At 58.1% G+C, this 57671-nt stretch carries 45 protein-coding genes and 1 tRNA gene (1 of these 46 running past the window's edge); 29 read left to right on the top strand and 17 right to left on the bottom strand.

What is annotated here, in order from left to right; genetic code table 11:
- Nucleotides 1-1082 carry the 5' end (the start) of an ABC transporter transmembrane domain-containing protein gene (locus MPRO_RS03100; protein WP_067286819.1) on the bottom strand. The gene continues 2017 nt to the left of window position 1, outside the view, so the window shows 1082 of its 3099 coding nt (coding positions 1-1082); it begins with the start codon at nucleotides 1080-1082; its stop codon lies beyond the left edge, outside the window.
- Between the two features lie 483 nt (nucleotides 1083-1565).
- Here MPRO_RS03100 and MPRO_RS03095 point away from each other — a divergent pair, with 483 nt between their 5' ends.
- Complete coding sequence (locus MPRO_RS03095) at nucleotides 1566-3821, top strand: arginine/lysine/ornithine decarboxylase (RefSeq protein ID WP_067286816.1); 2256 nt, start codon at nucleotides 1566-1568, stop codon at nucleotides 3819-3821.
- A 429-nt stretch (nucleotides 3822-4250) separates the two neighbouring features.
- Nucleotides 4251-5606: an MFS transporter gene (locus MPRO_RS03090; protein ID WP_067286812.1), complete on the top strand. Its 1356-nt coding sequence runs from the start codon at nucleotides 4251-4253 to the stop codon at nucleotides 5604-5606.
- 100 nt (nucleotides 5607-5706) lie between these two features.
- On the opposite strand, the gene ilvN is transcribed toward MPRO_RS03090, so the two are convergent.
- Together ilvN and MPRO_RS03080 are read right to left on the bottom strand one after the other, a co-directional pair.
- A complete protein-coding gene (ilvN, locus tag MPRO_RS03085; protein WP_067286809.1) occupies nucleotides 5707-6198 on the bottom strand; it encodes an acetolactate synthase small subunit in 492 nt (163 codons plus the stop codon).
- A 2-nt stretch (nucleotides 6199-6200) separates the two neighbouring features.
- Nucleotides 6201-7922, bottom strand: a complete 1722-nt coding sequence (locus MPRO_RS03080; RefSeq protein ID WP_067286836.1) for an acetolactate synthase 3 large subunit — start codon at nucleotides 7920-7922, stop codon at nucleotides 6201-6203.
- Nucleotides 7923-8493: 571 nt separating this feature from the next.
- Between MPRO_RS03080 and MPRO_RS03075 the strand changes: the two genes are divergently transcribed.
- Nucleotides 8494-8760 (top strand): hypothetical protein, encoded by a 267-nt coding sequence (locus MPRO_RS03075; RefSeq protein WP_067286805.1) that lies wholly within the window; start codon nucleotides 8494-8496, stop codon nucleotides 8758-8760.
- A gap of 150 nt (nucleotides 8761-8910) precedes the next feature.
- Here the strand turns inward: MPRO_RS03075 and gcvA are convergent, their stop codons facing one another.
- Both gcvA and MPRO_RS03065 read right to left on the bottom strand, forming a co-directional pair.
- Nucleotides 8911-9858: a transcriptional regulator GcvA gene (gene gcvA, locus MPRO_RS03070; RefSeq protein WP_067286801.1), complete on the bottom strand. Its 948-nt coding sequence runs from the start codon at nucleotides 9856-9858 to the stop codon at nucleotides 8911-8913.
- 202 nt (nucleotides 9859-10060) lie between these two features.
- The gene (locus MPRO_RS03065; RefSeq protein WP_067286798.1) at nucleotides 10061-11764 is read right to left on the bottom strand and encodes a BCCT family transporter; all 1704 of its coding nucleotides are present in this window, start codon (nucleotides 11762-11764) and stop codon (nucleotides 10061-10063) included.
- A 693-nt stretch (nucleotides 11765-12457) separates the two neighbouring features.
- On the opposite strand from MPRO_RS03065, the gene MPRO_RS03060 reads away from it, so the two are divergent.
- From MPRO_RS03060 to MPRO_RS03050, 3 genes are all read left to right on the top strand, one after another.
- Nucleotides 12458-13642, top strand: coding sequence for an aromatic ring-hydroxylating oxygenase subunit alpha (locus MPRO_RS03060; protein WP_216821224.1), 1185 nt, complete (start codon nucleotides 12458-12460; stop codon nucleotides 13640-13642).
- A 103-nt stretch (nucleotides 13643-13745) separates the two neighbouring features.
- Complete coding sequence (locus MPRO_RS03055) at nucleotides 13746-15191, top strand: aldehyde dehydrogenase family protein (protein ID WP_067286795.1); 1446 nt, start codon at nucleotides 13746-13748, stop codon at nucleotides 15189-15191.
- Nucleotides 15192-15291: 100 nt separating this feature from the next.
- The gene (locus MPRO_RS03050) at nucleotides 15292-16662 is read left to right on the top strand and encodes an FAD-dependent oxidoreductase (RefSeq protein WP_067286792.1); all 1371 of its coding nucleotides are present in this window, start codon (nucleotides 15292-15294) and stop codon (nucleotides 16660-16662) included.
- A 344-nt stretch (nucleotides 16663-17006) separates the two neighbouring features.
- Here MPRO_RS03050 and MPRO_RS03045 read toward each other — a convergent pair whose 3' ends face one another.
- The 6 genes from MPRO_RS03045 to hemB form a co-directional block, all read right to left on the bottom strand.
- Nucleotides 17007-17747, bottom strand: a complete 741-nt coding sequence (locus MPRO_RS03045) for an ABC transporter permease (RefSeq protein WP_067286788.1) — start codon at nucleotides 17745-17747, stop codon at nucleotides 17007-17009.
- Between the two features lie 40 nt (nucleotides 17748-17787).
- Complete coding sequence (locus MPRO_RS03040) at nucleotides 17788-18480, bottom strand: ABC transporter permease (protein WP_067286785.1); 693 nt, start codon at nucleotides 18478-18480, stop codon at nucleotides 17788-17790.
- A 67-nt stretch (nucleotides 18481-18547) separates the two neighbouring features.
- Nucleotides 18548-19303: an ABC transporter substrate-binding protein gene (locus tag MPRO_RS03035; protein WP_067286782.1), complete on the bottom strand. Its 756-nt coding sequence runs from the start codon at nucleotides 19301-19303 to the stop codon at nucleotides 18548-18550.
- A 59-nt stretch (nucleotides 19304-19362) separates the two neighbouring features.
- Nucleotides 19363-20139: an ABC transporter ATP-binding protein gene (locus MPRO_RS03030; RefSeq protein ID WP_067286779.1), complete on the bottom strand. Its 777-nt coding sequence runs from the start codon at nucleotides 20137-20139 to the stop codon at nucleotides 19363-19365.
- 313 nt (nucleotides 20140-20452) lie between these two features.
- Nucleotides 20453-22663, bottom strand: coding sequence for a polyphosphate kinase 1 (ppk1, locus tag MPRO_RS03025; protein WP_067286776.1), 2211 nt, complete (start codon nucleotides 22661-22663; stop codon nucleotides 20453-20455).
- Nucleotides 22664-22715: 52 nt separating this feature from the next.
- Complete coding sequence (hemB, locus tag MPRO_RS03020) at nucleotides 22716-23726, bottom strand: porphobilinogen synthase (protein WP_067286774.1); 1011 nt, start codon at nucleotides 23724-23726, stop codon at nucleotides 22716-22718.
- A gap of 308 nt (nucleotides 23727-24034) precedes the next feature.
- On the opposite strand from hemB, the gene MPRO_RS03015 reads away from it, so the two are divergent.
- Together MPRO_RS03015 and MPRO_RS03010 are read left to right on the top strand one after the other, a co-directional pair.
- Nucleotides 24035-24913 (top strand): phosphate/phosphite/phosphonate ABC transporter substrate-binding protein, encoded by an 879-nt coding sequence (locus tag MPRO_RS03015; protein WP_067286770.1) that lies wholly within the window; start codon nucleotides 24035-24037, stop codon nucleotides 24911-24913.
- A complete protein-coding gene (locus tag MPRO_RS03010) occupies nucleotides 24907-27051 on the top strand; it encodes a putative bifunctional diguanylate cyclase/phosphodiesterase (protein WP_067286766.1) in 2145 nt (714 codons plus the stop codon). Before MPRO_RS03015 ends, MPRO_RS03010 begins: the two co-directional genes overlap by 7 nt.
- A gap of 73 nt (nucleotides 27052-27124) precedes the next feature.
- On the opposite strand, the gene hisF is transcribed toward MPRO_RS03010, so the two are convergent.
- The 4 genes from hisF to hisB all read right to left on the bottom strand — a co-directional run bounded on the left by hisF (nucleotide 27125) and on the right by hisB (nucleotide 29967).
- Complete coding sequence (hisF, locus tag MPRO_RS03005; RefSeq protein ID WP_067286763.1) at nucleotides 27125-27898, bottom strand: imidazole glycerol phosphate synthase subunit HisF; 774 nt, start codon at nucleotides 27896-27898, stop codon at nucleotides 27125-27127.
- 13 nt (nucleotides 27899-27911) lie between these two features.
- Complete coding sequence (gene hisA / locus MPRO_RS03000) at nucleotides 27912-28649, bottom strand: 1-(5-phosphoribosyl)-5-[(5-phosphoribosylamino)methylideneamino]imidazole-4-carboxamide isomerase (protein ID WP_067286758.1); 738 nt, start codon at nucleotides 28647-28649, stop codon at nucleotides 27912-27914.
- 76 nt (nucleotides 28650-28725) lie between these two features.
- The gene (gene hisH, locus MPRO_RS02995) at nucleotides 28726-29373 is read right to left on the bottom strand and encodes an imidazole glycerol phosphate synthase subunit HisH (protein WP_067286755.1); all 648 of its coding nucleotides are present in this window, start codon (nucleotides 29371-29373) and stop codon (nucleotides 28726-28728) included.
- Nucleotides 29374-29967, bottom strand: coding sequence for an imidazoleglycerol-phosphate dehydratase HisB (gene hisB, locus MPRO_RS02990; RefSeq protein ID WP_067286751.1), 594 nt, complete (start codon nucleotides 29965-29967; stop codon nucleotides 29374-29376).
- Nucleotides 29968-30155: 188 nt separating this feature from the next.
- Between hisB and MPRO_RS02985 the strand changes: the two genes are divergently transcribed.
- The 10 genes from MPRO_RS02985 to MPRO_RS02940 all read left to right on the top strand — a co-directional run bounded on the left by MPRO_RS02985 (nucleotide 30156) and on the right by MPRO_RS02940 (nucleotide 39988).
- Nucleotides 30156-32306, top strand: a complete 2151-nt coding sequence (locus MPRO_RS02985) for an AsmA family protein (protein ID WP_067286748.1) — start codon at nucleotides 30156-30158, stop codon at nucleotides 32304-32306.
- Nucleotides 32306-33349 (top strand): A/G-specific adenine glycosylase, encoded by a 1044-nt coding sequence (gene mutY, locus MPRO_RS02980; RefSeq protein WP_067286745.1) that lies wholly within the window; start codon nucleotides 32306-32308, stop codon nucleotides 33347-33349. Before MPRO_RS02985 ends, mutY begins: the two co-directional genes overlap by 1 nt.
- 148 nt (nucleotides 33350-33497) lie before the next feature.
- Entirely contained in the window at nucleotides 33498-33776 is a 279-nt protein-coding gene (locus MPRO_RS02975; protein ID WP_067286742.1) for an oxidative damage protection protein, read from the top strand.
- A 187-nt stretch (nucleotides 33777-33963) separates the two neighbouring features.
- The gene (locus MPRO_RS02970) at nucleotides 33964-36759 is read left to right on the top strand and encodes a monovalent cation/H+ antiporter subunit A (protein WP_067286739.1); all 2796 of its coding nucleotides are present in this window, start codon (nucleotides 33964-33966) and stop codon (nucleotides 36757-36759) included.
- Entirely contained in the window at nucleotides 36759-37112 is a 354-nt protein-coding gene (locus tag MPRO_RS02965; protein ID WP_067286732.1) for a Na+/H+ antiporter subunit C, read from the top strand. The genes MPRO_RS02970 and MPRO_RS02965 overlap by 1 nt, the downstream gene beginning before the upstream one ends.
- Before the next feature lies 1 nt (nucleotide 37113).
- Complete coding sequence (locus MPRO_RS02960) at nucleotides 37114-38637, top strand: monovalent cation/H+ antiporter subunit D (protein ID WP_067286729.1); 1524 nt, start codon at nucleotides 37114-37116, stop codon at nucleotides 38635-38637.
- A gap of 1 nt (nucleotide 38638) precedes the next feature.
- A complete protein-coding gene (locus MPRO_RS02955; RefSeq protein WP_067286725.1) occupies nucleotides 38639-39127 on the top strand; it encodes a Na+/H+ antiporter subunit E in 489 nt (162 codons plus the stop codon).
- On the top strand, nucleotides 39121-39390 hold the full coding sequence (locus tag MPRO_RS02950; RefSeq protein ID WP_067286722.1) for a K+/H+ antiporter subunit F: 270 nt from the start codon (nucleotides 39121-39123) through the stop codon (nucleotides 39388-39390). Before MPRO_RS02955 ends, MPRO_RS02950 begins: the two co-directional genes overlap by 7 nt.
- Before the next feature lie 54 nt (nucleotides 39391-39444).
- Nucleotides 39445-39795 (top strand): Na+/H+ antiporter subunit G, encoded by a 351-nt coding sequence (locus tag MPRO_RS02945; protein ID WP_067286718.1) that lies wholly within the window; start codon nucleotides 39445-39447, stop codon nucleotides 39793-39795.
- A gap of 117 nt (nucleotides 39796-39912) precedes the next feature.
- Nucleotides 39913-39988 (top strand) — tRNA-Phe (locus MPRO_RS02940).
- A gap of 893 nt (nucleotides 39989-40881) precedes the next feature.
- Here MPRO_RS02940 and MPRO_RS02930 read toward each other — a convergent pair.
- Both MPRO_RS02930 and MPRO_RS02925 read right to left on the bottom strand, forming a co-directional pair.
- Complete coding sequence (locus tag MPRO_RS02930; protein WP_158651736.1) at nucleotides 40882-41244, bottom strand: hypothetical protein; 363 nt, start codon at nucleotides 41242-41244, stop codon at nucleotides 40882-40884.
- A gap of 403 nt (nucleotides 41245-41647) precedes the next feature.
- On the bottom strand, nucleotides 41648-42355 hold the full coding sequence (locus MPRO_RS02925) for a FadR/GntR family transcriptional regulator (protein ID WP_067286708.1): 708 nt from the start codon (nucleotides 42353-42355) through the stop codon (nucleotides 41648-41650).
- 317 nt (nucleotides 42356-42672) lie between these two features.
- Between MPRO_RS02925 and MPRO_RS02920 the strand changes: the two genes are divergently transcribed.
- From MPRO_RS02920 to MPRO_RS02870, 11 genes are all read left to right on the top strand, one after another.
- The gene (locus MPRO_RS02920; protein WP_067286704.1) at nucleotides 42673-43398 is read left to right on the top strand and encodes a ribonuclease activity regulator RraA; all 726 of its coding nucleotides are present in this window, start codon (nucleotides 42673-42675) and stop codon (nucleotides 43396-43398) included.
- Nucleotides 43399-43524: 126 nt separating this feature from the next.
- Nucleotides 43525-44490: a Bug family tripartite tricarboxylate transporter substrate binding protein gene (locus tag MPRO_RS02915; protein WP_067286701.1), complete on the top strand. Its 966-nt coding sequence runs from the start codon at nucleotides 43525-43527 to the stop codon at nucleotides 44488-44490.
- A gap of 53 nt (nucleotides 44491-44543) precedes the next feature.
- Entirely contained in the window at nucleotides 44544-45044 is a 501-nt protein-coding gene (locus MPRO_RS02910; protein WP_067286693.1) for a tripartite tricarboxylate transporter TctB family protein, read from the top strand.
- Between the two features lie 3 nt (nucleotides 45045-45047).
- Nucleotides 45048-46580: a tripartite tricarboxylate transporter permease gene (locus tag MPRO_RS02905; RefSeq protein ID WP_067286691.1), complete on the top strand. Its 1533-nt coding sequence runs from the start codon at nucleotides 45048-45050 to the stop codon at nucleotides 46578-46580.
- 81 nt (nucleotides 46581-46661) lie between these two features.
- Nucleotides 46662-48239: an aldehyde dehydrogenase (NADP(+)) gene (locus MPRO_RS02900; protein ID WP_067286688.1), complete on the top strand. Its 1578-nt coding sequence runs from the start codon at nucleotides 46662-46664 to the stop codon at nucleotides 48237-48239.
- Nucleotides 48240-48547: 308 nt separating this feature from the next.
- Entirely contained in the window at nucleotides 48548-49084 is a 537-nt protein-coding gene (locus MPRO_RS02895; protein ID WP_245635014.1) for a DUF3015 family protein, read from the top strand.
- Between the two features lie 66 nt (nucleotides 49085-49150).
- On the top strand, nucleotides 49151-51040 hold the full coding sequence (locus tag MPRO_RS02890; RefSeq protein ID WP_067286686.1) for an Lnb N-terminal periplasmic domain-containing protein: 1890 nt from the start codon (nucleotides 49151-49153) through the stop codon (nucleotides 51038-51040).
- A 152-nt stretch (nucleotides 51041-51192) separates the two neighbouring features.
- Nucleotides 51193-52416 carry an MFS transporter gene (locus MPRO_RS02885; RefSeq protein ID WP_067286683.1) on the top strand — a complete coding sequence of 408 codons (1224 nt, stop codon included), beginning with the start codon at nucleotides 51193-51195 and terminating at the stop codon, nucleotides 52414-52416.
- A gap of 226 nt (nucleotides 52417-52642) precedes the next feature.
- Nucleotides 52643-53356, top strand: a complete 714-nt coding sequence (locus MPRO_RS02880; RefSeq protein WP_067286680.1) for an NYN domain-containing protein — start codon at nucleotides 52643-52645, stop codon at nucleotides 53354-53356.
- Nucleotides 53357-53999: 643 nt separating this feature from the next.
- The gene (locus MPRO_RS02875) at nucleotides 54000-55070 is read left to right on the top strand and encodes a sugar ABC transporter substrate-binding protein (protein WP_082708415.1); all 1071 of its coding nucleotides are present in this window, start codon (nucleotides 54000-54002) and stop codon (nucleotides 55068-55070) included.
- A complete protein-coding gene (locus tag MPRO_RS02870; protein WP_067286673.1) occupies nucleotides 55067-57244 on the top strand; it encodes an adenylate/guanylate cyclase domain-containing protein in 2178 nt (725 codons plus the stop codon). The genes MPRO_RS02875 and MPRO_RS02870 overlap by 4 nt, the downstream gene beginning before the upstream one ends.
- The last annotated feature ends 427 nt before the right edge of the window (nucleotides 57245-57671 follow it).

Raw genomic sequence — 57671 nt, 5'->3', positions numbered from 1 at the left:
CTGTTGAGGCGCGGCAATTCAGCGCCGGATTCCTCGAACAGCTCGGCGTCGAGAATGTCGTCGGGCTGGAACTGGTCGCGCAGGCTTTTGTAGCGGTCGCTGGTTTCCTGAATCTGGCTGATGTAATTGAGCAGCTCGCGCCAGGGCGTGACTATGTCCTTGTAGGCGGTGATGGCGGCCACCAGGGCGCCTATGGAAAGCGAACCCTGAATCACCAGGTAGCCACCCACGGCGTAGAACAGGAAAGGCGGCAGGTTGTTGATGAAGTTATTGAGGAACTTCATGAAGAATTTTTTGCGGAAAATATCGCCGCGAATATGGAAAATGCCGCCCAGACGGTGGCTGAATATGGCCAGCGCATAGGGGGTGCCGCCGTTGCTGCGCAGGTCATCCAGCCCCTGCACACATTCGCCGATCAGCTCGGACAGCTTGCGGACACGGCGCACACGCTCGCGGTGCAGCCGGTTGATGCGTCGCTGCAGCAAGGGCGTAATAATCGCCTGTAGCGGCACCAGCGCCACGGCGGCGAGGCCAAACCAGGGGTTCTGGATAAACAGGAAGGTCAGGATGGTAAGCATCTGGCCGGCCTGGAACAGCGGCAGTGCCAGGGCGTCGCCCATGATGCCGCTCAGGGGTTCGACCTCGGCCGTCACCATGGACACCACTTCGCCCTGGGAGGTGCGCCTGAAGCGGGCGGCGGGGAAGCGCAGCACTTGGGTAATCAGGCGGTAGCGCAGGCGCCGCAACAGGCGTTCGCCGACGATGCCCTTGTAGATGTTCAGCCGCATCTTGATCAGACCGCCGCAGAGCACCATGAGCAGAAAGGCAAAGCTGAGCAGTAGCAAAAAGGACAGTTGCTGGAAATTAATACCCAGAATCTGCACCGGGAATTCGGTGCCGCCTATGGCCTCATTGAGGATGCGCTTGGGCAGTTCGAGACTGGCGTAGAGCACGGGAAACGACAGCAGCGTAATGGCCAGCAGTGCAAACTGATGGCTGGAGCTGTAGCGCCAGATAAAGCTCAGCAGTGTGGGCTCGAGCCGATCCGGGGGTGTGCTGGATTGGCCTGGTTGCCACTTCATGCCGATAGATCTTCCTGAAATTCTTACAAGGCTGTCGCCTAAGTGTAGCCCTGACGCAGCCTGTCGGCGCCGGGGATTGCCGTCGCCCGGGAATCGATCCTGAAACGCCGCTGCGGGGGAGGGATTCTAGCAGATTGTATTCTCTGCTATCACATGGATATCAATCTGGTAAAATTACCGTCCTGCATCAGGCTTCCCAGTGCCTGGCAGCCTGTCGGGTTTGACCGATCGTAGCGAGGGAACGGCCAAAATCGGCGTTTGCGCAGTAGATCAGTGTTAAGTCCGACAGGTAGCTAGTGTCCAGCCTGTCGCAGGAACTTGCCACGCTGCTATGCTGTTTCGAGCGTGTTCGCAGGAATCCCCGGATAGGTTTCATCCGCTGATTCTGTGGTGTGAATGGAGTGCTGCCAGGGTAGAACTATCCCTGCAGCAGCGCCGCGCACTTACCCTACTCACCTGTTCTTACCGAGTGACTGGCCCCACATGAAATTTCGCTTTCCTGTAGTCATCATTGATGAAGACTTCCGTTCTGAAAACATCTCGGGTTCCGGTATTCGCGACCTCGCCGAAGCCATCGGCCAGGAAGGCGTTGAGGTTATCGGTTTTACCAGCTATGGCGACCTGACCGCTTTTGCACAGCAGGCCAGCCGTGCCTCCAGCTTTATCGTCTCGATCGACGATGAAGAGTTTGGTGATGGCAGCGATGCCGACGTCGAGAAGGCGCTGGCGGGTATTCGCGGCTTTATTCGGGAAGTGCGCAAGCGCAACACCGATATTCCCATTTTTCTGTATGGCGAGACCCGCACGTCACGCCATATACCCAATGAAATCCTGCGTGAACTGCACGGTTTCATTCACATGTTCGAAGATACGCCCGAGTTCGTGGCGCGGCATATCATCCGTGAAGCCAGGAAGTACCTGGATTCCCTGGCGCCGCCGTTCTTCGATGCACTGATGGATTACGCCAGCGACAGTTCCTATTCCTGGCACTGCCCCGGCCATTCCGGCGGCGTGGCCTTTTTGAAAAGCCCGGTTGGGCAGATGTTCCACCAGTTCTTCGGCGAGAATCTGCTGCGTGCAGACGTCTGCAACGCCGTGGACGAACTCGGCCAGCTGCTGGATCACACGGGCCCCGTGGCTGCCAGTGAGCGCAATGCGGCGCGCATTTTCGGCTGCGATCACCTGTTCTTCGTCACTAACGGTACCTCGACTTCCAACAAGGTGGTCTGGCACTCCACAGTGGCGCCCGGCGACATAGTGGTGGTGGATCGCAACTGTCACAAATCGATTCTGCACTCCATTATCATGACGGGTGCGATTCCGGTGTTCCTGATGCCGACTCGCAACCACTACGGCATTATCGGGCCTATTCCCAAGAGTGAGTTCGACCCCGAGACCATTCGTCAGAAGATCGCTGACAATCCCTTTGCCCGCAATGCGGTCAACAAGAAACCGCGTATTCTGACCATTACCCAGAGCACCTACGACGGCGTGCTCTACAACGTCGAAACCATCAAGGACATCCTCGGCGGCACCATAGATACGCTGCACTTCGATGAAGCCTGGCTGCCCCACGCGGCCTTCCACAGCTTCTATCGTGACATGCACGCCATAGGATCCGGCCGTCCGCGTTCCGACGACACCCTGGTGTTCGCCACCCAGTCGACCCACAAGCTGCTGGCGGGCCTGTCCCAGGCGTCCCAGATCCTGGTGCAGGACAGCAAGAACCGCAAGCTTGATACACATCGCTTTAATGAATCCTACCTGATGCATTCGTCCACCAGTCCTCAGTACGCCATTATCGCGTCCTGCGACGTGGCGGCGGCAATGATGGAAGCGCCGGGTGGCACCGCACTGGTGGAAGAATCCATTCTGGAAGCGCTGGATTTCCGCCGTGCCATGCGCAAGGTGGATGACGAGTTCGGTGCCGATGACTGGTGGTTCAGGGTCTGGGGGCCGGATCGTCTGGCCGAAGAAGGCATGGGAGATCGTGACGACTGGGTGATTCACTCCGGCGATCGCTGGCATGGTTTTGGCGAGATCGAGTCGGGCTTCAACATGCTGGATCCGATCAAGGCCACCATCATCACCCCGGGGCTGGACGTGGACGGCAGCTTCGACGACGTCGGCATTCCTGCGGCAATCGTCAGCAAGTACCTGGCCGAGCACGGTATTATCATCGAGAAGACCGGGCTCTATTCGTTCTTCATCATGTTCACCATCGGCATTACCAAGGGCCGCTGGAACTCGATGGTAACCGAGCTGCAGCAGTTCAAGGATGACTTCGACAACAACGAGCCGCTGTGGCGCATCATGCCGGAATTCGCCAAGCGTTTTCCCAAGTACGAGCGCGTTGGTCTGCGCGACCTGTGCAGTGAGATCCACGAGGTCTACCGCCAGTACGATGTCGCCCGCATCACCACAGACATGTACCTGTCCAAGATCCAGCCTGCCATGACTCCGGCCGATGCCTGGGCCAAGATGGCACATCGCCAGGTGGAGCGCGTAGCGATTGATGACCTGGAAGGTCGCATTACCGCCATGCTGGTAACGCCCTATCCGCCGGGCATTCCGTTGCTGATTCCGGGCGAGTGCTACAACAAGATCATCGTCAGTTATCTGCAGTTCGTGCGTGACTTCAATGGTCGCTTCCCGGGCTTCGAGACCGATGTACATGGTCTGGTGCGCGAGAAGGTCAACGGCGAAGATCACTACTTCGTGGATGTGGTGAAAAACTGATTCGTACCTGATACCGGGTCGGCTGCCGAACGCAGCCCGACCCGCTAGCAAGATCCATCCCCCTTGCTCTTCCTTGCCCCTATGCTTTTCCCTCGCACCTCGCACCTCGCACCTCGCACCTCGCTCTTGCTCTTGCTCTTATGCTCTCCCTAGCCCCTGCTTTACCCTCGAAACTCGCTTCGCTCCTTTCCCGGAGTTCGCTTCGCTCATTCCAGGCTACGAACTGCTCTTTGTCTCCCTTTCACCTTGAACCTGCTTTTCTGCCCTTTGCAGCCAATGGATAGTCTTTGCAGGCTGCGTCATTTTGATTCCTGTCAATTGCTTGATACTGCGGTTATGGCTTTGGGCTGTACGCAAAGTAACCAATGCCGCGTGCGTTTGCCCCACCCCTGGTGGAGCGGACGACATAACAATAAGGGGGAGAATGCAGTGAAGACGGTAGATGTGCACAAAATTATCGATGAGGCTCGATTTAACAAATTTCACTGGCAGGTTCTGTTCTGGACCGGTCTTATCATCATCTTTGATGGCTATGACCTGATCATTTACGGTGTGGTACTGCCCAAACTGATGGCCGAGTGGAACCTGTCTCCGGTGGATGCCGGCACCCTGGGGAGCACGGCACTCTTTGGCATGATGTTCGGTGCCCTGTTTTTCGGCCCGCTGTCGGACAGAATAGGCCGCAAGAAAACCATTATGATCTGTGTCGCCCTGTTCAGTGGCGTCACCTTCCTTAACGGCTTTGCCCGTGATCCGCTGGAATTTGGTCTCTGCCGTTTCATTGCAGGTCTTGGTATTGGCGGTGTCATGCCCAATGCGGTCGCCCTGATGACCGAATATGCACCAAAGAAGATGCGCAGTACTCTGGTCGCCATCATGTTCAGCGGCTATTCCATCGGTGGCATGGCCTCGGCCTTTATCGGCATGAACCTGATTCCGGCCTATGGCTGGCCGTCAGTTTTCTTCGTCGCAGGCATCCCGCTGCTGCTGCTGCCGCTGATCTGGCTGATGTTGCCGGAGTCCGTCGGCTATCTGCTGCAGTCTGGGCGCAAGGCCGAAGCGGTGAAGATGCTCAACCGGCTTGATCCAGGCTGCCATGTAAAGCTCGAGGACGATCTGCAGATGCCCACCGGGAAGGAGTCTGGCAGTGTACCGCTGGTATCTCTTTTCACCCAGGGCCGTCTGATGTCTACGCTGATGTTCTGGGTCAGCTTCTTCTGCTGCCTGATGATGGTCTACGCACTGGCCTCCTGGTTGCCAACGATCATGGAAGCAGCCGGCTACGAAGTAAAGAAGGGGCTGCTGTTCCTGCTGGTACTTAATTTCGGCGCCATGTTCGGCGCCATCGGTGGCGGCTTTATGTCGGATCGTTTTCACCTGCGTCGCGTGATCACCATCATGTTCCTGCTTGCCGCTCTGTCCATCGGCCTGCTGGGCTTCCTCAAGGGGTCTATGACGGTGCAGTATGTGCTGATCGCCATTGCCGGTGCCTGCACCATAGGAACCCAGATACTGCTGTATGCCTATGTGGCGCAGTACTACTCGGTATCCAACCGCTCCACCGGTATCGGCTGGGCCTCAGGAGTGGGTCGACTTGGCGCCATCCTGGGCCCGATCCTCGGTGGTGTACTGATGGCGGCGGAGCTGAACTTCGAGATGAACTTTATTGCCGTCGGTTTGCCGGCGCTTGTCGCCGCGCTGGCCATTTTCCTGGTCGGGCGTGAACCCCGGCAGGCTCCGGCCGTTGCTGCGGCACCGCTCGCTGTCCAGGCGGCCAAGTCATAGACCGGTGGTGAAGGCTGTCGCCAGGCATTGAAAGGATACAGATATAAAAAAGCCGCTCCCTCAGGGGAGCGGCTTTTTTGTGGCCGGCTGATCCTGCGGGTCAGGGGCTGAGGGTTTTCTCGCCGCGGGCGATACCCGACACACCCGAACGCACCACTTCCATAATGGTGGCGGTGCCCAGTGCGCTGATAAAGGCATCGAGCTTGTCGCTCGCACCGATCAGCTGCACCGTATAGGTATTGGGTGTCACATCAATGATCTGGCCACGGAAGATATCCGCGGTGCGCTTGATCTCGGCGCGGGCGGCGCCAGAGGCCTTGAGCTTGATCATCATCAACTCGCGTTCGATGTGCTCGCCTTCGGTCAGATCGACCACCTTAACAACGTCAATCAGCTTGTTCAGGTGCTTGGTGATCTGCTCTATAACACGGTCATCCCCGACGGTGGTGACGGTCAGGCGCGACAGGGTCGCATCGTCCGTCGGCGCCACTGTGAGGGATTCGATATTGTAATTACGCTGGGAGAACAGGCCGACCACACGAGACAGGGCACCCGGTTCGTTTTCCAACAGAACTGAAATGATACGTCTCATGCTCAGGTTCTCTCCGTTTTGGTCAGCCACATGTCGCGCATTGAGCCGCGCGGTACCTGCATGGGGTACACGTGCTCGAATTGATCCACATAGATATCCATGAACACCAGACGGTCTTTCATGGCGAAGGCTTCGCGCATGGCGGCTTCAAGATCGGAGTACTTCTCGACCTTCATTCCGACATGGCCATAGGCCTCGGCCAGCTTGACGAAGTCTGGCAGGGACTTCATGTACGAGTGCGAATGACGCGACTCGTAGTTCATGTCCTGCCACTGGCGTACCATGCCCAGGGACTGGTTATTCAGGTTGATGATTTTCACCGGCAGGTCGTACTGCTTGCAGGTGGAAAGCTCCTGAATGTTCATCTGGATACTGCCCTCGCCGGTGACGCAGGCGACGTCGGCATCGGGGAAGTTCATCTGCACGCCCATGGCCGCCGGCAAGCCGAAGCCCATGGTGCCCAGGCCGCCTGAGTTGATCCAGCGGTTGGGTTTGTTGAACTTGTAGTACTGGGCTGCGAACATCTGGTGCTGGCCTACATCGGAACACACATAGGCGTCGCCGTTGGTGACCTTGCTCAGCATTTCGATGACCTGCTGCGGCTTCATCTTGTCGGAGTCGTCGGTACGGTAGCGACCGCCGTGGCGCGTGCGCCATTCGTCGATCTGGTCCCACCAGGTCTTTATAGCTGCCGCATCCGGCTGCTTCTTGGACGCGCCAACCAGTTCGATCATTTCCGCCAGAACTGCCTGAGCCGGACCCACGATGGGGATATCGGCCTTGACGGTCTTGGAAATGGACGCAGGGTCTATATCAATATGGATAATCTTGGCGGTGGGGCAGAACTTGTCCAGACCGTTGGTAACACGGTCGTCAAAGCGCGCGCCTACGGCCAGAATCAGGTCCGAATGGTGCATCGCCATGTTGGCTTCGTAGCTGCCGTGCATGCCGAGCATGCCGATAAATTGACGGTCCGTACCCGGGAAGCCACCCAGCCCCATCAGGGTGTTGGTGACCGGGTAGTTGAGCATGCGCGCGAGCTGAATCAGCTCGGCACTGGCATTGCCCATGATGACGCCGCCGCCGGTGTAGAGCACCGGGCGCTTGGCCGCCAGCAGCAAATCAGTCGCTTTCTTGATCTGACCGCTGTGACCACGGGTGACCGGGCTGTAAGAGCGCAGCTTAACCGTTTTGGGGTATTCGTATTCGTAACGTTCAGTCGGCGATGTCATATCCTTGGGGATATCCACAACCACAGGTCCCGGACGACCGGACTGGGCAATGTGGAACGCCTTCTTGATAATGGCCGGAATATCCTCGGCACGGGACACGCTGAAGCTGTGTTTCACGATCGGACGGGAAATACCCATCATGTCGGTTTCCTGAAACGCATCTTCGCCGATCAAATGACTCATGACCTGACCGGTGATCACCACCATGGGGATCGAGTCCATATAGGCCGTCGCAATGCCGGTAACAGCATTGGTCGCGCCTGGGCCTGATGTTACCAAGGCCACGCCGGCCTTGCCGGTCGCGCGCGCATAGGCATCGGCCATGTGCGTTGCCGCCTGTTCATGGCGTACTAGTATATGTTGCACATCTTCCTGACGGAAAAGGGCATCGTAGACGTGTAGCAAGGCACCGCCCGGGTAGCCATAGATATACTTCACACCCTCATCATGAAGGGCACGAACAACCATTTCTCCGCCTGATAATAATTCCACAGTATTCACCCTCTGGTGCACCAGTTCCCGGCAAGGAAAAGGCGCGTAACAGTTTTTGTTTCTGCAACGTTGAACGTGATCCACCCACTTAAGCGACGTTGATGCTTTGGTGGTAAAAATCTCAACCATTCCAGGGTAGAGACGTGGCGGTTCACGTTCGGGTGCTTACCGGTGCTGAGGGTTGCTCAGCCGGCAGACCAGCGGGAGACGATACTGGAGATCGCCTCGCCAGAGCTTCGGGGTTACCTACTCGCTCAAGGCCTCTAAAATTGAGCTGGACATTCTCTCACCGGGTCAGGTTTCGATCAACCGATGGCGGCTGAATAGGCCTAAAAAGCCGTCATGGGGCGCGTTTTTCCCGAATTTTGGTCATGAAATTGCCGAAGTCGGCGTCGTTTTCGGAGCCTGACGGTTATGTGCTGTTAATCCCTGCGCGCGCTCTGGAGGTGCCCATGGGGCTGTTGATGTGCCAAAAGGTGCTGTCAAAGGGGGTATCGTCGCTAGCTAGGACGGCTGCAACGCGGCCTGAAAACAGGTTATAGTGCGGGAAAATGCCGAGCGGAGTTACGCCATGAAAGTGTCTGAGATCAAAAACAAGGATCGGGTTATCAGCGAGCTATTGTTGTTCATCCGCAAGGTGCTGGTTGAGCCCGATATCAACACCAGGGCGCTGGACATTGCCCGCAAGCATATCAATGAGAAAAACGCCGATGTGCTGATTGCCGATGAGCTTTCCGCCACCACCAACGTCAAGATCCCGGTTGAGCACAGCGATGCCGACAAGCTGTTCCTCAAGCTGCTGCGTGATGTGGTGCGCGACGAAAAAGCGCTGTATTAAAAAATAAGGTGCGAGGTAAAAGCAGGGGCTAGGGGCTAGGGGCAAGAGAGAGCATAAGAGCAGGTGCGAGGTGCGAGGTGCGAGGTAAAAGCAGGTTCAAGGTGAAAGCTGCCGGTTTACAATTACCAGAGACCTCCCGGACTGCCGCCCTCAGGCGGTCTGGGAGGTCTCGATAGGCGCCTCAATAGCCTCGCATTCCCCTACCCGCTGCAACAGCCAGTGGCGAAACTGCTCGACGCCGGGCTTGCGTCGCATGGGTTCCTGGGGTTCCAGCATGTAAAAGCGGGCGGTGGTGTTCAGCTCCACCGCCACGGGCCGCACCAGCAGGCCGCTTTGCAGATAATCCGCCACCAGCTGTTCCCACCCCAGTGCTATGCCCTGTCCATTAAGTGCGGCCTGTACCAGCATGGCGTAGTTGTTCAGGTTCAGACGGCGACGCGGTTCCTGTGGTGCAATACCCGCGGCGCTGAACCACTGATTCCAGTTGAGCCAGTCCTCCCCTGAATCCAGCCACAGCTGGGTGGTACCCAGAATATCCTCAGTGCTCTGCCCATCAGCACTGCGGCAGCGCTGCAGAAAGGCCGGGCTGCAAACGGGGAACACCCTTTCATTGAACAGCGGTGTTGCCACCAGGCCCGCCGGCGGTGTGCGGCAATAGAAGAGCGCGACATCGAATTCGGAACTGCGCAGCCCCAGCAGAGAATCGGTGGCCAGAATGCGCACGTCTATATCGGGGTGCAGATCCTGGAATTCCGGCAGCCGTGGCAGTAGCCAGAGCGAGGCCATGGCATTGGATGTGACTACGGTAAGCTGCTGGTTGCCCTGCCACTGCACTATGGCGCCGGTCGCACTGGAGATCAGCAGCAGGGACTGCTGCACGCTATCGTAGTATTCGGCGCCTGTCTGGGTGAGGCTCAGCTGGCGCTTGTCGCGCACGAAGAGACTGCGCCCGAGGTATTCCTCCAGATGACGGATCTGGCGGCTGACAGCGCCCTGGGTCACGCTCAGCTCAAGCGCGGCCTGGGTAAAGCTTAGATGCCGGGCGGCGGACTCGAACGCCACCAGGCTGTTCAGGGGCGGTAAGGGCTTGATCTTCAAGCAGAGTTCTCCGTTTCTTATTATCTTGACGGCTAATCAGGGGGCTCGGTCGCGCCCTGTGTGTGGGGACAGACCAAGTCGGGTGTTTTGCGGGCAGTGTAGCAGGCCGCTTGTTCGGCTCCTCGCCCTGATTGGCACTCTGTAAATAAAAACACCGACGTTCGCCAAAAGCGAAGGTCGGTGCTTTTATGCAGAGCCTGAATCAGCCTGCGTTGCTAGCCCGCAACATGGCGGGCTGGGCTTCGCCGACTGCGACAGTGGCGGCACTGTGGGCGTCGCTGTTTACCGCCTGGGGTTTGTTGCCCCGCTGTGGTCCGAGCGGAATAGGCAGCAGCCCCCCTTCGGCGCGCAGCGCCTTCATCAGGCTGACGGACATTAGCAGAGTCAGCACCGCTATAGGCAGGCCTGCAACTATGGAGGCGGTTTGTACCGCTTTCAGGCCGCCGGCGTAGAGCAGTCCACCGGCGATAAAGGCCTGCATGGCACCCCAGATAATGCGCAGCGCAAGCGGTGGCTCCATGCTGCCCCTTGTACTTAGGGTACAGAGCACCAGGGTGCCCGAGTCCGCCGAGGTGATGAAGTAGGTGGCCAGCAGTAAAGTCACCAGAACCATTAGCGCCTGCCCCAGGGTGCCGGAATCCAGCTTCTCGAACAGGGTAAAGATCGCCGAAGTGGTTTCAGCCTTGGTGGCCAGCAGGATTTCGCCGCCATTAAACTCAGCAGCCTCGCCGCTCAGGCTACCGGCTTCAACCAGCTCCTGGTGCGCAACGCGGTCCTGCTGTTCCATTTTCAGCGCCGAGCCCCCAAACACCGACATCCATATAAAGGTCACCAGGGTCGGCACCAGCAGGGCGCCGACGATCAGCTCGCGAATGGTGCGACCACGGGAAATGCGGGCGATAAACATGCCGACAAAGGGTGACCAGGTCATCCACCAGGGCCAGTAAAAGGCGGTCCACCAGTTCTGCCAGCCCGAATCCGCCTGGGCGTCGCTCCAGGTGCTCAGCGTGATCAGGTTGCTGGCATAGTCGCCGGTGCTTTCGATAAAGGTGTGCAGAATATAGCGGGTTGGGCCTATCAGTAGTACGGCGATTACCAGAATGATCGACAGCAGCATGTTCCACTCGGACAGCAGGCGGATGCCGCGGCCGACACCGGACACCACCGACAGAATCGCCAGGAAGCTGATGGCGGCAATCATGATCAGCTGATTGCCAATGCTGATATCCATGCCGAAGACGTTGTTGAGGCCCGTGTTCATCTGAATGACACCCAGTCCCAGGGACTGAGATACGCCGAAGGCGGTGATCGCCACGGTGAGGATATCCACCGTATGGCCGATGGGGCCATAGATGCGATCACCGATCAGCGGGTAGAGCACCGAGCGCATGGTCAGCGGCAGACCCTTGCGATAGGCAAAATACGCCATGGTCAGGGCGACGATAATAAAGATGGCCCAGGGGTGCAGACCCCAGTGAAAGAAGGTAATGCGCATGGCGGTGGCGGCGGCCTCATCACTGAGGCCCGCGGCGGCAAAGGGGTTGCCGGCGTAGTGCCACATGGGCTCTGCCACGGACCAGAAGATCAAGCCAATACCCATACCGCCGCTGAACAGCATGGCGAGCCAGGAACGGTAGCTGAATTCGGGTCTTTCATCGTCCCGGCCGAGGCGGATATTGCCGTAGCGGCTGAACATCAGGTAGATCAGCAGTCCGAGTACGCCGGTGACGACGCTCAGGTAGAACCATTTGAAGTTGTTGAGGATATTGTCGGACACTTGCTGGAACAAGGCGCCTGCCGCTTCGGCCTGCAGGCCGCAATAAATAACGAAACCAATCACCACCATCATGGAAATGAGGGTGACGATAGGGTCTACGCCTCGCACAAGTCCGCTGTCGGATCTCATCGCTTTGTCCACCTTGCTTATTATATAAAGTCATGACCGCAGGCTTGATTGCAAAGCCGGATACGGGCCGTGAAAAGTGCGCCTGGAAGGTCGCTACGAACCGGAATTCGCGATGGCGCCATCTTGTGCAAAAGCTTGATCCAGATCAAACGACTTTTTCACCCCCAGCTAATGAGTTTTTGTAATGACACTGTGAGATTCACTGAGGCAGTGGCACAGTATTGCCGCCAGCGTTCAGTGCTGCAGCAGCCTGTATGGCTGGCCTGCAGGCATAGAGGTGGTCAAAAAACGAACAGTCATGCTCGTCTCAGCAGCATCAAAGCAAGCCGCAGCCCTGAGCCAGGGCATTACCTTTTATCATGTTTTCTGTGCTGTCCCCAGTGGTGAGCGCGGCGGCTGCCTGTGACCTTTGAGGCCGGGCTCCAGCCTGTTAAACCCTCATAAATCGCCCCGTTCTTGCCTATGTCCCTGTGCGTTGAAGGGAAATTTCCTCGTAAACTCAGGCGTTTGCAGACTTGTGAGTTTTTATCATGACCCCGGGGCTGAAAAGTCGTTTGTCCGGGCGATTTTGTATTCAGTACTATGCGTTCAAACAGAGTCTCGACGGTGACATCGCCAGTGGCATGTACTTGTCGGTCTATAAGAGAAACCAGCAGCCTTCCCAAGTGCAGGCCCTGTGTGGAGATAAGCGCTATGACAATCAAGTCTCAGATGATTCCGATGGCAACCCTGGACAGCGTACGCAAGCCGATTGCCGATGCCTCAGGCATGCCGAATGCTGTCTATGACGATCCCGCCTACTTCGAGTTTGAGCGTGAAGAGGTGCTGGGCAAGACCTGGGCCGCCGTTGGCTACACCAGCGATCTGCCGCGTAACGGCTTCGCCAAACCAGTGGATTTCATGGGTCTGCCGCTGGCGATCATGCGCAACCGCGACGGTGAGTTCAACGTCTTCCACAACGTCTGCAGCCACCGCGGCATGATTCTGCTGCGTGAGGAAACCGAAGTCGAAGGCATGGTGCGCTGCCCGTACCATTCCTGGACCTACGACCTGAACGGCAACCTCAAGGGCACTCCGCATATCGGCGGCGTCGGCGTTCACAAGGCCGAAGGTTTTGTGTGTGAAAAGCATGGCCTGCGCTCTGTGCGCTCCCACGTCTGGATGGGGATGGTGTTTATTAACCTGTCCGGTGATGCACAATCGTTCGACGACTTTATCGCGCCGCTGACACAGCGCTGGAGCGAGTTCTGCGGCAAGGATGGCTGGAACAACCTGCACATCGCCCAGACCGGCAGCCAGATGCAGCTGGAAGTGAACTGCAACTACAAGCTGGCTATCGAGAACTACTGCGAAGCCTACCACCTGCCCTGGGTACACCCGAGCCTGAACACTTACTCGCCGCTGGATCAGCACTACAACCTGGTGGTCAGCGAGGGCATGTCTGGCCAGGGCAGCTACACCTACAACCTGTCCGATGTCGCCGGCACTCACCTGCCGCGCTTCGCCGACTGGCCACAGGACAAGCTGCGCCAGGCTGAATATGTGTCTCTGTACCCCAACGTACTGCTGGGTATTCAGGCCGACCACTTCTTCACCATTATTCTGGAGCCCCGTGCCCATAACCGCACGCTGGAAAATCTGCGCCTGTTCTACGTCGGCGAAGAAGCCTGCGGCGACGAGTATTCCGCCTGCCGCCAGGCCGTGCTGGAAGCCTGGAAAGTGGTCTTTGGCGAAGACGTTTTCGCGGTCGAAGGCATGCAGGCCGGTCGCAAGTCGCCGGGCTATGCCGGTGGCGTCTTCTCGCCGGTACTGGACGGACCAACCCACCATTTCCACACCTGGGTTGCCAACAAGTACACCGAATCGGCCCAGGGCTGATTCTACCCTCGAGCACCTGAAGCCGGTCGCCAGGTTATGAAATCTGCGCGGCTGGCCTCATTTCAGGGCTTCTTCTGTCACAAGACTCACGGGTAGCTTTCCCATGCTGAATTCCAACACCAACCACTGGCTCAACTTTATCGCCGGCGACTGGGTCGATAGCGATAGCGCCATTGAAGTGCGCGATCCGTCCACCAATGAAGTTTTCGCCACCATCGCCAGCGCCACCCTGGACGACGCCGAGCGCGCCATTACAGCGGCGCGTGAATGCGTGCGCGAAGGTCGCCTGACGCGTCAGCGTCCGGCCCAGCGTGCCGAACTCATGTACCGTATTGGCGCCGAAATTCGCGCCCTGGTAGACGATGCGGCGGTACTGGCATCGCGCGAGAACGGCAAGTCGATCAACGATGCCCGCGACGAAGTCAGCGAAGCGGCGCGGTATTTCGAATACTACGCCGGCATGGCGGACAAGATCGAAGGCAAGTCCATCCCGCTGGGTGAAGACTACGTCGATTTCACCAGCTATGAGCCCCAGGGTATTTCAGTGCAGATCGTGCCCTGGAACTTCCCGGTATCTATCTGTGCCCGCTCCCTGGCACCGGCGCTGGCAGCCGGCAATGCCGTGATCGTCAAGTCCCCCGAGCTGTCGCCGCTGGCGATTACCGTACTGGCCACGGCCTGCGAACGGGCGGGGCTCCCGAAAGGCGCGCTGAGCATTCTGGCGGGCCCAGGGCGTGAAATCGGTGCTGCCCTGGTGGCGCACAAGGAAACCAACCAGGTCGTGTTCACCGGTTCAGTACCGACCGGGCGCGCCATCATGCGTTCTGCCGCTGAAAACGCCGTGCCCTGCGTAATGGAACTCGGTGGCAAGTCTGCGGCTGTGGTGTTCCCGGATGCGGATCTGGATCAGCTGGTCAGCAGTGTGCGCTGGGGCATCTTCTTCAATGCAGGTCAGGTTTGCTCGGCCATGTCCCGCCTGCTGGTGCAGCGCGATATCTATGACGAGGTGGTGGCCCGTGTGTCGGAGCTGGCCTCCAGCCTGAGCATCGGTGCCGGCAAGGACAACCCGGACGTGACGCCGGTGGTCTCCATGGGCCAGCGTGACGGCATTCTGGAAATCTGCCAGCAGGCAATCGAGGACGGTGCCCGTTTGGTGTGTGGCGGCGCGGCGGCAGCCGGTCTGCCGGGAGCTTTCGTACAGCCGACGGTATTCGCCGATGTGACCACCGACATGCGCCTGTTTGGCGACGAAGTCTTTGGTCCGGTCGTGGCGATCACCCCCTTTGATACTGAAGAAGAGGCTTACGCACTGGCGAACAACACCGACTACGGACTGGTCGCAGGCGTTTTCACCCAGGACATCAGTCGTGCCCTGCGTGCCTCCCGTGCGCTGGATGCCGGTCAGGTGTTCGTTAACGAATGGTTTGCCGGCGGTATAGAGACACCCTTCGGTGGCAATGGCCTGTCGGGCTATGGTCGCGAGAAGGGCCAGGAAGCGCTGTACAGCTATGTGCGCACCAAGAACGTGGCGATTCGCGTCGCACGTTAAATAATAAAAGGCGCCTGCTGAGGCCGGTGCATTGCGCCCGGCTCCAGTGGCACCGGACCTGCAGCTTGTTAATGCCGCGGGCGGACAAGAGGACTAAAGAATGAAAAAGTGGCTGTGCATCATCTGTGGACTGATTTACGACGAATCCAGGGGCTGGCCGTCGGACGGCATCCTCGCCGGTACCCGCTGGGAAGACGTACCCGAAGACTGGATCTGCCCGGACTGCGGCGTCGGCAAGGCGGATTTCGAGATGATCGAAATTACGGCGAGCGCGAAACCGGCGGATGCGATTGCGGCTGCGGTGATCAGCAATGAGCCGCCTGTAGTGATTATCGGCAGCGGCTACGCCGGTTACGGTATGGCCGAGGCGCTGCGCCAGCGCAGCCCGGAAAAACCGATAGTGCTGTTTACCACGGATGATGGCCACCACTACTCCAAGCCTGCGCTGTCCAACGCGCTGGCACGTGAAAAATCGGCGACGGATCTGGTCAGTGAAACACCGCTGCAGATAGAAGCGCGTCTGAATATCCGCATTTATACGCGCTGCCGCGTAAAGAGTATTGATGTACAGAAACACCTGCTTCAAACCGATATGGGTGAGTTGCAGTACAGCAAGCTGGTCATGGCCCTGGGTGCCGAGCCGATTCGTTTGCCGATCCCTGGTACGGGGGCAGCGGACGTGCTGAGTGTGAATGATCTGCAGGATTACCGCCTGATGCGTGACCAGCTGGACGGTTGCAAGCGTGTCACCATCATCGGCAACGGTCTGATTGGCTGCGAGTTTGCCAATGATCTGGCCGGCGCCGGTTACAGCGTTGATGTGGTGGGTCTCACCGCCTGGCCCATGGATCGGCTGATGCCGCAGGCCCTGGGCGAGCAGCTGCAACAGCGGCTGTCAGCACAGGGTGTGAGCTGGTATCTGGAAAATACCGTTGAGCGTATTGAGCGCGAGGGTGACAGTTATCGTCTGCAGTTGCGCGATGGCACCGAACTTGAGTCTGACCTGGTGATTTCGGCGGTGGGTCTGCGTCCGCGCATGGCGCTGGCGGAAGCGGCCGGCATCAAGGTTAACCGCGGCATCGTTATCAATGGCGGCATGCGCACCAGTGCGCCGGACATCTTTGCCCTGGGTGACTGTGCCGAGATCAACGGCCAGCTGCTGCCCTATATAGCACCGATCAACTACGGCATGCGGGCGCTGGCGGACACCCTGCTGGGGCGCCCGACCATGGCACAGTACCCGCTGATGCCGGTGATAGTGAAGACGCCCGCCCTGCCCCTGACGCTGCTGCCACCGGCGGCGGATATCGAGGGTAAATGGCAGGTGGAAACGCTGGAGAACGGCATGCGTGCCTTCTTCGTACAGGCCTGTGGCACCCTGCGCGGTTTCGTGCTGGCGGGAGATTTCACGTCCGAGCGCCAGCAGTGGCTGGACCGCTGTGGTCAGGTGCTGGAGCAGTCTGTCGCCTGAGTATTGTCCTGATTCGGGCATGCAGCGGCTGTGAAAACAGTTGTCTGCATGCCCGCAAGTGAGTCGTAAGTAGTCCTTTGCCCGCCCTGTGCGGGCTTTTTTTGGTTCTCTTGATGCTGGAGCGGCGTTTCGCAGGATGCAGAATGGCTTAAGTGGCGTAAATCCATGCAATAAAAAGAGTATTGCAAGGCAGGCTACGCAACCCATCAGGGTTGCCGGGTGGCGCGTGCTGACTGATACCCGCTTGATGGGTCACACCGCCTTTAATTCAGGTACGAGCCGATTGCGCGAGCAGTCGCTGCGGTTGGTTTCACCCATCCTGCAGTGTCGATGTTTCCCTCTAATCAGTCCTGCAGGCGGGGGTCTATCTTGGTCAGTTCCACCGGTACCTGGTGGCGGTAGTGCTGGTAGCGGTTAAGGCGTTTTTCCAGCAGCCGGAAACAGCCGATAAAGACACCGCTGATCAGCAGGTAGATGACGCCGGCGGCGAGGAATATTTCCAGCGGCGTATAGGTACGGGCGATGATGGTGCGGGCCATGCCAGTGAGGTCGAGCAGCGTGATGGTGGAGGCCAGAGAGCTGCCCTTGAGCATCAGGATCAGCTCGTTGCCGTAGGCTGGCAGTACTATGCCAAAGGCCCGTGGCAGTACTATGCGGCGTATCTGCGTGGGCTTGCTCATGCCCAGGGCCTCGGCGGCTTCGATTTCACCCTTGGGAATGGCCTGAATGGCGCCGCGAATCAGCTCTGCGCTGTAGGCGGCGGTGTTCATCGAAAAGGCGATGATGGCGCACCAGTACGGCTGCTTCAGAACCTCCCAGAACACCGACTGCTTGACGGCTTCAAACTGCGAGGCGCCGTAGTAAATCAGGAATATCTGTACCAGCAGGGGCGTGCCGCGAAAAAAGAAAATATAGGCGAAGGGAAAGGCCCGCACCCAGGGGCTGTTCGATACCCGCATCAGTGCCAGCGGCACCGCCAGAGCGATACCGATCAGACCCGAGATGGCCACCAGTTCCAGCGTCAGCCAGGTGCCTTCCAGCAGTCTGGGCAGGTATTTCAGTATGACGCTCCAGTCCCAGCTCATCGGGGAACCTCTTGCATGTTAATACGGGTGTATGGCTGATTCATGCCCGTGATCCGCGGGAGACGGGGTTGCTGGCGCGCTCCATCAGCATGGTGGAGGCGGTGGCAATGGCGGTGAGGCCCAGATAGATAAAGGCCGCTGCCATATAAAAGGTAAACGGCTCCTTGGTCGAACCTGATGCCACATAGGCCTGGCGCATCAGCTCATCAAGGCCGACGACGGACACCAGTGCGGTATCCTTTAGCAGCACCTGGAACAGGTTGCCAAGGCCCGGCAGCGCCAGGCGCCAGACCTGGGGGAGGATAATGCGAAAGAAGGTCTGCGGGCGCGACATGCCCAGGGCGTAGGCCGATTCCCACTGCCCCTTGGGCAGCTCTATCAGGGCGGCGCGGAATACTTCGGTGGCATAGGCACCAAAGGCAATTGACAGCGCCGCAACACCGGCGGCAAAGGCGCTGATCTCGATATAGTCTGTGTAGCCGAAGAAGCTCGCCAGCCACATCAGCAGCATGGAGCCGCCAAAGTAGATACTCAGTACCAGCAGCAGTTCCGGAATGCCGCGCACCAGGGTGGTATAGAGGGTGCCCAGAATACGGGCGAGTCGAAAGTTCGACAGCTTTGCCGCTGCACCTATCAGGCCAAACAACAGGCCGAAGGCAAGGCTCGTCAGGGCCAGCTTCACTGTGACCCAGGCGCCGGAAAGCAATAGATGACCGAAACCCTGAAGATCCATTAGTGAAGTGTCCTGTGACAGAAGAGGATGCAGGTGGGGCGCTCAGCGAGCGCCCCACCCTGGCAGATCAATAGATCGAGAACGGGAAGTACTCAGCGTTGATCTTCGCATAGGTACCATTGTCCACAATGGCCTTGATCGCAGCGTTAAATTTATCTTTCAGCGGGTCGCCCTTGCGTACGGCAATGCCGATCTTGTCGTCAATGTCGATATCGGCGCCCTTGAACTCGAAGCTCTGTCCTTCCTCGCTGCGCAGCCAGTCGTAGGCCGGGAACTTGTCGGACAGCAGGCCATCCAGACGGCCGGCGGCCAGGTCAAGGTAGGCATTATCCTGGGTGTCGTAGAGCTTCACTTCTACGGTGTCGGCGAGGTTGTCCTCCAGGTAGAGGCCTGCGATGGTCGCACGCTGAGCGCCTATAACCTTGCCTTTAAGGCTGTCTTTGTCGGTCTTGAAGTCGCTGTCCCTGGCCGCGGCGAAGGACAGTACGTTGGAGTAGTAGCGTTCGGTGAAGTCCACTACTCGCAGGCGCTCTTCAGTGATGGACATGGAGGCGACGATCGCATCGTACTTGCGTGTCAGCAGGCCGGGAATAATGCCATCCCAGTCCTGTGCCACCAGTTCGCAATCGGCCTTCATTTGCGCGCAGAGCGCATGGGCAATATCGACGTCGAATCCCTTGAGGTCGCCATTGGCGTCGATCATGTTGAAGGGGGCGTAAGCGCCTTCGGTGGCGATGCGGATCTTTTCAGCCTGGGCGGCGCTGGCGGCCAGGGCCGTGCCGGCTACGAGGCTCAGGGTCACAATGAGTTTGCGCAGATTCATGGAGGTCGACTCTCTTGCTGATGGGCTTTCTTATTGTAGGCCGCTTGTCGGCCCGTGTTTCAGGACAGGTGGCTCGACATAAAATCCCGTACCCGTTCGGATTTGGGATTATCGAACACCTGTTCCGGTGAGCCTATTTCTTCGATCTGTCCCTGGTGCAGGAATACAACCTGGCTCGAGACTTCGCGTGCGAAGCGCATCTCGTGGGTAACGATCAGCATGGTCCTGCCTTCGTCCGCCAGTGAGTGCATTACGCTGAGTACTTCGTTGACCAGTTCCGGATCCAGTGCTGAGGTGGGCTCATCAAACAGCAATACCTGCGGGTCCATGGCCAGGGCACGGGCAATGGCAATGCGCTGTTGCTGGCCGCCGGACAGGTTGCCGGGGTAGGCATTGCGCTTGTCCGCCAGGCCGACGCGCGCCAGCAGCTCTTCGGCGCGGGCCACGGCCTGGGCGCGGGGCTGTTTCAGCACGCGCATGGGAGCTTCGATGATGTTGTCCAGAATCGTCTTGTGGGGCCAGAGGTTGAAGCTCTGGAACACAAAACCGATGCGCGAGCGCATGGATTCCAACTGTGGTCGGCTGGCGGCGTCGAGGTAACCGTCTTTGGCGGGCTTGAGTACCAATTCTTCGCCGGCGACGAGAATACGTCCGGCATTGGGTCTTTCCAGCAGGTTAATGCAGCGCAGCAGGGTGCTCTTGCCGGAGCCACTGGAGCCCAGAATCGAAATTACATCGCCATCATTGGCCTTGAGAGAGATTCCCTTTAAGACTGCCAGGTCGCCATAGGACTTGTGTAGGTCGACCAGTTCAAGTGCAGTTTGAGCTTGGGGCATCTTGTAGATTCCGTTATCGCCTGAAATTAAGGCGGGTTCAGGCAGGATCTCTGCGTGACCACCCCGGTGATGTGTCTGTTGGCGCCACATCTTCCTGTTGCCCGGCGTGTTGCGGCCGGGAAAAGGCCGCTATTGTCCGCAAAAATTGGCAAAAGGCAAATTATTGCCACCGGCAGCGTCGGGAAGGAGCTGACGGCTTGAACAGGAAGTGTAACGGCGGCGGCCGCTGGAGGGAAGCCGCGGCGCCGAATTGGCACTGCGACGGGGAGCGGACCTGGGATTCAGGGCCGCACAGGTGGGTGCTGGCTGATGCCTAGCTAGCGTAATCGTTGAGCAACTGCTGCTGGGCGCTAAAGGCTTCTTCATCTTCGGCGGGTTGGCGCAGGGTATAGCTGCCATCAGACGCCAGCACCCAGCTATGGGTGTTGTCGCGCAGATAGTAGTCGAGCTCACGCTTGATGCGCTCGGCATGCTTGCCGGACAGTTGGAAGCCGGTTTCAACCCGGTGCAGCATGTTGCGTTCCATCCAGTCGGCGCTGGCGCAGAACACCTCGGGTTTGTGATCGGCGTTCTCGAAGTAGTACACCCTGGTATGTTCAAGGAAGCGGCCGACAATCGATATCACCCGGATATTGTCCGAAATACCCTCGATACCGGGGCGCAGGCGGCAGCTGCCGCGTATGACCAGATCGACTTGCACGCCGGCCTGGGAAGCCTCGTACAGGCCCCGGATCAGCTTGGGTTCGGTAAGACCATTGACCTTGACGATAATGCGCGCAGGTTTGCCGGCGCGGGCATGCTTGATTTCACGCTGGATGAGTTCAAGCATTTTTGCGTGCAGGGTAAAGGGCGCGTTATAGAGCTTTTTCAGGCGCTGGATCTTGCCCATGCCGGTGAGTTGCTGGAACACCTTGTGCACGTCTTCGCACATTTCCTGATCGGCGGTCATAAAGCTGTAGTCGGTATAGAGCCGTGCGGTGCCGGAGTGGTAGTTGCCGGTCCCCAGGTGGCAATAGCGCACCAGTCGGGTGCCTTCCTGGCGCACAATCAGCATCAGCTTGGCGTGGCACTTGTAGCCCACCACGCCGTACACCACCAGGCAGCCGGCTTCCTGCAGACGGCTGGCCAGGTTGAGGTTGCTCTCCTCGTCAAAGCGGGCGCGCAGCTCGATCACCACTGTGACTTCCTTGCCGTTGCGCGCAGCCTCCACCAGGGCATTGACGATGTCGGACTTGACGCCGGTACGGTACAGCGTTTGCTTGATGGCCAGCACCTTGGGGTCCTTGGCGGCCTGGCGCAGCAGGTCGACTACCGGCGAGAACGACTGCCAGGGGTGCAACAGCAGCTGTTCACTCGCGGTCAGGCTTTCAAAGACCGTCTTCTCGTCCTTGAGCTTGTTCGGAATGCCGGGTGAAAACGGCTTCCAGCGCAGATCGGCGCGTTCCACCATGTCGCGCACCGCCATCAGGCGGGTCAGGTTCACCGGGCCATCGACACGGTACACCTGGCTGTCGCTGATGGTGAATTCCTGCTGCAGGAAGTGGATGTACCTGTCCGGTGTGCGGTTGTCGATTTCCAGCCGCACCGCGTCGCCATATTTGCGCGAGTGCAGTTCACCCTTGAGGGTGCGGGCCAGGTCTTCGATTTCCTCGAAATCGAAGGTCAAATCAGCGTTGCGGGTAATGCGGAACTGATAGCAGCCCTCGACCTTCATGCCGGGGAAGAGGTCTTCGGCGAATTCGTGGATCATAGACGACAGGAAGATCAGGTTGTCACCGCCCTCGCAGAGTTCGTCGGGCAGGCGCACCAGGCGCGGCAGTGAGCGCGGTGCCGGGATAATGGCCAGGCCAGTTTCGCGGCCGAAGGCATCCTTGCCATCGAGCTGGACGATAAAATTCAGGCTCTTGTTAACCAGGCGCGGGAACGGATGCGAGGGATCAAGCCCGATGGGGCTGATAACCGGCACCACATTCTGTTCGAACCAGTCCTTTACCCAGGCGCGCTGTTCGTCGCTCCAGTCGCCGCGGCGCACGAAACGAATGCCCTGCTGGGCCATTTCCGGGAATATGGTCTCGTTGAGAATCTTGTACTGGCGGGTGACGTTGATGTCGCAGATTTCGCTGATGCGCTCGAGCATCTTCTGCGGATGCATGGCATCGGGTCCAACGGCTTCACGGCCATATTTGAGCTGGCGCAGCTGCTCGGCGACGCGAATTTCGAAGAATTCGTCCAGGTTGCTGGAAAAAATCAGCAGGAACATCAGCCGTTCAAGCAGTGGATAACTGGGATCCAGCGACTGCTCGAGGACCCGCACGTTGAACTGCAGATGGCTGAGTTCCTGATTGATGTAAAGCTCTGGTGCCTTTAGATCCAGCGGTGTCTGTTCCACCGGTTCCGTTATGGGCAGGCTCTCGCGGCTCTCCAGCAGGGCCTGAGCCGCCTCTGCGGCTTCAATCTCGGCCTGCTCAATGACCACCGGTGCTATGCTGGCTTCAGCGGTCGTTTCTGCGATCTGAGTATTCATTCCCTGTGCTCCTGATAGTCGCAGGCCTGTGCCCGGGTGTGCGCCGGCCCTTTTATTCGTTGAGTGCCCGCGCAGCGCGCTTGGCAAAATAGGTAAGCACGCCGTCGGCACCGGCGCGCTTGAATGCCAGCAGGGATTCAAGCGTGACCGAGCGCTCGTCCAGCCAGCCGTTCTGGAAGGCGGCCATGTGCATGGCGTACTCGCCGCTGACCTGATAGACGAAGGTCGGCGCCTTGAGCTCTTCTTTCACTCTGCGCACTATATCGAGGTAGGGCATGCCGGGCTTGACCATCACCATATCGGCGCCTTCCGCCAGATCCATGGCGACTTCGTGCAGTGCTTCGTCACTGTTGGCCGGATCCATCTGATAGCTGAACTTGTTGCTCTTGCCCAGATTTGCCGCTGAGCCCACGGCATCACGGAAGGGGCCGTAGTAGGCACTCGCGTACTTGGCGGAATAGGCCATGATACGGGTGTTGACGTGATTCTCGGCTTCCAGCATGTCACGGATGGCAACAATGCGGCCGTCCATCATATCACTCGGTGCCACTATATCGGCGCCGGCGTCGGCGTGGGACAGCGCCTGGCGCACCAGGGTTTCAACAGTACGGTCATTCAGCACATAGCCGTTGGCATCAATGATGCCGTCCTGGCCGTGGGTGGTGAAGGGGTCCAGGGCTACATCGGTGATAATCCCCAGGTCCGGGCAGGCATCCTTTACCGCACGGACTGCGCGCTGGGCCAGGCCATCCGGGTTCCAGGATTCCTCGGCCAGCTCGGATTTGGCGCTGGCCGGAGTGACGGGAAACAGGGCTATGGCGGGAATGCCGAGGGCTTGTACCTCGCGGGCATCCTTCACAAGGCGGTCGATGGTCATGCGCTCGATACCGGGCATGGAGGCAATCGTTTCGGTTTGATCCTTGCCCTCGATGACAAACACCGGGTAGATAAGGTCATTCGGTGTCAGCTGGTTCTCGCACATCAGGCGGCGCGAAAAGCTGTCAGCACGCATGCGTCGCAGGCGGGTTTGCGGGTACATGCGCTGGCTGTCGTTAAAGGCCACGGGAAACTACCTCTTGTCTGATCAATGATTAGATCGCGTTTGTGTGACAGCCGGATAACAGATGCCAAAACGGGTTGGCCCCTGGCGGCTGCAACAGGGTTAAGCCAATGATACGCCGAGCACCGGTTGGCGGGAACCGCGCGCGGGGTTCTGGTGCTCTGCCATGGGGGTTTAGACGCCCTGTGCAGGACTAAATACGGCGGTCTGTGGCGGCGGGGTGATGTCTTTAAGCTGTGCTAAAGCCTTTTATTTTTCAATAAATTCAAGTACTTTGACCTTCCGGTCAATCGTACAATGCGAAGAATAAGATGCTGTCACGACTGATACCCTTACTGCTGGGGCTGGCACTGTGCTCCGGGGCCGAAGCCCGAGTGCTGGTGCTCGGGCAGGTGAGTGAAAAACCTGGCAAGGACTACGAACAACTGCGCCCGATGGCGGAGTACGCCGCCCTGCAGCTGGCTCCCCTGGGTATCACCTCTGCCGAGGTGCGGCTCTATCCGCAGGCCGCCGATCTGGCGGCGGCGATGCGCCGAGGCGAAGTAGATTGGGTCAGCGAAACCCCTTATACCGCAGCTCGTTTGGTGCACGAGGCGGGTGCCCGGCTGTTGTTGCGCAAGTGGAAAAACGGTCAGCGGGACTATCAGGCGATTATCTACACCCGGGCGGACTCACCGGTGTACAGTCTTGCTGACCTGGTGGGCCGGACTATTACCTTTGAGCACGCCGACTCCTTCAGCAGTTATTATCTGCCCCGGCAGTTGCTGGAAAATCAGGGGATGGCGCTGAGTCCGATGCTGGATATGCATCAGTCGCCAGTACCTGGGCGCGTCAACTATATTTTCAGTCGTAACGAGCGCAACAACGCACACTGGGTACACAAGTCGCTCATTGTTGCCGGTGCGCTGAATAACAATGACTGGGAAAACCCGGCCCGGGTGCCGGCGGCGCTGCGAGATGAATTACGCATCATTTTTCGCTCAGCTTCCTACCCGCGGGCACTGGAGCTGGTATCCGCCACACTGGAGCCCGAACTTATGACTGCGTTGCAATATCTGTTACAGCGCATGACGCCAGAAAGCGCCCCCGATGTGCTGGCGCGTTACGAACACACGACCGGCTTTGAGCCGATACTGCCGGATGATATGCAATTGCTGAATGACATCTATCAAAGTAGTCGCGCGTGGTAGGCCTGCTGCGCCGCTCCATCGCTACCCGCTACGGCGCCATTTTGATGCTGATCACCTTTGGCGCCAGCAGTGCACTGCTGGTGTTTTCACTCTATGTTCTGCAAGGGGTCTACAACCGCGTCAGTAGCGTCGGGCAGGACGCGATCGAGGCCAGTATCGTGCGTCAGGTCAGCCGCGATGCCCTGCTGCTTGGCGAGACACTGGCCAATGGTCTGTCGGATCCCCTGTACCTGCAGGACTTCAGCGAAATTCAGGGCATACTGTCGCAGCTTATGGACCGTGCCGAAATCGGCTACATCTATGTCTACGATATGGACAGGCGCATTCTCCACGATGGTACCACTGACTTGCTGTCCTATGGCGAGCCCCTGGGAGCTCGTGTGCCTGCCGGGCTGGGGAATCATTTCAAGCCCGGTGCGCGCCCGCTGGGGCAGTATCTGCATGTGGTTTACCCTATCAAATCAGGCTCTGCCATTCAGGGTGCAGTGCGTTTCTCTATGTCCTACAGCGCAGCCCAGACTGATATCGACAAGGCTTCCCAGCAGTTGACCAAGACGCTGGGAGGTCTGCGGCAGGAGGTGAAGCTGATACTGCTGATTGGTTTTGTCCTGCTGGTGCTGTTTACGCTGTCGCTATCGGTGGCGGTGGGTCGCTGCCTGACGCGGCCGCTGAAGGAGCTGGCGGCACGCAGTCGGGAGTTTCGTGCCCATGATGACCGTGTCCGCTTCAATCTGGAACGTGAAGATGAAGTCGGTGAGCTGGCCGATGCTCTGGAGCAGATGCGCCTGCGGGTGCAGAGCAGTCACGCCGAAGTGTCGCGCCTGGCGTTCCACGACCCCCTGACCGGACTGGCCAATAGACGCCTGCTGCAGCAGGAGCTCGAAAGCATGCTGCTGGACTGCGAGGAGCGGGGTGAATCCCTGGCGATGATGTTTATAGACCTGGATCATTTCAAACAGGTCAATGATGGTGCCGGTCACGATGTTGGTGATCAGGTACTCAAGGTGGTGGCGGCACGCTTGCAGCAACTGGTGGTTGATGCCTCACTGGATGGGGTGGTCAGTGGTGCCAAACCGCTGATCGCGCGTTTGGGCGGGGATGAGTTCACCCTGGTATTTCCGCTGTGTGACAGCGCCTGCACCGATACCCTGGCCCAGCGTGTCAGCGATCTCTTTGCTGAGCCTGTCAGCTTTGGTGGGGAGCGCTTCAGTGTGTCGGCCAGTATTGGCGTTACCCTCTACCCTGACGATGGTAAAACGGCCCAGGACATGATGCGCCACGCAGATATTGCCATGTATGCCGCCAAGCACGCCGGGCGACACCAGTACTGTTTCTTTCGCCAGGACATGACAACACAGCTGCAGGATCATCTAATGGTCTTGCAGGGAATTGACGAAGCGATCAGCGAATCGCAGCTGTTTCTCGAATTTCAGCCTATTTACGACCTGCAGACTAATCAAATCAGTGGCGCGGAAGCGCTGATTCGCTGGAATCATCCTGAGCACGGCTTGGTGCCGCCCGGGCGCTTTATCCCCATCGTCGAAGATTCTGATCGCATTGAAGCCCTGACACTCTGGGTAATGGAGCGCAGCTGCAGGGCGCTGCACAGGCACATTCTGCCGCAGATGGCGGACTTCAAACTGTCGCTGAACGTATCCGGGGTGGCGCTGCAGTCCGATCGGCTGCGTGACGGCATTCTTGAAATACTGTTGCGTGAGAAGGTGCCCCCGCGCAATCTGCGTATCGAAATTACCGAAACCACCATGATGCGCAATGTCGAGAAGTGTGCCGAAACGCTGCGACACTGGCAGCACGCGGGTCTGCGTGTGCTGATTGATGATTTCGGTACCGGCTACTCGTCCCTGAGCTATCTGACTACTCTGCCGATCGACGGTCTCAAAGTTGATCGCAGCTTTATCAATAACCAGGTACCTGGCAATTACTGTCCGGTGGTGGAGGCGATACTGGCGCTGTCCAAATCACTGGGCATTCAGTCCATCGCCGAAGGCGTGGAAACGGAATATCAGTTACAGGTCCTGCGGGAAATGAAGGCCACCCATGCCCAGGGTTATCTGCTGGGTCGCCCGATGGCGCTGGAGCAACTGCTGGAGCGGCTGGGAGAGGTCGAGGTCGGCTAGGAGGCTGTAAGCCGTAAGCCGTAAGCTGAAAGGCGAGCGACACCGGGCGGTGTCACTCGCAGGAAGAGCGGTGTCAGAGGCGTACTTCGATACCGCGCTCGCGCATATAGGCCTTGGCCTGGGGAATGCTGTATTCGTTGAAGTGGAAAATGGATGCCGCCAGCACCGCATCGGCCTTGCCTTCAACGCAGCCGGCCACCAGGTGATCCAGGTTGCCAACGCCACCGGAGGCGATAACAGGCACATGCACCGCTTCAGAAATGGCGCGGGTCACACCCAGGTCAAAGCCGTTCTTGGTGCCGTCGCGATCCATCGAGGTCAGCAGGATTTCTCCGGCGCCAAACTCCACCATCTTGCGTGACCACTCTACCGCATCAAGCCCGGTGGGCTTGCGTCCGCCGTGGGTAAAAATTTCCCAGCGATCTACCTCGCCCTGCAGCGAAACCTTCTTGGCATCGATGGCGACCACTATGCACTGCGAGCCAAAGCGCTGTGCGGCTTCGCGCACGAACTCGGGGTTGAACACCGCCGCGGTGTTGATGGAGACCTTGTCGGCGCCGGCATTGAGCATGCGGCGGATATCGTCACAGGTACGAATACCGCCACCGACGGTGAGAGGGATAAACACCTGGGAGGCCATTTTCTCGACCGTGTGCACCATAGTGTCACGGCCTTCGTGGCTGGCCGTAATATCGAGAAAGGTGATCTCGTCGGCGCCCTGCTCGTCGTACTTGCGGGCAATCTCGACCGGATCACCGGCGTCGCGGATATCAAGGAACTGCACGCCCTTGACGACACGGCCGTGCTCGACATCGAGACAGGGAATGATACGTTTGGCCAATGCCATGGCGGTACTTCCTTCAGTTGCCGAGTTGGTCGCAGAGCTGCTGGGCCTGGGCGACGTCCAGCGTGCCTTCGTAAATGGCGCGTCCGGTGATGGCTCCCAGAATGCCCTGATCCGCCACAGCGGCCAGTGCATGGATATCGTTGATATCGGTGACGCCGCCGGAGGCGATAATCGGAATACCGCATTCACGGGCCAGTTCCGCCGTGGCTTCGACGTTGACGCCCTGCATCATGCCGTCACGGCTGATATCGGTGTAAACGATGGACGACACACCGTCGTCACGAAAACGCTTGGCCAGATCGATCGCCTTGACGCTGGATATCTCGGCCCAGCCATCGGTGGCCACGTAGCCGTCCTGGGCGTCGATGCCAACGATAATGTGGCCCGGGAAACGCTTGCACATTTCAGTGACGAAATCGGGCTCCTTCACCGCCTTGGTGCCGATGATGACGTAATCGACGCCGGCCGCCAGGTAGGCTTCGATGGTTTCGGCGCTGCGAATGCCGCCGCCGATCTGGATCGGCAGGTCCGGGTAGGCCTTGGCGATGGCGCTAACGATTTCGCCATTGACCGGCGTGCCGGCGAAAGCGCCGTTCAGGTCAACCAGGTGCAGCCTGCGGCAACCGGCGTCGACCCATTTGGCCGCCATTTCTACCGGGTTGTCGGAGAATACGGTGGAGTCGTCCATCCGGCCCTGACGCAGGCGCACGCATTTACCGTCTTTCAGATCAATCGCAGGGATAATAAGCATAATGGTCTCGCTGATCGTTTGATGCCGGTGGCAGCCTCTGTGTCATTGGCCGTCACCGCCGTTCAGAATGGGTGGGCTACAGGCTGCCGTCCCAGTTCAGGAAATTCTTCAGCAGCTGCAGCCCGGCTTTCTGGCTCTTCTCCGGGTGAAACTGGGTGGCGAACACGTTCTTGTGCTGCAGGGCGACATCAAAGGCCGTGCCGTATTCGCAGGTGGCGGCAACCTGATCGCGCTGGCCCAGCTGCACATGGTAGCTGTGCACGAAGTAGAAACGGCTGCCGTTGTCGATTTCGGCCCAGAGCGGATGGTCGCCGGTCTGCTCGACGCAGTTCCAGCCCATGTGCGGCACCTTGAGCTTTTCACCGGCGCTGTCTTTCAGGCTGTCGCCGAAAAAACGCACCTGGCCATCGAACTGGCCGAGGCAGTCGACGCCACCATTTTCTTCCGAGTGCTGCATTAGGGCCTGATAGCCGACGCAGATGCCCAGAAACGGCTTGCCGGAGGCAATGGCTTCGGCCACTTCGCTGTCGACGCCCAGGCGGCGAATTTCCGCCATGCAGTCACGGATGGCGCCCACGCCCGGCAAGAGTACCCGATCTGCGCTGCGTATCAGCTCGGGATCGGCGGTGACCCGCACCTCAACACCCGGCTGTACAAACTCCAGCGCCTTGGCGACGGAGTGCAAGTTACCCATGCCGTAATCGATAACAGCAATACTCGACATTTACAGGCTTCCCTTGGTCGAGGGCACCGTATTGGCGGCACGTGGGTCGATCTGCAGCGCAAAGCGTACCGCGCGGCCGAAGGCCTTGAAGATGGTCTCAGCCTGGTGGTGGGCGTTAAAGCCTTTCAGGTTGTCGATATGCAGGGTGACACCGGCATGGTTGACGAAACCCTGGAAGAACTCCCAGAACAGCTGGGTGTCGAGTCGGCCAATGGAGGCGCGGGTGAACTCAACGTCCATGTGCAGACCGGGGCGGCCGGAGAAATCGATAGTCACACGGGACAGGGCTTCATCCAGCGGCACATAGGCGTGGCCATAGCGCATGATGCCCTTCTTGTCGCCCACGGCCTTGGCGACCGCCTGACCCAGGGTGATACCTATATCTTCGACGGTGTGATGGTCATCGATATGGATGTCACCGACACAGTGAATATCCAGATCCAGCAGGCCGTGACGGGCGATCTGGTCGAGCATGTGTTCGAGGAACGGAACCCCGGTATCAGCATTCAGTTTGCCACTGCCGTCGAGATTGACTGAGACGGTGATTTTCGTCTCCAGTGTATTGCGGGTGACCGTGGCGGTACGCTCTGCCATGGGGGGCTCCAGATAGCTTGATCAAGGCGGCGATTATACAACTAACTCAGGGGCGGCGCACGACCCGGCATGGCGGATGCTTCTGGTATCCTTAAGAAGGCCGGTGAAGCCAGGTTTGGCAAGCTAAAACGTTGCTTCCTGACGGGATCCTATTATGCTGGCGCACTGATATATGAATGGAGGCAGCCATGAAAGGCTTGACGAAACTGGTACTGGGCCTGGTAGGGCTGGTGGTCATCCTGATTGCGACAGCAGGGATTCTGCTCGGCGTTTTTTTTGAACCCAACGATTACAAGGCCGATATTGAGCAGCTGGCGCTTGATAAAGCCGGGCTGGAGCTGAGCATAGACGGCGATATCGGCTGGTCGGTATTCCCGTGGCTGGGGCTGGAGATCAGCCAGGTCAAGCTGCAGTATCCGCAGCAGCCGGCGCTGGCAAGCCTGGCGCAGGCGCATGTATCGGTGAAATTGCTGCCGCTGCTGTCCAGCCAGGTCGAAATGAGCAGCATTATGGTCCAGGGGCTGGATCTTAATCTGGTACAGGCCGCTGATGGCAGCAACAACTGGTCCCTTCCCGGCGCGGATAAGACGCAGGCCGAAGGCCGCGGTGATGCAGGCGAAGCTACAGATGGCAGCGCGGATCTTTCACTGGATATAGAGAGCATTGCCGTCAGTAATGGCCGTATCGTTTACGCTGACCTCAAAGCCGGCACACGGGTGCAGCTGCAGGAACTGGCACTGACGTCTGGCCGTATCCGCCAGGGCGAATACTTCCCGCTCGATCTGAGCTTCAAACTGGATCAATCCGCCGGTGACGCCGCGCCTACACTGAGCGCCGATGCCAGCCTCAAGGCCGAGGTTCAGCTCGACCCGCTGACGCAGCAGTATCGCCTGCGCGGCCTGGACAGCAGCGTGCAACTGCGTCTGACCGAGCTCGGTGACAAGCCGGTGGAGATTAAACTTAGCGGTGATGTATCCGCCGACCTGGTCGCACAGCTGGCCCGTATCGACAATCTGAACCTGAGTCTTGCCAGCCTTAAAGCCAGTGGCTCACTGTCGCTGCAGGATTTTGCCGAGCCGGCGCTCGGCGGCGAGCTCAAGCTGGCCGAATTCAATCCGCGCAGCCTGCTTGAACTGCTCGGTCAGCCGCTGCCCGCCATGCAGGATGACAAGGCGCTGACCAAGCTGTCTCTGAGCGCCGTGCTGGGTGGCTCGACGAGCCAGGTCAGTCTCAAACCGCTGACCCTGACGCTGGATGACACCCACTTCAGTGGCGCCCTGGCTTACAGTCTGGCCGATGGTGGCATCAGTCTGGATCTGAATGGTGGAGCCCTCAACGCCGATCGTTACCTGCCCCCTCAGAGCGAGAGCGCAGAGGGTGCTCAAGCCGCGTCGGCTGGAAAGGCCGCCACCGGTGAGCGCTACTCCAAAGAAGAGGTCATTCCGGTTGAACCCTTGCGAGCGCTGCTAGTGGATGCCCAGTTCAAGCTGCAGACGCTGCAGCTGTCCGGCATGGAGCTGAGCAATGTTGATCTGGCCGTTAATGCCCGCAACGGCCTGATCAATGCGTCGCGCATCAATGCCAACCTGTTTGGCGGCACGGTACGCAACAGCGCAGTGCTGGATGTACGGAATACGCCGGTGAAGCTCAAATCGAGCAAAACGGTCAGTGGTCTGCAGATAGGTGACCTGCTGCAGGCCCTCAACACCGAAGAAAAACCCGCCATGACCGGCACCCTGAGCAGCCAGGCTGAAGTCAGTGCCCAGGGTCGCTCTGTTCATGCCATCGTCAACAGCCTCAACGGTACTGCCAAGTTTAACGTGGCAGATGGCACCATCAGCGGTATCGACATGGCACAAACCGTCTGCCAGGGCTTCAACAACCTTGCCAGTCTGGGTGTTAATGCCGAGCAGGTTGATGGCTCCACGCCCTTTGCCAATCTGGGCGGTAGTTTCATTATGCGTAATGGCGTGGTGAGCAATGAGGATCTGCAGGCGTCGCTGGATGCCATAGGCCTCAAGGGCAGCGGCTCGGTGGATCTGCCCAAGGCACTGATTGATTACCGTCTGGGTCTGACGATTCAGGAGAATCTGTTCAAGCAGAGTTGTTCGGTCAATAACAAGATCCAGGGCGTTGAATGGCCGGTGAACTGCAAGGGCTCCTTCGATACAGAGCCGGCACAGCTGTGCCGCCCCGATCTGAGCGTGTTCAAGGATCTGCTCAAGGCACGTCTGAAGCAGGATGTGCAGCAGAAGGTGGAAGAAAAGGTTAAGGAAAGCATTCAGGAAAAGCTGGGCGATGATGCCAAGCAGCTACTCAAGGGGCTCTTTGGCAACTGATGACAAGCGAGCAATTCTACACGGCGGTCCTCGACTGGTTTGACCAGCATGGCCGCCATGATTTGCCTTGGCAGGCGGATAAAAGCAGCTACCACACCTGGATTTCGGAAATCATGTTGCAGCAGACGCAGGTTGCAACGGTGATTCCCTATTTCGAGCGTTTTATTGCCCGATTCCCCGATGTAGAAACGCTGGCAGCGGCGGATCAGGACGAGGTACTGCACCTCTGGACGGGCCTGGGTTATTACGCCCGGGCCCGCAACCTGCACAAGACAGCGGGCATTGTCGCCCGCGAGTTCGGCGGCTGCTTTCCCCAGACTGTTGAGGGGCTGGAGGCGCTGCCGGGCATCGGCCGTTCCACCGCAGGTGCCATTCTGTCGATCTCGACCGGCAAGCGCGCCGCCATTCTGGATGGCAACGTCAAGCGGGTGCTGGCACGCTTTTATGCCCTGGACGGCTGGACGGGCAGTACCGCGGTGATGCAGGAACTCTGGGTCTATGCCGAGCGCAATACACCCTGGCAGCGCGTGGCGGACTATACCCAGGCCATGATGGACCTGGGGGCGACCCTGTGCAGCCGCAGCAAGCCTGCCTGCGGGCGCTGTCCGCTGCAGAGCGATTGTGCGGCCCATGCCCAGGGGCGCACCGGTGAGCTGCCGATGCCAAGGCCGAAAAAGGTGCTGCCGGTGCGCCAGACGCTGATGCTGATGGTGCAGAACGACGCCGGTGAAATACTGCTGCAGCAACGCCCGCCAAGCGGCCTATGGGGCGGTCTCTGGAGTTTGCCCCAGGCAGCGGATCTGCGCGATGCTGAACGTGAAACCGGCCTTGCGCTGGACCTCGACAGCGCTCGGGTACTGGCGCCGCTGCGACATACCTTCAGTCACTTTCATCTGGATATAACGCCGGTGCTGGTGCGACCCAGTGACGCAGATGCGGTCATGGAAGGGGCGCCTTTACTCTGGTATAACATACAGCGGCCTGCCAGCGTGGGCCTTGCCGCACCGGTAAAACGGCTGCTGGCGGCCTGTCAGGCGGGTTAAGCTGACTGCCTGTGTGAGCCCAAGGGCTTCACACTCAGAGATATGTGCGCCCGAGCTTTTGGATCAACGAGCCTGTGGCGTGACGGACAACTCAGAGCCTGAGTCTGTTTGTCCACAAGGTTAAAACGTAATTTATTCGGAGACACCGATGACCCGTACCGTATTCTGCCGCAAGTACCAACAGGAGCTGGAAGGTCTAGCGCGTCCGCCCTATCCCGGCCCCAAGGGCATGGATATCTACGAGCATATATCCCAGAAAGCCTGGACTGAGTGGACTGCCCATCAGACGCTGCTGATCAACGAGAAGCACCTGAACATGATGGACCCTTCGACCCGCGAATTTTTGCAAAAGGAAATGGATAAATTCATGCGCGGCGATGATTACGCCAAGGCAGAAGGTTACGTAGCGCCTAGCGACGCATCCTGATTTCGAGGGGCTTGGGCACTTATTCCGAAATATTGCAGGGCCGGCGGCTATATCCGCCGGTCGGGCCTGCTCATACGGGCAGTTACCTGTATCGGAGTGATGTCGCCAGCCTCGTCGCCATGATACCGGGCCGCTGGTTTTTGGCCCGCTCACGACCAATTTTGCCTGAAACAGGAATGAACACGGCATGACTCTCATGTGGATACCCTTGCTGCCACTGCTGGGGGCGCTCGTCCCCATTCTGGCGTCGGGCCTGGGACGCACAGCCCTTGCCTGGGCTACGGCGGTACTGCCGGCACTGGCACTAGTGCTGACACTAAGCCTGATTCCCCAGCTTGAGGGCAGCAGTTCGATTCAGGCGCAGCTTGAGTGGCTGCCAGCGCTGGGGCTGAATATCAGCTTTCGTTTTGACGGTCTGGCGCTGCTGTTTTCCATTCTGATTCTGGGCATTGGCCTGCTGGTTATTCTCTACGCGCGCTATTACCTGTCGGCGCAGGATTCCATGGCACGGCTCTATGCCTATCTGATGCTGTTCATGACGGCGATGCTGGGCATAGTGCTGTCGGGCAACCTGCTGCAGCTGTGGATGTTCTGGGAACTGACCAGCATCAGCTCATTTTTGCTAATCGGCTACTGGTGGCACAAGAGCGAGGCCCGTCGCGGTGCCCGCATGGCGTTGACCGTAACCGGTGCCGGCGGTCTTGCGCTGTTGGGCGGCATTCTGCTGCTGGGCAAGATTACCGGTAGCTACGAGCTGGATGTGATTCTGGCCAGCGGCGACCTGATTCGTGCCCATGCCTGGTATCCGGTGACGCTGGTACTGGTGCTGCTGGGTGTCTTTACCAAGTCGGCACAGTTTCCGTTCCATTTCTGGTTGCCCCACGCCATGGCGGCGCCAACCCCTGTCAGCGCCTACCTGCACTCAGCCACCATGGTCAAGGCCGGGCTCTTTCTGATGGCCAGACTCTACCCGGCGCTGTCCGGCACCGAGCTCTGGTTTGCGCTGGTCAGCCTGACCGGTCTTACAACGATGCTGGTAGGCGCTTACTTCGCGCTCTTCAAGCATGATCTCAAGGGTCTGCTGGCCTACTCCACGGTCAGTCATCTGGGTCTGATCACGCTGCTGTTCGGTCTGGGTACCAAGCTGGGCGCTGTGGCAGCGGTGTTCCATATCATCAACCACGCCACCTTCAAGGCGTCCCTGTTCATGGCCGCCGGCATCATCGACCACGAATGCGGTACGCGAGACATGCGCCGCATCAACGGCATGTGGAAATACATGCCCTATACCGCGGCCCTGGCCATGGTGGCGGCATTGGCGATGGCTGGCGTGCCGCTGATGAACGGATTCCTGTCCAAGGAAATGTTCTTTGCCGAAACCCTGCAACAGGACTTCCTGGGGTCTCTATCGTGGATTATTCCGGTGCTGGCAACCCTGGCGGGTATATTCTCGGTAGCCTATTCGACGCGCTTTATTCACGATGTCTTCTTCAACGGCGAGCCGATCAACCTGCCCAGAACACCCCATGAGCCCCCGCGCTATATGAAAGTGCCGGTGGAAATTCTGGTGGCGCTCTGCCTGCTGGTGGGTATATTCCCGAGCCTGGTGGTAGGACCGCTGCTGGCGCTGGCCTCCTCCGCCGTACTGGGCGGTGAGCTGCCCGAGTACAGCCTGGCGATCTGGCATGGCATTAACACGCCACTGATCATGAGTCTGGTGGCCATGTGCGGCGGCTTGCTGGTGTATTTCAACCGCCGCAATATCTATGCATTTCAGAAGCAGTTCCCGGAGTTCAATGCCAATGAGGCCTTTGAGCGCGTGGTGCGTCGTCTGATTGCGTCCGCCACCTGGCTGCTGGAGCGGCTCGATAACGGTTCGCTGCAGCGCTATCTGGTGCTGATGCTGCTGTTGTGGGCGCTGCTGGTGGGGCAGTCAATGCTGGATCTGGTGAACCTGGCCGGCGACAGGCCGCAGTTACCGCTGGACGGGGTTGCCATCGCCATGGCGCTGCTGTTGTGCATCGGTGCTATTGCCACTGTGATTTACAATCGCAACCGGGTCGTGGCGCTGCTGATGCTGTCTGTTGTGGGGCTGGTGGTGTCGCTGGTATTTGCGCGCTTCTCAGCGCCGGATCTGGCACTGACGCAGCTGGTGGTCGAGGTGGTGACGCTGATCCTGCTGATGCTGGCGCTGTTTTTTCTGCCCCAGCGTACACCGCGCGAATCACGTCCGAGCCATATACTGCGGGACCTGTCGCTGTCGATTGTGATCGGTGGCCTGATGGGCTCGATCAGTTACGCCATGATGACTCGCAGCTTCAATCCTATTTCCGACTTCTTCCTGCAGAACAGCAAAACCGGCGGCGGTGGCGACAATGTCGTCAACGTCATTCTGGTGGACTTCCGTGGCTTCGATACCCTGGGCGAAATCACCGTGCTGGGGATAGCGGCACTGGGTATCTACAACCTGCTGGCCGGGCTGCGTCTGTTTATGCCTTCCGGTGATGCCGATGGACGCGGCTGGGCACGGGATCGCCATCCGCTGGTGCTGGCCACCATATCCCAGAGTGTGCTGCCGCTGGCGCTGCTGGTGTCGGTGTTTATCTTCCTGCGCGGCCATAACATGCCCGGCGGTGGTTTTATCGCCGGACTGGTAACGGCTGTGGCGCTGATTCTGCAGTACATGGCCCAGGGCGTGGACTGGATGAAAGCGCGGGTACGGGTGATTTACCCGCGCCTGATAGGCTGCGGAATCCTGCTGTCGACCCTGACCGGGGCTGCCAGCTGGCTGTTCGGCCGACCTTTCCTGACGTCCTGGTTTGGTCACTTCGAGCTGCCGCTGATTGGCGAGTTCGAACTGGCCAGCGCCATGACCTTTGACCTGGGGGTTTACATGACGGTGGTGGGGTCCACGCTGTTGATTCTTGCCAATCTCGGTCAGATGACCACCAGTGAAAGACCCGTGACCAAGGAGCAAGATTGATGGAAGCCCTGTATGCCGTCTGTGTCGGCGTTTTGACTGCCGCAGGTGTCTTCCTGCTGCTGCGCGGGCGCACCTTTCCCGTGGTGGTGGGCCTGACCCTGCTGTCCTATGGTGTGAACCTGTTTCTGTTCGCCACAGGGCGCCTGAATAACAGTGCCGCCGCCGTACTGGGTGCCGGCAGCGATCATGCCGACCCGTTGCCCCAGGCGCTGGTGCTGACCGCGATAGTGATTGGCTTTGCAATGACGGCCTTTGTCGTCATTCTGGCCATGCGTGCCCGGGGAGACTTGGGCAACGATCATGTGGATGGTCGTGTGCCGGAACTGGTACTGGATTCAGAGGAGCGTAACTGAGATGCAGCATCTGATCCTGTTACCGCTTATTCTGCCGCTGCTCGGCGGCTTGCTGATGTTGTTGCCGCCCCTGACCGATAGCCGGGTGCGCCAGCGCAATTTTGCCCTGGTGCTGTCGGCTGCAACCATGCTGATCAGTGTTCTGCTGGTTCAGCAGGCACAGCAGGGAGTGATAGGGGTTTATGCCCTGGGAGACTGGGCCGCACCCTTTGGTATTGTAATGGTGGCCGATCGCCTCAGTACGCTGTTGTTGCTACTGACCTCGGTGCTGGCCTTCTGTTCGCTGCTCTATACCTTTGGCCCGCGGACTGAAGAAGGTTCCTTCTTCCAGCCGCTGTTGCAGTTCCAGATTCTGGGAGTCAACGGCGCCTTCCTGACCGGCGACCTGTTTAACCTGTTCGTATTTTTCGAGATTCTGCTCATCGCCTCCTACGGCCTGCTGATGTTTGGCGGTGGCAAGACGCGTACCCGGGCCGGTCTGCACTATGTGATTCTGAACCTGGCGGGGTCGGCCATCTTCCTGTTTGCGCTGGGCATTCTGTACGGCACCCTGGGCACGCTGAACATCGCCGACCTGGCGCTCAAGGTGCAGCATCTGGATCCCGCTGAAGCGCCTTTGGTGCGCGCTGGTGGCCTGATGCTACTGATCGTGTTCGGGCTCAAGGCCGCCATGTTGCCGCTGCAATTCTGGTTGCCTGCGGCCTACGCGGCCTCGACACCGGCGGTGGCGGCGCTCTTTGCCATCATGACAAAGGTGGGCATCTACGCCATCCTGCGGGTGTTCACGGTGATTTTCGGCGACGCCGCCGGGTCGCTCAGTCATATTGCCGGCCCCTGGCTCTGGCCGCTGGGTCTGATGACGATACTGGTCGGTGCCATCGGTGTGCTGGCTTCGCAGGACCTGCGCCGTCTGATTGCCAATCTGATAATCGTTTCGGTTGGTTCCCTGCTGGCGGTCATTGCGCTGCAGCGTGAAGCCGCCACGGCGGCGGCGCTCTATTACCTGCTGCACAGCACCCTGATCTGTGGCGGCCTTTTCCTGCTGTCCGATCTGATAGCGCGCCAGCGCGGCAAGGTAGGCGACCGGCTGGTACCAGGGCGTGGCGTCGGGCAGGGACGACTGCTGGGTTCGCTGTTCTTTATCGGTGCCATTGCGGTTATCGGCATGCCGCCGCTGGCGGGCTTCCTCGGTAAGGTGCTGATGCTTAGCGCCGCCAGCAGCGTCGCTGAAATGAGCTGGCTCTGGCCACTGGTGCTGGGTAGCAGTCTGGTGGCACTGATAACCCTGTCCCGCGCCGGCAGTACCCTGTTCTGGAACCCGGCGGGCAAGCCTGTCGAGATTATGCGGGCCCATCCAGTGCAACTGCTGGCAACCGTATTGCTACTGTCCATGCCGCTGCTGTTATCGGTCTTTGCCGGGCCTGTTACGCATATGGCGGCCGCTACGGCGCAGCAACTGCATGACGTGCAGGGCCAGATCGGCAGCGTTTTGCAGCCGGTGACTCACTTGGTGGAGGTCAAATAACATGCGTACCTGGTTACCATTGCCCTATACCAGTCTGCTGTTACTGCTGGTCTGGTTGCTGCTGAACCAGACGGTGGCGCCTGGTCACCTGCTGCTGGGATCCGTGCTGGCACTGACGATTCCACTGCTGACAATGCATCTGCGCAACCCTCAGCCTGCCATCCGTCACCCGATCAAGGCGCTGATGTTCCTGTTTCGGGTGCTGTGGGACATTCTGGTGGCCAATATGGAAGTGGCGCGGCTGATGCTGCGGCCAAAACTGAAGCTGCGCCCGGCCTTTGTTGAAGTGCCGCTGGATATCACCCGGGACTTTCCCATTACTGTTCTGGCCAGCACCATTTCACTGACGCCAGGCACCCTGAGTGCCGATGTGTCGGCGGATCGCTCTCGCTTGCTGTTGCACGTGCTGGACCTGGAAGACGAGGCGCAGTTGATCGCCACCATCAAGCATCGCTATGAGACACCGCTGCGGGAGATTTTCGAATGCTGAGTTGGGTCATACCCCTGGTGTTCGCCATGCTTTGCCTGGCGATGCTGATGAACCTCTGGAGCCTGCATACCCGTTCGGGTCTGCCGGACCGGGTACTGGCGCTGGATACGCTGTATATCAACAGCAGTGCGCTGATCATTCTGTTTGGGCTCTGGAAGTCCACCGAGCTTTATTTTGAGGCCGCGCTGCTGATCGCACTGCTGGGCTTTGTCAGCACAGTGGCGGTATGCAAGTACATGCTGCGTGGCGATATTATTGAATAATACCGAGCGCAGCCCAGAGCTGTGCTCCATGTTCATTTTGAGGGAGGCTGGCCTGTGCCATTCTGGTTTGAACTGATTGTCTCGTTGCTGCTGCTAGGTGGTGGCGCCTTCATACTGCTGGGTTCGCTGGGGCTGGTGCGCATGCCGGACTTCTATACGCGCATGCATGCCCCCACCAAGGCCACGACCCTGGGAATGTGGGGGCTGCTGGTCGGCGCCTTGCTGCTGTCGTCCTGGAACAGTGGCGTGTTGAGCATGAATCAACTGCTGATTGCGGTATTCCTGCTGCTGACCACGCCGGTCAGTACCCATATGCTGGCCAAAGGTGCACTACATCATCGGCTTGAGTGGGATAAAAATACCCAGGGCCAGGAGCACGCCAAACGTTTTATGGATGATCAGTGACCAGTGGTTCACCTGGCTCTGTAGTGTTCTGACATTTATCGCAAAACCTATGAAATTTATGGAAATATAGCGTTGACAAGGAGGCCGCCAAAGAGAATAATACGCGCCTCTTGAGTTGCCCGGATAGCTCAGTCGGTAGAGCAGAGGATTGAAAATCCTCGTGTCGGTGGTTCGATTCCGCCTCCGGGCACCAAGTAATACTTAGAAGCCTCGCTAGTCAATAGTGGGGCTTTTTTGTGTCTGGTAGTTCTGTGGGTGAGGCTCCATCGAACCGAGGTTCGATTACTCACACCATCCCTGGTGTTCGCCCTGCGGGTCATCGTCGCTGCGCTCTGATATGCCAAATTGCTCCCGGCAATTTGGTCCGCCTCCGGGCACCAAGTAATACTTAGAAGCCTCGCTAGTAATAGTGGGGCTTTTTTGTGTCTGGTAGATCTGTGGGTAAGGCTCTATCGAACCGAGGTTCGATTACTCACACCATCCCTGGTGTTAGCCCTGCGGGTCATCGTCGCTGCGCTCCGATATGCCAAATTGCTCCCGGCAATTTGGTCCGCCTCCGGGCACCAAGTGCTCTCCAGAGTAATGCTGATTGAAGCCTCCTAGTAATAGTGGGGCTTTTTTGTGTCTGATCGTTTTTAAAGAGGCAATTTGGTGGTTGGTTTTCCCTCCAGTGAAGAAGCCTCCGGGCACCAAGTGTCGTCCAAGGTAATGCTGATTGAAGCCTCGCTAGTCAATAGTGGGGCTTTTTTGTGTCTGGTAGTTCTGTGGGTGAGGCTCCATCGAGCCGAGGTTCGATTACTCACACCATCCCTGGTGTTCGCCCTGCGGGTCATCGTCGCTGCGCTCCGATATGCCAAATTGCTCCCGGCAATTTGGTCCGCCTCCGGGCACCAAGTGCTCTCCAGAGTAATGCTGATTGAAGCCTCCTAGTCATAGTGGGGCTTTTTTGTGTCTGATCGTTTAAGGGCTAGACCCTGTGAGCCGGGGTTCTGCGACTGAGAGATGCAGGGGTATCTTGCGGTCATCAGGCACCCCTCCTGGAGGAGTCCTGAAGCCGCGTTGACTATTGTGAGGAAGTGGGTGCTATTACGGTGCTTTTGAGGCTTCTGCCTTGGTAAAAGCTTCTTCAAAGCGACGCTCGCTTATTTCCATCAGCTTTTTGCCTTCGGCAATTTCGTCTTTGCCCTTGTTGATGGCTTTGTTGCCCTTTTTTACCTCGCTTTCGCCGGAGTCCACCATATCCTCTCCGTCTTCGACGCGCTCTTCGCCGGTTGCGACCAGTTTGGCGCCGCGCTCCCAGTCTTTGGCCAATTGTTGCTTGAGCTTGGCTTCTTCCTGCGTGACTGCGGCCTGCTGCAGCATCAAGTCACTTTTTGTTGGTGTTCCGGAACATCCGGCAAGGGAAAACGCCATGGCACCGATAACACAAACGATCTTCAAATTTGTCATAAAAGAGTCCTCTGTTCCGATGTTTACGCGCACGGGTTTATTTTTTGCCTAAAGGCAATTATTCGACGTGTCGCGATTATTTAAAGCCGGCTGTTTTCGGTCGTTTTCAGGCGCTAACAACTTAACCCTGTTTTTGCAGAGTTACTTTAAGTTGGCTTTATGTAAACTGAATCAGAGCCGGCATACCGATACGTATCCTGTCCAGGATTCGAAATTCTTCAGTATCAATATCGCTCGTTCTGCCTTGGCTGAGCGGCAAAACACATTACGATAATCACCCCCCTGTGTCTATATCGCCTTTCGGCTGCCTGGGGGCTTTAGAGCTGTCAGCTGTCAGCTTACGGCTGAAAGCTGCCGGTTTGCCAGCGGCGGGCAGGCTTTTGTTCATACCTGTGAATATTTTTTAGTCGCTGGTACCTTCGAACATGCGGGTCTTGGCGTTGGTCAGGTGGGCTCGCATGGCAATTTCGGCCCGCGGACCGTCGCCTGCGACTATGGCGTCCAGAATATCATCGTGTTCTTTCTGTACCATTTTCAGGCGTTTTTCCGAAGCCTGTAGCGACAGTGTGCGGGTGATGTTCATGCCTTCTTTTATATTGTCCTGCAGCGACTTCAACACGGTCGAGTAGTAACCATTATTGGCAGCATCGGCAATGGCAATATGGAACTCGAAGTCTTCATCGGTGGCCACGGCGTGGCGCTTGCTGGCTTCGGTCATGGCTTGGGCGGCATTGATAATGCGGTCCAGTTGCTCTTTGGTACGGCGTACAGCGGCAAGGCCGGCGGCACCGCTCTCAATATTGGTTCTGAATTCAAAGCAGCGCTGAATATCCGAGATGCTGGATATTTTGGAAAACTGCAGCACTGTACTGTCAGGGCGCTTTATCACAAAGCTGCCTGAACCCCGCCTGGAGACAACCAGGTTGTCTTCCTTGAGCCGGGTTAAGGATTCCCTGACGACCGGACGCGAAACGTTGTAGATATCGCAGAGCTGGGCTTCGGTGGGCAGCTTTTTATTAACGCTGTATTCGCCGTTGATGATCGCGGTAAGGATCTTTTCATATACCAGCGATGACAGGGATTCCGGCGATTTGATTTTTTGAGTGTTCATGATCTGGGCCAGATAAATTTTACAAATAGTATTTAGGCAGGTCAGTGTTGTCAACGCAGGTCCGCCCAGGTCAGGTCTGGCAAGGGCCACAAATGGGCGCAAATGGGCACAGTCGCGTGCAAATTCGCGGTGTATTGATGTTAGGCACGCAGGGTGCGCGGCTAATAATTGATGCCTGATCGGCACCTGTTTGTAGCACGTACCAGACGGCAGGATTTCAGATCCTCGGCGATTATTTGTAAAAAGTTGTTTGATTTGTAATTTTTCATCGTCTATATTGACTCCACTTTCAACGGGTCAGTAACGGTAAGAGTCCAATGAGCGAAGAAAATAAGAGTCAGCAGTTGGATCCACGCATCAAGCAGTTGCTGATGCAGGTGTCCACAGCAACATTGCACACAGCCCTGTTCAAACAGGGACTGCGCAACACCTACATCCAGGGCGTGAGCCGGATGAATGCTAAAGACGTAAAGATGGTTGGTCAGGCATTTACCCTGCGCTATATCCCTGCCAGGGAAGATGTTGATTCCATCGAGGCGTTCAAGGATCCCAAGCATCCTCAGCGACTGGCGGTGGAAACAGTTCCCGCAGGCCATATCCTTGTATCTGATTGTCGCCAGGATGCTTCGGCCGCCAGCGCCGGCAGCATTCTTTTGGCTCGTCTTGCATACCGCGACTGCGCCGGTTTTGTTTCGGATGCCGGTATTCGCGATGCCACCGAGGCTGCCCGTATGGATATGCCTGTGTTCTGTGCCAAGGCCAGCGCGCCGACCAATCTGACCAAACACCATGCCGTGGATATTCAGGTTCCCATTGGCTGTGGCGGTGTGATGGTCAACCCGGGCGATGTCCTGGTGGGTGATGGCGATGGCATTATTGTAATTCCGTTTGAGCGTGCCGCCGTCATCGCTGAAGAAGCAATCCGCATGGAAAAATTCGAAGCCTACGTAATTGGCAAGGTCCGCAGCGGCAGTGCCGTTATCGGTCTGTATCCGCCAAACGAGGAATCGCTGGCTGAGTACACCAAATACACTGAAGCCTGATTTATACCAGATCAGCTACTGCCATTTCTGAGATTTTCCCCCGGGAATAATAACCGCGGACGCGCGGGTATCGATACCAGTCGTATTTAACGGCCTGCATTACAACCATAAGAAAGTGGAGCTAACATGTCTTTGACAAAATTCAAACGTAATCTGAGTCTCGCCCTGGGCGCGCTTGTACTGTCATCTTCGGCTGTTGCGGCGGAATTTCCGTCCCGTGATATTCGCCTGATAGTGCCTTGGCCTGCAGGTGGCGGTGCTGATGCCATTTCGCGCAAAATCAGCAATCTTGCCGAGCAGGACATGCCGGTATCGATTTATGTCGAGAATATTGGTGGCGCTGTAACCGCTACGGGCCTGATGCAGATGACAAAGGCACGTCCGGATGGTCACACCCTGGGTGTGCTGACCTACGACAGTGTTATCACGCTGCCACGGGGCAACATGGTGCCGGGATATTCGCTGGAAAATATGGCGCCTATCGCCCGTATTACCCGTGAAGCTGATGCCATTGTTGCTTCCAAAAAATCAGGTTACAGCAGCTTCGAGGAATTGGTCGCAGCGGCTAAGGCTAACCCCAACACTGTACGCATCGGTGTAGCTCCTGAAGGTTCAGGTCCTTTCCTGGCGGTCCGTCGTCTGGAAGAAAAAACCGGCGTGGACTTCAATGTCATCACCTATCCGGGATCATCCACGGCCGAAGCCGAAGCGCTGCTGTCGGGCGAACTGGATGGTGCCATTTCCAGCCTGGGTGACTTCAGCGGTATTCTTGAGTCCGGCGATGCCGTTGGCCTGGTAGAGCTGTCATCGGAACAGAACCCGTCCTACCTGAGCGTGCCGCCGATCAGCACCCTTGGATACACGCTTGAAACTGGCAGCTTTATCATTCTGGCGGCGCCCAAAAATACGCCGGCAGATACTATTGCAGTCATAGAGTCCGCCTATAAAAAAGCCTTCGAAAGTGAAGAGTTCCAGACTTGGGTCACCAGTATCGGTGTGACCCCAAGCTGGCTTGGTGCTTCGGAAGTACAGGGCTGGATGGGTGAGTTGCAAGCAGAAACATTCAAAGTCATGGATGAGCTTTCTCTGTAAACCGTCAGCGGGACTGCCCCCGGTAATCGGGGGCATTTTCGAGGTATAAGGCCATGCTTCAGAAAAAAGAGAGTAGCGGAAAAATACTTTTCCATGTGTTTGTTCTTGTAATTGCGTGCGGTTATCTTCTGTCTGCATTTTCACTGGGAATGCCCGTTGTGGAAAGCCAGCTCAAACCCTCATTCTTCCCCATGTTAATCGGTTTCCTGTCTGTCATATTCAGTTCGATTCTTTTATTCAGAGAGATCAGCAAAGACAGAGCGGCAGCCGAAAAAACAAATCCCAAAAGTGATACAAGCAACGATAACGACACTGAAGAAACGAGTGAACGTTCCGCCTATCTTATTATTGTGGCGACGGCTGTTTATATATTCGCTTTTTCGCAGGTCGGCTATCTGATTTCGTCGGCGCTCTATGTTTTCGCCGTAATGATTATTTTCTCCAATAGGGAAAAAATCTGGCAGAAACTGGCCATTGCAATAGTTACAGTCGGGCTCGGGTATCTGGTTTTTGAACAGATGTTTGGCGTTCGTCTTCCGGCGATGTGGGAGTAGTCCATGGAATTTATTGAACTTGTTATTGGCAGTTTTGCCAAGCTGTTAGATCCTGCCACCCTGGCTTATGTGGTGGCGGGTTTTCTGATCGGTACTGTGTTCTCCGCTATTCCGGGCCTGACCGCAACGCTGGCGCTGGCGCTCTTGTTGCCCCTGACCTACAGCCTGGATGTCACCACCGCGCTTATGGCCTGTGCCAGCATCTATATGGCCGGCATGTGTGGCGGCAGCATTACCGCAACCACCATTAATATTCCGGGTGCACCTTCTTCCATGATGACGGCGCTGGATGGCTATCCCATGCAGCAACGCGGTGAAGGCGCCCTGGCGCTGGGGCACGCGTCCTTCGGTTCCATGGTGGGTGGCGGCCTGGGGGCGCTGTTGCTGATAGTGCTGGCACCCTTCATCGCCGAGTTGTCTTTGCTGGTCAAGACGACCGGCAAGTTCTCTCTCATCGCCTTTGCCATGATCGTGATCGTTATTGCCCAGCGCGGCAATATGATTAAGGCAGCCATGGCGGCCTGTATCGGGCTGATGCTGGCAACGGTTGGGCTGGATGCCATGGTACCAGTGACACGCTTTACCTTCGGGTTGAGTGACCTGACCGCGGGCCTGGATTTGATGCCGGTGATTATCGGTACCTTTGCCATCAGCGAGATACTGATTCAGGCCGGTGCAATGTCGGATTCCGGCAAGGTCGCCACTGCCCTCAGCAAGGTCAAGGCCATACGCCGGCGTGACTTTCTGCCGTCCTTCGCGTCTATCCGCAAGATTGGTCTGGGCTGTTACCTCAAGTCCAGCCTGATCGGTTACTTCGTCGGCACACTGCCAGGTGCCGGCGGTTCCATGGGCAGCTTTCTGGCCTATGTCGAAACGGTACGTACGTCCAAGGATCCGAAAAGCTTTGGCAAGGGTAACCCGCAGGGCATAGCAGCGTCGGAAAGCGCCAATAACGCTGTCTGTGGCGGCGCCCTGGTGCCCATGCTGACCTTCGGTATTCCCGGTGATCCGGTGACCGCCATTATGCTGGGCGTGCTGGTGATCAATGGTATTCAGCCGGGGCCACAACTGATGGCGGAGCAGGCAGGGCTGATAGCGCCCATGCTGGCATCACTGCTGTTCAGCGCCATAGTGCTGATTCCGCTGACACTCTTCCTGCTGGGGCCTTACTTTATCCGCATCGTATCCATTCGCAAGGATGCGCTCTACGGTGCCATTGCCCTGTTGGCGGTGGTTGGCAGCTATGTGGCCACTTACTCCATGTTCCAGATGATCATGACACTGGTGATGGGTGTACTGGCATATTACCTGCGCAAAAATGACTTCCCGGTAATCACTTTGCTGCTTGGTTTTATTCTGGGCCCGAATCTGGAAGAGTTCCTGCGTCGCTCCCTGGCACTGTCCAACGGCAATCCCATGACCTTCTTTACCAATCTGGACAGTCTCTTCTTCGTTCTTCTGACAGCCGTTTTTGTGTACTTCCTGGTGATCCGCAAACCGCTGAAAAGTCCGGTCGTAACGGCCTCCGTCAGTTAACCCGTCTTGCGACTGGCTGCGTCAAGCTGAGTGCTTGATGCAGCCAGCGCTGAATTTATTCCTCACTAAGGAGCAGTAACGATGCAACTCAAAGGACAGCTTTTGATCGGCCAGAATGGCGTTAGCGGCAAGGGCGCCGCCATTCAGGCGATTGACCCGTCCACGGGCGAGCGCCTTGAACCTGTTTATCTGGGTGGCGGTGCCGCTGAGGTTGAACAGGCCTGTGCGCTGGCCGAGGCCGCCTGCGTGGCCTACGGCGAGACTGCGCTTGAGCAGCGTGCGACATTTCTTGAAACTATAGCCAGCGAAATTGAAGCCCTGGGTGATGCGCTGATTGTACGCGCCATGCAGGAATCTGGCCTGCCCCGCGCACGGCTGGAAGGTGAGCGCGGCCGTACCTGCGGTCAGTTGCGCCTGTTTGCATCGGTGGTACGCGCCGGCGAGTGGCAGGATCTGCGCATTGATCCGGCTCTGCCGGAGCGCCAGCCGCTGCCGCGCGCTGACCTGCGCCAGCGTCATATATCCCTTGGACCTGTGGTGGTGTTCGGTGCCAGCAACTTCCCGCTGGCGTTCAGTGTTGCAGGCGGCGATACCGCCTCGGCACTGGCTGCGGGCTGCCCTGTGATCGTCAAGGCACACTCCTCGCACCCAGGAACCTCGGAACTGGTGGGTTTTGCGGTACAGGCGGCCGTGGCCAAATGTTCTCTGCCAGAAGGTGTGTTCTCGCTGATGTTCGGATCAGGCCGCGAAGTCGGTCAGGCACTGGTGGCGGATTCACGCGTACAGGCGGTGGGTTTCACAGGTTCACGCAGTGGCGGTACCGCGCTGATGGCGACGGCCCAGGCGCGTCCGCAGCCGATTCCTGTCTATGCCGAAATGAGCAGCATTAACCCGGTATTCCTGTTGCCCCAGGCGCTGCAGTCCCGCGGTACCGAGCTCGCCCAGGGTTTTGTAGCCTCCCTGGCCATGGGTGCCGGTCAGTTCTGTACCAGCCCGGGTCTGGTGATTGCCCAGTCGGGTGCGGCGCTGAATGCTTTTCTCGATGTTGTGGCAGAAGCTGCACAGGCCACGCCAGCCCAAACCATGCTGACACCGGGTATACACGGTGCCTTTAACGATGGCGTAGGCGTTCTGGCTCAGCACGGCAGTGTGCGTACTCTGGCTCGTGGCCAGGCGGGTGCCGGGCCTTACCAGTGCCAGGCCGGTATTTTTGTGGCCAAGGCGGCAGATTTCCTGGCTGACGAAGCGCTGCAAGGTGAAGTCTTCGGCTCCTGTTCATTGGTAATCGAGTGTGCCGATGAAGGCGAAATCAGGCGTGTGGCAGCGCATCTGGAAGGGCAGCTCACCGCCACCCTGCAGATGGATGCCGCTGATACGGCGCAGGCGCAGGCGCTGCTGCCAATTCTGGAGCGTCGTGCCGGGCGAGTACTGGTCAATGGCTGGCCGACCGGTGTTGAAGTATGCCATGCCATGGTTCATGGCGGTCCTTTCCCCGCCACTTCCGATGCACGCACTACCTCAGTTGGTAGCGCCGCAATTCACCGCTTCCTGCGTCCCGTGTGCTATCAGAACCTGTCCCAGGCGTTGCTGCCGGTGGCATTGCGGGATGAAAATCTTGCCGGTCGCTCCCGCCTGATCGACGGTAAAAGAGTGCTTTGATCGGCACCTTTAAACCGTTTTTTACGCTCTGATCGCTATGCCCACGCCAGACTCTGCTTGAGTCTGGCGTTTTTTTTTGAGATTCGTCATTGGTTATTCGTTATGCGTGGAAAGCGGACCAATCACCGGCGGAGCTTTGCTTTTCCTTGCCCCTTTCGACTGGCCCCTTTCAGCTTAATCACCATTCACCTCGCGTTTTTAGCCCTTAATGTGGCACGGAAATTTGTTTTTAATTGACGGTAATTTTCGATGCTGTATTTTTGCGCAGGTATTCTTGGGGGCGCCTGCCCCGACGACGAAATGGATAAATGGATTTAATTGCCCTGGAGGGGCCTTTCCTGATGAACATCAAGCACAGCCTGTTATCCCTGGTGCTTACCGGCACCGCCCTGAGCATGTCTGCCGCGACTCTGGCAGAAACCAAGCCTGTGGGCTCCGGTCCCAACCCTTACGTGAACTGTGGCATAGGTGCGGCCCTGTTCCCGACAACTCATTGGGCGGCAGTTACGTCCAATATTATCTGGGACCTGGGTACTACGGCGGTGACCTCTGCGACCTCCAGCCCTGAGACTTGCAACAAGCGTAACGTTCAGGTCGCGCAATTCATTCTGGATACCTATGACAACCTTGCCGAAGAAACCGCCCAGGGCCAGGGTGAACATCTGAGCGCCATGCTCGAAATAATGGATTGCCAGCAAAGCGCTCAGCCGTCTGTGATCAGTGCCGTGCGTGGCCAGATGGGCCAGCAGGTCGGTGTTACCGGTTATGCCGAGCAGACTAAAATCGAGAAAGCCGCCATCTACTACGATGTGGTGAATGCAGCCGCTGCTAACTGCGCTGCCTGATCCAGCCCCTGAGCGCACCGGCAGCCACTGCCGGTGCGCTCAACCAGTGTGAAATCCCAGATACCCATGCCGATACCTTCGCTCAAGCTGCTCTGCACTCTGGCAGCGGCGCTGCTGTTGCTGTTCGTCGCCCAAGCCCAAGCCCAAGCCACGGGACCGGACAAGACGCAAAGTCCCTGGCTGCAGCCGACCTGGCTCAAACTGCTGCACTACGAGTCAGATCGCAGTTCCCCCAGTGGTTATCGCAGTGCCATTCACAACGATGCGTTTTTCCTGAGCCCGAGCGGCACTACAGACCCGCAGGCAGAATTTGAGGCGACGTTACAGGCGTTTGCGCAAAAGCCCGGCGCTAATGTCGATGAACACGCCCAGTGCCTGTTCCCGGCGCGCTTTATCTGGATCCGCCAGAGTACAGAAACCAAGATGTTTGCGGCGCTGGAGTGTGCGGCATTCAATGCCTGGAACCGTGGCAACCGCATCGATTCCATCAGTCTGGTATACGCTACCGGTTATCTGGGTAACCCGGCCTCCTTCTATGGCCATACGCTGCTCAAGTTCAATTCCGCCAGCGACAGCGGGCAATCACAGTTGCTGGACAACAGCCTGAATTACGGCGCTGTGGTACCGCCGAACGAAAACCCGCTGCGTTACATGTACAAAGGCGTTTTCGGCGGTTATATCGGTGGTTTCAGCGAAGTTGAATACTATTTCCATAGCGGCGTTTACGGTGAGGTGGAGTTGCGCGACCTGTGGGAGTACGAGTTGAATCTCAGCCGCGAGCAGGTCGATTTTGTCGTCGCACACGGCTGGGAAGTCTTGCGGCGTGAATATACCTATTACTTTTTTCGCAAGAACTGCGCCTACCGCGTGGCCGAACTGCTGGAGGTCATAGACGGGCTGGAAATCATTCCCGAATCCAGCTTTGCCACCATCCCCCAGGCGGTTATACAGAAGATGGAAGGTGGCACCCTGCAGGGCCAGCCGCTGATCCGCTCGGTGCGCTACCACCCGTCCCGCCAGACTCGCCTTTACAACCGTTTCTTCGCCCTTGGGGCCGATGAGCGCGCCGCAGTGCGTACTGCGGCCGAACAGCCAGAACGGTTACAGGAAGTGCTGGATGGGGCATCCGCCCTGGCGGCTCGTCAGCGCATTCTCGACACCTTGCTCGACTATTACCAGTACCTCCGCGAGCCCGACAAAGGCGTGGCCGATAGCAACAACAGCCACTACCAGCAGGTGCTGCAGGCGCGCTTCAGTCTGCCGCCGGGGGCGACCGAGTTGCCGCAAAGCCGCCAGCCTGCGCCGCATCAGGGGCGTAATCCGAGCCTGGTGCGCATTGGCGCTCTGCATAACAGTGCGCGGGGCAATGGCCTGCTGCTGAGCCTGCGACCGGCCTATTACGATGTGCTGGATTCGGGCAATGGTCATATCAAGAATTCGGTGCTGTCGATGGGCGAGGTCAGCGCCGTGCATTTTGATGGCCAGACTGAAATGCGTGCTATCAACCTGGTGAATCTGGAGAGCCTGAACGATTCTGTCACCGGCTTGCCGGGCGACAACGGACGTTACTGGAAGCTCAAGCTGGGGGCCGAGGCGGACAGTCTGGCCTGCAGCCGCTGTCTGGTGGTGCAGGCGGAAGGCGCGATCGGTACGGCCAGGCGTATTAATCACAATCTGCTGCTGGGAGTGAACATTGGCGGTGTGGCGCAGGAAAACTATCAGCACAGCGGTCATCTAGTGGCAAAAGCGTCTTTTTTCGCCAATATGACTCTGGGTGCAAGCTACAGCGGACGCCTGCAACTGGATCAGCGCCAAGCGCTGGACGGCGACCAGCGCTCGCGCTCCGGTGTGACTCTGGAGCTGAGAAAGGCGCTGGATACTAATCTTGACCTGCGTTTGCAGTACCGCAGAGACGTCGCCGAGGAGGCGATGTTGTCGCTGGGCTACTATTTCTGACGCGGTTTTTGTGAGGCTGTCGTTTTTCTGCACGATTGTGCCGGTGTCAGTCATCGTCGTCTGATTGAGGGCCGAGTACTTAACTGCGATAATTCCGGGCCCAATGCCCTTCTCCCTCGACCGCTGCCGTGGTCACAATGGAAATCAGACTCATGCGCACTCCGGTCAAACTGCTGAGTATGTTCGTCGCTTTTGCCTGTCTGCTGCTGGCCATCAACTTCGGTCTGCGCTCGTCCATGGGCTTTTTCATGGCGCCCATTTCCGAAACCTTTGGCTATGGCCGCGAGATTTTCGCCTTCTCACTGGCGTTGCAGAACCTGTGCTGGGGCCTGTTCCAGCCGTTTGCAGGTGCCGTGGCGGATCGCTTTGGTACCACTCGCACCCTGATCGGCGGCGCCATTGTGTACGCACTTGGGCTCTATGTTACCTCGACTGCTGACAGTATCTGGGCGCTGCACACCGGTGCCGGCGTTCTGATCGGCATGGGCATCGCCGGTACAGGCTTTGGTGTGGTGCTGCCGGCGCTGGCTCGAATGGTGACGCCCGAGAAGCGTGCCTTTGCCCTGGGCCTGGGTACCGCAGCGGGATCCGCCGGGCAACTGCTGGTGATACCGGTGGCCCAGAGCTTTATCACCAGTTACGGCTGGCAGACGGCGCTGCTGCTGCTGGCAGGCGGCGCGCTCTGCATGCTGATGCTGGCCACGCCTTTTCGCGGCGACAGCGCCAAGGCCCGTTCCGCCGATGAGGCTGAGCCCGAGCAGACGCTGCCTGCGGCCTTGAAGGAGGCCACCAGTCATGTGCACTACTGGCTGCTGATCGCGGGCTTTTTCGTCTGCGGATTTCAGCTGGCCTTTATTACCGTGCATATGCCGGCCTTTCTTACGGACAGCGGTTTCGATCCCCAGGTGGCCGTCATCAGCCTGTCGCTGATCGGGCTCTTCAATATCTTTGGCTGTCTGCTGTTTGGGTCCTGGTCGGGCAAGTACTCGAAAAAGAATCTGCTGGGCATTATCTATGCGCTGCGCGCGCTGGCCATTGGCCTCTTTATGCTGGTGCCCATCAGTACCACCACCGTGTATCTGTTCTCCATTGCTACCGGTTTTCTGTGGCTGGCGACGGTTCCGGCGACCTCCGGCCTGGTGGCGCAGATGTTCGGGCTGCGTCATATGGGGACCCTCTATGGCATCGTCTTCCTCAACCACCAGTTAGGCTCCTTCCTCGGCGTCTGGCTGGGCGGCTACCTGTACGATGCCACCGGCACCTATAACATCGTCTGGTGGTCTGCCGCGGTGATTGCCCTGATCACCGCCGTGATTCATATCTTCATTGATGAGCGCCCGGTTGCGCGGCTGCGTCATCGGCCGATTGCCGCCTGAGTCGTAATTGGTAAGCAGGCAGTAGGATGCGGTGGAGCGTAGCGTAACCCACCAAGGTGACCGCGGTACCGGTTCTTGGTACACAGGCAGCTTACGGCTGAAAGCCCTAAGCATCTCTGGAATGAGCCTCGGGCGAATTCCGGGGTCTATGGGTTTCGCTACCCAGAATCCGCTGCAGGGACTAGGCTGAAGCTTTCAGCTGCCGGCAACGGAGTGGCCTTGTTATATGAAGGATCTGGATCAACACAAGAAAATCGCTGTGCTTGTCGATGCCGATAATGCTCAGCGCTCCAAAACCAAACATATCCTCGACGAGCTATCCGGGCACGGCCATATAGTGGTCAAGCGTGCCTACGGCGACTGGTCCTCCGAAAATCTCAAGAACTGGCGTACTACTTTAAATGAGCTGGCTATACAGCCTTGCCAGCAGTTTGCTTACACCACTGGTAAGAATTCCACCGACGGCGCCATGATTATTGACGCCATGGATCTGCTCTACTCCAAGCGTTTTGATGCCTTTGCCATCGTCAGCAGTGACAGTGACTTCACCAGCCTGGCCTCCCGTCTTAAACAGTCGGAAATCTATGTTTTCGGCTTTGGCGAGAAGAAGACCCCCATCTCGTTTCGCAATGCCTGCGACGACTTTATCTTCACCGAAATCCTCGGTGACGTGCCTGCTGAAACCTTGCCGGGCAACCCGGATATGGCTCTGATCAAGCGGCTGCTGATCAAGGCGTGGCGCGAACATTCGGATGACGAAGGCTGGATGAATATGGGTCACGCCGGCAGCCTGCTGAAGCGCCAGCGACCTGACTTTGACCCTCGAACTTTCGGTGCTGCCAGCTTCAAGGATTTCCTGGGGCTGTTCGCGCCGGACATTACGGTGGAGCAAAAGCAGCGCGGTAATGGTCGGCCCTATATGTACCACGTTGCTGTATAAGTTCTGTGGGTAACTTTTTATACACAGTGCGTACAAGTCTGGCGGCGTTTTTATCAGCCTGTGCGTAACTAGATTGTGCATAAGTTTCTCCGGAAATGCTTCTAAATCTGTGCACAAAATACTGGCATAAGTCTGTGCATAAGCTCCGCACAAGCTCATCACAGTTGAGTCTAGCCCCCGGCGCTGCCGACTCTGCAAAAGCTGATCAGAGATTAATCCACAACGGGAAAAACATGCCTGTGTAAAACTGTGCACGCAGGGCGCTGCCGTTGTTTGCACAGGTTACACACAGGATGGCATTTGTCTTTTGTCTTTTGTCTTTTGTCTTTGGTAATTGGTAAACCGGCAGCTTTCAGCCGTAAGCTGACAGCTTTAAGCTTACGGCTGAAAGCTCTAAGCCATCTAATCACGATTCACGGGTCCTAATTGGTCATTAGGCCGTAGCCTGGAATGAGCTTGCGAATTCCGGGGGAATAAGTATCTCGGAGTTCGCCCGGGGCTCATTCCATATATGGTCGCCTCCCCGTGTGCAAGGCGCAGGGTCTCGATGCCATGCTGCTTGCCCGATCAGAAACCGTCCCACCAATCACCAATGACCAACAGAGCCTAGACTGAAGGCTTCGAATAGCCGAGGAGTCAGCCGATGACGAGGTTACGCAGGCTTGGATCTGGCCGCCTTGTTGCAGCTATGCGGATACTCTTGTTATCGCTTCTATCCGCGGGCTTTCTCGCCGGCTGTGACAACAAGCCGGAGCAGCGAGCCAGGCCCAAGGCCTCGGCGGTGCTGGCGCAAAATCAGGCCCAGGCCGCAGCCGACAGCCGGGCTCTGGGGGTGGCGCAGGAGCTGACGGCGAGCCGCCCCTGGCGCATCAGCTTTCTGATGAAGAACTTTGCCTGGGCCAATCCCTACTGGCGTCGTACTCAGGAAGGTGCCGAAACGGCGCGCCAGGATTTTGGTGTTTTTCTGCGCGTGCAGGGGGTGCAGGAGTATGCCGTTGAGCGCCAGATTCGCAGTCTGGATGCGCTGATCCGGGAAAACCGCAGCGACGGTATTATCATTGCTCCGCTGGATACCAATCGACTGTCGCCGGTGGTGGAAAAAGCCGTTCGTGCCGGCATTCCCGTGATTGTTTACGATACGCCGCTCAATGCCGAGGGCATTCTGACCTATGTAGGCTCAGATAACTTCCGCGCCGGCACCCTGCTCGGGCGCTGGGTGGTGGAGCAGCTCGGCGGTGCTGGCAACGTACTCATCATGGAGGGCCTGCCTGGGCATCAGAACTCCCTTGATCGGCGCAACGGCATGCTTGAGGGGCTGCGCGAGGGGGATATCAATGTGCTGGGGCTGAGTTCCGGACGCTGGCAGCGCGCTGATGCGCAGCGGGTAGCAGCGGACTGGCTGGAACGGCTCGATGATATTGATGCCATCATGGCCGTTGATGATGTGATGGCACTGGGTATCGCCGATGCACTGGATGCTGCCAATAGGCGCAATGTTCTGGTCACCGGCTTTGATGCCAATACCGATGCGCTGCTGGCCATCCGCCATGGGCGCCTGCATGCCACCATGGACCAGGTTCCTAAACTCCAGGCCCGCCGTGCCGTGCAACTGATGGTGCGCCACCTGGAAACCGGTGAGCCCTTTCCGGCGACGCTGCTGTGGAGCAACCTGCGGTTGGTGACCGCCGAAAACGTAACGGACTTCCTGCAATGAGCCGGGCCAGTAAAGGACGCAGCTTTCTGCGCAGCCCAACCAGATTGCTGGGGCCTGAAGGCTCGCTAAGCCGGCGTCTGCACCAGCGCGTACTGCTGCTGGGCATTATCGCCATTATTGGCTTCGTGTTTGTGATAGTGACCGGGTTACTCGGGGCGCAGAACCGGCAGGAGCGCCAGTTTCATGAAGCGGGCCTGCAGGCCACCCGTGCTTTTGACTCCTACCTGCTGGATGTCAGAAGCGACCTGATAGCAACCGCTGCGGCGCTTGGGCCGTCCGCGGATCAGAGCGATCTGTTGCGGCAGCTGATTGCGCGCCGACCCACCCTGTTCGAGCTGCAGCTGATAGATGCCGATGGGCGCATTTTGATCCAGCGCAACCGTGTCGGCAGGCCTTATCAGATCGAAGTCAGCGAGCAGCCCTGGTTCAGCGTTGTACGTGCCGGTTATAGCTACCTGGGTGCGGTGGACTTCGGTGAGTTCAGCGTGCCGACAGTTACCCTGGCAGCCCCTGTCAATGACGAACTGGGGGTCTTTGCGGCATCTCTGGTAGCACGCTTCGATCTGACTACGCTATGGAATATTGCCATCAGTCTGCCGGTAGCCGAGTCGGGCTACGTGTATATCACCGATCAGAAGGGGCAGCTGGTGGCCCATCGCAACCTGCGCCTGCTGTATAGCGATGCGCCCCTGCAAAGCCTTATCGGCCGCAGTCCACAGGCTATAGCCGACGGTGGCCTGCATATCTATCCTGCACTGGATGGACGCTGGGTGCTGGGTTTTGGCATGGCGTTTGAGCTGGCACCCTGGTTTGCGATCGTGGAACAGCCGCTGTTTGAAGCGCTGGGGCCTTCGGTGATCCTGGCGCTTGTGATGCTGTTGGCGCTGGTGCTGGCAGCATGGCTGGTGCGCAGTATCCTGCGCTTTACCCGCGTACAGATTCTGCGACCGCTGGCATTGTTGCGCGGCGGTGTCGAGCGGCTGCAGCAGGGGGATCTGCAGGCCCGCACCCGGGTGCCGGCAGGCCATGGCGAGCTGAGCCAGCTGGGGGATGCCTTTGACCATATGACCGAGCAGTTGCAGGCGCGCGAACAGCAGTTGCGTCAGTCCTTGGCCGATACCACTGAGCTGAAAAATCTGCTCGATAATGTGTTTGCCTCCATTGTCAGCGGTGTCATGACCACCGACCTGCAGGGGCGTATTACCCTGTGCAATCTGGCGGCGCTGCGCATTCTGGATTATCCCCACAGCAGGATGCTGGTCGGCCAGACCATAGCCAGCCTCAGACCGCCGCTGAACGCCTTGCTGTTGCCCCACCTTGAAGAGGTATGCCAGGCCCATGAGCCACTGATCGGGCTGGAGGTCAGCCCGGTGCTGCAGGAGCGCGGCAAGGTACATCTGCGTTTCAATCTTTCGGTGCTGCGTGGCGCTGAACAGGTGCTGGGCATCGCCATAGTGATTGACGATGTCACGACGCTGAAACAGATGGAGGCCCAGCGCAGGTTGCTGGAGCATATGGTATCACCGGCCATTCTGAGCCAGATCGATCCTGACCAGCTGCAGCTTGGCGGTCAGAGGCGCGAGATTACCGCGCTCTTTGCCGATATCCACGGCTTTACCCGCATCAGCGAACAGCTGACGCCGGAAAATCTGGTGGGCTTGCTGAATCGTTATCTGGGGGCAATGGCCGATGCCGTGCTGGCGGAAGAGGGCACCATCGACAAGTTCCTCGGCGATGCCATCATGGCCTGGTTCAACGCACCCTTGCCCCAGGTCGATCATGCTCTGCGCGCGGTGCGCACGGCGCTGCAGATACGCAGCGCCATCGAGCAGCTGCACGAGGAATTGCCAGCAGAACTGCGGCTTTCATTCGGAGTGGGCATTCACACCGGCGAGGCGGTACTTGGCCTTGTCGGCAGCCAGGCGCGCATCGAATACACCGCCATCGGTGACGATGTGAACACAGCCAAACGCATCCAGGAGCACAGCGGCATCAATCAGATTCTGATCAGCGCCCAGATCTACCAGGCGGTAAAGGATGATGTAGAAGTGCAACCACTGCAGCGCATTCAGGTAAAGGGCAAGCAGAAGCCGCTGGAAGTGTATGAGGTGATTGGGTTGAAGAGCAGGTTCGAGGGGACGAGGTTCGAGGGGCGAGGTAAAAGCAGGGGCTAGGCGCTAGGGGCTAGGCGAAAGGTAAAGCAGTCACGGAACTCGTAGCCTGGAATGAGCTTGCGAATTCCGGGAAAGGAGCGAAGCGAGTTTCGAGGTATCGTAGGAGCAGCGTCTCGCGGCGAAGCTATTGGAGATAGATGGCGAGGTTAAAAGCAGGTTCGAGGTTCGAGGGAAAAGCAGGGGCTAGGGGCTAGGGGCTAGGGGCTAGGGAAAAGCAGGGGCTAGGCGCTAGGGGCTAGGCGAAAGGTAAAGCAGTCACGGAACTCGTAGCCTGGAATGAGCTTGCGAATTCCGGGAACGGAGCGAAGCGAGTTTCGAGGTATCGTAGGAGCAGCGTCTCGCGGCGAAGCTATTGGAGATAGATGGCGAGGTTAAAAGCGGGTTCGAGGTGCGAGGTAAAAGCAGGGGCTAGTGTAGTGTTTCACTC

It is taken from the genome of Marinobacterium profundum (assembly GCF_001528745.1).
Taxonomy (GTDB): Bacteria; Pseudomonadota; Gammaproteobacteria; order Pseudomonadales; family Balneatricaceae; genus Marinobacterium_A; species Marinobacterium_A profundum.
Note: the sequence above shows the minus strand (reverse complement) of the source record. Positions and strands in the feature narration are given on the sequence as shown.

Coding starts and splice junctions, on each gene's coding strand:
- ilvN (WP_067286809.1), bottom strand. CDS start 6,198: ATGAGACGTATCATTTCAGTTCTGTTGGAAAACGAACCGGGTGCCCTG.
- mutY (WP_067286745.1), top strand. CDS start 32,306: ATGACAAGCGAGCAATTCTACACGGCGGTCCTCGACTGGTTTGACCAG.
- MPRO_RS03075 (WP_067286805.1), top strand. CDS start 8,494: ATGAAAGTGTCTGAGATCAAAAACAAGGATCGGGTTATCAGCGAGCTA.
- MPRO_RS02915 (WP_067286701.1), top strand. CDS start 43,525: ATGTCTTTGACAAAATTCAAACGTAATCTGAGTCTCGCCCTGGGCGCG.
- MPRO_RS02960 (WP_067286729.1), top strand. CDS start 37,114: ATGCAGCATCTGATCCTGTTACCGCTTATTCTGCCGCTGCTCGGCGGC.
- MPRO_RS02870 (WP_067286673.1), top strand. CDS start 55,067: ATGAGCCGGGCCAGTAAAGGACGCAGCTTTCTGCGCAGCCCAACCAGA.
- MPRO_RS02880 (WP_067286680.1), top strand. CDS start 52,643: ATGAAGGATCTGGATCAACACAAGAAAATCGCTGTGCTTGTCGATGCC.
- MPRO_RS02965 (WP_067286732.1), top strand. CDS start 36,759: ATGGAAGCCCTGTATGCCGTCTGTGTCGGCGTTTTGACTGCCGCAGGT.
- MPRO_RS02950 (WP_067286722.1), top strand. CDS start 39,121: ATGCTGAGTTGGGTCATACCCCTGGTGTTCGCCATGCTTTGCCTGGCG.
- MPRO_RS03040 (WP_067286785.1), bottom strand. CDS start 18,480: ATGGATCTTCAGGGTTTCGGTCATCTATTGCTTTCCGGCGCCTGGGTC.
- hisA (WP_067286758.1), bottom strand. CDS start 28,649: ATGCTTATTATCCCTGCGATTGATCTGAAAGACGGTAAATGCGTGCGC.
- MPRO_RS02910 (WP_067286693.1), top strand. CDS start 44,544: ATGCTTCAGAAAAAAGAGAGTAGCGGAAAAATACTTTTCCATGTGTTT.
- MPRO_RS02920 (WP_067286704.1), top strand. CDS start 42,673: ATGAGCGAAGAAAATAAGAGTCAGCAGTTGGATCCACGCATCAAGCAG.
- MPRO_RS03050 (WP_067286792.1), top strand. CDS start 15,292: ATGAAAAAGTGGCTGTGCATCATCTGTGGACTGATTTACGACGAATCC.
- MPRO_RS03045 (WP_067286788.1), bottom strand. CDS start 17,747: ATGAGCTGGGACTGGAGCGTCATACTGAAATACCTGCCCAGACTGCTG.
- MPRO_RS02975 (WP_067286742.1), top strand. CDS start 33,498: ATGACCCGTACCGTATTCTGCCGCAAGTACCAACAGGAGCTGGAAGGT.
- MPRO_RS03035 (WP_067286782.1), bottom strand. CDS start 19,303: ATGAATCTGCGCAAACTCATTGTGACCCTGAGCCTCGTAGCCGGCACG.
- hisB (WP_067286751.1), bottom strand. CDS start 29,967: ATGGCAGAGCGTACCGCCACGGTCACCCGCAATACACTGGAGACGAAA.
- MPRO_RS02900 (WP_067286688.1), top strand. CDS start 46,662: ATGCAACTCAAAGGACAGCTTTTGATCGGCCAGAATGGCGTTAGCGGC.
- MPRO_RS02895 (WP_245635014.1), top strand. CDS start 48,548: ATGGATTTAATTGCCCTGGAGGGGCCTTTCCTGATGAACATCAAGCAC.
- MPRO_RS02875 (WP_082708415.1), top strand. CDS start 54,000: ATGACGAGGTTACGCAGGCTTGGATCTGGCCGCCTTGTTGCAGCTATG.
- MPRO_RS03055 (WP_067286795.1), top strand. CDS start 13,746: ATGCTGAATTCCAACACCAACCACTGGCTCAACTTTATCGCCGGCGAC.
- hisH (WP_067286755.1), bottom strand. CDS start 29,373: ATGTCGAGTATTGCTGTTATCGATTACGGCATGGGTAACTTGCACTCC.
- MPRO_RS03065 (WP_067286798.1), bottom strand. CDS start 11,764: ATGAGATCCGACAGCGGACTTGTGCGAGGCGTAGACCCTATCGTCACC.
- MPRO_RS03030 (WP_067286779.1), bottom strand. CDS start 20,139: ATGCCCCAAGCTCAAACTGCACTTGAACTGGTCGACCTACACAAGTCC.
- MPRO_RS03015 (WP_067286770.1), top strand. CDS start 24,035: ATGCTGTCACGACTGATACCCTTACTGCTGGGGCTGGCACTGTGCTCC.
- MPRO_RS02890 (WP_067286686.1), top strand. CDS start 49,151: ATGCCGATACCTTCGCTCAAGCTGCTCTGCACTCTGGCAGCGGCGCTG.
- ppk1 (WP_067286776.1), bottom strand. CDS start 22,663: ATGAATACTCAGATCGCAGAAACGACCGCTGAAGCCAGCATAGCACCG.
- hisF (WP_067286763.1), bottom strand. CDS start 27,898: ATGGCATTGGCCAAACGTATCATTCCCTGTCTCGATGTCGAGCACGGC.
- MPRO_RS02930 (WP_158651736.1), bottom strand. CDS start 41,244: ATGACAAATTTGAAGATCGTTTGTGTTATCGGTGCCATGGCGTTTTCC.
- MPRO_RS03060 (WP_216821224.1), top strand. CDS start 12,458: ATGACAATCAAGTCTCAGATGATTCCGATGGCAACCCTGGACAGCGTA.
- MPRO_RS02970 (WP_067286739.1), top strand. CDS start 33,964: ATGACTCTCATGTGGATACCCTTGCTGCCACTGCTGGGGGCGCTCGTC.
- MPRO_RS02955 (WP_067286725.1), top strand. CDS start 38,639: ATGCGTACCTGGTTACCATTGCCCTATACCAGTCTGCTGTTACTGCTG.
- MPRO_RS02885 (WP_067286683.1), top strand. CDS start 51,193: ATGCGCACTCCGGTCAAACTGCTGAGTATGTTCGTCGCTTTTGCCTGT.
- MPRO_RS02985 (WP_067286748.1), top strand. CDS start 30,156: ATGAAAGGCTTGACGAAACTGGTACTGGGCCTGGTAGGGCTGGTGGTC.
- MPRO_RS02905 (WP_067286691.1), top strand. CDS start 45,048: ATGGAATTTATTGAACTTGTTATTGGCAGTTTTGCCAAGCTGTTAGAT.
- MPRO_RS03095 (WP_067286816.1), top strand. CDS start 1,566: ATGAAATTTCGCTTTCCTGTAGTCATCATTGATGAAGACTTCCGTTCT.
- MPRO_RS02925 (WP_067286708.1), bottom strand. CDS start 42,355: ATGAACACTCAAAAAATCAAATCGCCGGAATCCCTGTCATCGCTGGTA.